Consider the following 56,448-nt stretch of genomic DNA (forward strand, 5'->3'; position numbering starts at 1 on the left):
GTCTTCTACGCCACCTACGGCAGCCCCGAGAAGTCCAAGGAGGCCCAGATCACCACCGGCCCCCTGTGGAAGAACCTCCGGGCCGTCAAGAACGGCAAGTCCCTCCGCGTCGACGACCAACTGTGGATCCAGGGCATCGGCTACACCGCGGCCGACAAGATCCTCGACGAGATCCAGCAGCGGCTCGCCAAGAAGTAACGGCCCGCGAAGGAGCGCGGCGGCGCGGGCGACGCTCCGCCGCCCGCCCCTCTGCCGCGCCCGCGCCTCACGGCGCCGCCCGGCGCATCCGCCAGAGCAGGAACAGCGCCGAGACGACCGCGGCCACCCGCACCACGCCGGGCAGCCCCGCGAGGAGCTCCTGGCCCAGCTGCCCGGGGGCGATCGGCGCGCCCCAACGGCCTTGGCTGCGGCCCCAGATCCACACCAGCAGACCGCCGACGACGATCCCGGGCACGCCCAGCGCCGCGAACTTCGTCTCCGTACGGCTCAGCCGGCGCGACACGTACGCCAGCCCCCAACCACCGGCCAGCGCCAACCAGGAGCCGACCACCGCACCGGCCACCAGCAGCAGCACGGCCAGCGTCAACACCGGGCTGAGCCAGGCCCGCAGCGGCAACCGCGCCGGCTCCTCGGCACCCTCCGCGGCGTCCGCCGGGCCCGCGGGCTCCGCCCCGGCCACCGGCTCCTGGGCGGGCGGCCGCCCCAACGTCTTCCGCAGCAGGGCCGGCAGGGCCCGCCCGCGCCGCCCGCCGTCGCCCTGCCCCGCCCCCTTACCGCCCTTACCGCCCTTACCGCCCTTACCGTCAGCGTCCTCGTCCTCCTCGGGCCGCTCCCAGACCTCCGAGAGTTCGATGCCGCCGACGAAACCGGGCACGAAGTCCGCCGCGGCCTCCGCGTCGGCGGGCGCGCCGTCCACCCGCCACCAGTCGGGCGGGTCCTCCGCGTCGCCCAGTTCGTCGGCGCCGGCCAGGTGGGGCGGCGCGGCGGCCGGCGGGGCCTGGGGGCCGGACGGCGCGGGGCGCTTCTTGAGGAAGTTCGGCCGCCGGCCGCCGTCGTCCGCCCCGTCCCCGTCGCGCGGCGCGGGCACCTTGCCGATCAACCCGCCGAGCTTCTCCCGCGCACCGGCCCACTGGGTGGGCCGGACCGGCTCCGCGGGCCCGGCCACCGGGGGCGGCGCCGCCCTCGTCCCGGCCCCGCCGGCGCCCTGCGCACCGGGCCCGCCGGCCCCGTCGGCCGCGGCCTTCACCACGGCCTCCGGCGTGCCCAGCCGGGCCAGCAGCCGCTTCACCCCGGGCACCGAATCGGCCTTCTGGTCGGCCTTCTGCGCGTCGATCTCGGCCCGCAGCGAGGCCACCAGCCGCATCCGGGTGCCGGACGGCAGCCCGTGCTGCTGGGCCAGGTCGCCCACCCGGCTCAGATAGTCAAAGACGAGCTGCTCGCTCTCGATCCCCACGAAAACCCCTGCGGCGTGCGCTGGTTGCTGCCCCGACGGTACCCCGTGGCCCCGGCCCGGCACCGCCGGCCGCCCGCCGCACGGCACCGACGACGGCGCGCGGCACCACGGCCGGGCGCGCGGCACCCGCGCACCACGCCGCCCCGCAGTACGGCGCGCGGCCCCGTGCACCGCGCACCGGCCCCCGGCCCCGCCCCCGCCGATCCGCGCCCGCCGCCTGCTCCCGTCGTCTCCCCCGCCCGGCTAACGTAGGACGAATGACCACCGCTACCCCCCGCACCCTCGCCGAGGAGCTCAGGACCCGCTCGGACCGCGGGCTCGCCGGCCTGCTGCGGGCCCGGCCCGACCTGCTCAACCCGGTGCCGGGCGATCTGACCCAGCTCGCCACCCGGGCCGGGACCCGGGCGTCGGTGGTCCGCGCGGTGGAGCGACTGGACACCTTCGCCCTCCAGACCGCCGAGGCGCTGGCGGTCGCCCCGGACCCCTGCCCGTACGGGACGCTGGCGGCGCTGATGGCCGGGGACGCCGGGGACGAGGCGGTCACCGCCGCCCTGCCGGGGGCCCTGGCGGCCCTGCGCGCCCAGGCCCTGGTGTGGGGCCCGGACGACCGGCTGCGCCTGGTGCGCACCGCCCGGGAACTCCTCGCCCCGAGCCCCACCCGCCCCTCGCCGACCGGTCTGGGCCCCACCGTCGCCGAGGCCACCGCCGGCATGTCACCGGGCCGGCTCCAGGAGGTCCTCGCCGCGGTCGACCTGCCCACCACCCACGACCCGGTGTCCGCGGTCGCCGCCCTCACCGCCCTCTTCAGCGACCGGGCCAGGATGGCCGCCCTCCTGGACACCGCGCCCGCCGAGGCCGTCGCCGTCCTGGACAAGCTGCTGTGGGGCCCGCCCTACGGCGCGGTCACCGACCGGCCGGCCGCCCACCTGCAATGGCTGCTGGACCGCGGGCTGCTGCTGCCGGCCGGCGCCCGCAACGTCGCCCTGCCCCGGGAGGCCGCGCTGCACCTGCGCGCCGGGCGGGCGCACCGCCTCCCCGAGCCGGCCCCGCCCGCCCTCGCCCCGACCACCGCACGCGATCCACAGCTTGTGGACAACGCCGCCGCGGGCCAGGCGTTCACCGCACTGGCCACCGTCGAGGAACTCCTCAAGGAGTGGGACCTCGGCGGCCCGCCCGTGCTGCGCGCCGGCGGCCTGAGCGTCCGCGACCTCAAACGGACCGCGACCGCCCTGGACACCACCGAACAGCTCGCCGCGTTCTGGCTCGAACTCGCCTACGCGGCCGGGTTGATCGCCTCCGACGGCGAGGCCGACGAACGCTACGCCGCCACCCCGGCCGCCGAAGAGTGGCTCCAGCTGCCCGACCACGAGCGCTGGGCGGTCCTGGTCGCCGCCTGGCTGCCCGCCACCCGCACCCCGGGCGTGGTCGGCACCGCCGACGCCAAGGGCCGCGCCCTGGCCGCCCTCGGCCCGCACCTCGACCGCTCCCCGGCGCCCGAGGTCCGCCACCGCGTGCTGACCCTGCTGGCCACCTTGGCGCCCGGCACGTCCGTCCCGGGGCCGACGCTGCTGTCCCGCCTGCGCTGGGAACGTCCGCTGCGCGCCGCCGCACCGGCCGCCCAGCCCCCGGCGTCCCCCACGCCCGCCGCACCGGACGGCCCGGCCGGCCCCGCCCCCGCCGAGGACCTGCGCTCCCGGCTCGCCCAAGGGGCGCTCGCCGAGGCCGAGTTGCTGGGCGTGACGGGGCGCGGCGCCCTCGCCACCCACGGCCGCACCCTGCTCGGCACCGCCCCGGCCGCCGCCGAAGCGGCACCGGCCCCGGAGGCGGGCGCCGCCGCGACGCCCCTCACCCCCGCCGAGGCGACCACCACCGCGGCCCGCGCCGCCGTCCTGCTCGCCCCGCTGCTGCCCGAACCGCTCGACCACGTCCTGCTCCAGGCCGACCTGACCGCGGTCGCCCCCGGCCCGCTGCACCGCCCGCTCGCCGAGGCGCTCGGCATACTGGCCGACGTCGAGTCCAAGGGCGGCGCCACCGTCTACCGCTTCACCCCGGCGTCGGTGCGCCGGGCCCTGGACAGCGGCCGGTCCGCCGCCGAGCTCCAGGAGTTCCTGACCACCCACTCCCGCACCCCGGTCCCGCAGCCGCTCGCCTACCTCGTCGACGACGTGGCCCGCAAACACGGCCAGTTGCGGGTCGGCGCGGCCACCGCCTACGTCCGCTGCGACGACGACGCGCTGCTCGCCGAGATCCTCGCCGACCGCCGCGCCGCCGCACTGCGGCTGCGTCGGCTCGCCCCGACCGTGCTCGCCGCCCAGTGCGCCCCCGAACACCTCCTCGACGGCCTGCGGGCGATGGGCTACGCCCCGGCCGCCGAATCCGCCGCCGGCGACGTCCTGGTGGCCCGCGCCGACTCCTACCGCACCCCGCCCCGGACGGCCCCGGCCCCGGTCCCGGACGGCCCGCCGCCGCCCGACCGCACCCTGCTGGAGGCGGCCGTCCGCGCCATCCGCGCCGGCGACCTGGCCGCCACCGCCGAACGCAAGCCCGCCGCCGCCCCCACCGGCACCCCGGCACCGGGCGCGCTGCCCCGCACCACCTCCGCCGAGACCCTGGCCACCATGCAGGCCGCGGTCCTCACCAGCTCGCCCGTCTGGATCGGCTACGTCAACGCGGACGGCGCCGCCAGCCAACGCGTGATCGCCCCCGTCCGCGTCGAGGGCGGCTACGTCACGGCCTACGACCACACCTCCGACGAGGTCCGCACCTACCCCCTGCACCGCATCACCGGCGTCTCGGAACTGGCCGACGACGCGGTCTGACCCACCCGGGAACCACCCGCCGAACGGACCGGGCGGCCTCGTCGGTGCGATGCGGCACACTGGACGTTTGGCACGTCGGGCCGCCGACGGCCCCGGCCGGCGGTTCAGCCCCGGAATGCGAAAGGCGAGGCGCGTGAACGGACCTCTCATCGTCCAGAGCGACAAGACGCTGCTGCTGGAGGTGGACCACGAGCTGGCGGACGCCTGTCGGCGGGCCATCGCGCCGTTCGCCGAGCTGGAGCGGGCGCCGGAGCACATCCACACCTACCGGGTGACCCCGCTGGGGCTGTGGAACGCGCGGGCCGCCGGCCACGACGCCGAGCAGGTCGTGGACGCGCTGGTGCAGTACTCGCGGTACCCGGTGCCGCACGCGCTGCTCGTCGACGTCGCCGAGACCATGTCGCGCTACGGCCGGCTGACGCTCACCAAGCACCCCGCGCACGGCCTGGTGCTGTCCACCACCGACCGTCCCGTGCTGGAGGAGATCCTCCGCTCGAAGAAGGTGCAGCCGCTGGTCGGCGCGCGGATCGACCCGGACAGCGTCGTGGTGCACCCCTCCGAGCGCGGGCAGATCAAGCAGACCCTGCTCAAGCTGGGCTGGCCGGCCGAGGACCTGGCCGGCTACGTGGACGGCGAGGCGCATCCGATCGAGCTGGCCGAGGACGGCTGGTCGCTGCGCCCGTACCAGGCGCAGGCCGTGGAGGGCTTCTGGCACGGCGGTTCCGGCGTCGTGGTGCTGCCCTGCGGCGCGGGCAAGACGCTGGTGGGCGCGGGGGCGATGGCGCAGGCCAAGGCGACCACGCTGATCCTCGTCACCAACACCGTCTCGGCCCGGCAGTGGAAGCACGAGCTGGTCAAGCGCACCTCGCTGACCGAGGACGAGATCGGCGAGTACAGCGGGACGAAGAAGGAGATCCGCCCGGTCACCATCGCCACGTACCAGGTGCTGACGACGAAGCGGAAGGGCGTCTACCCGCACCTGGAGCTGTTCGACTCGCGGGACTGGGGCCTGATCGTCTACGACGAGGTGCACCTGCTGCCGGCGCCGGTCTTCAAGTTCACCGCCGACCTCCAGGCGCGCCGCCGGCTGGGGCTCACCGCGACCCTGGTGCGCGAGGACGGGCGGGAATCGGACGTCTTCTCGCTGATCGGCCCCAAGCGGTTCGACGCGCCGTGGAAGGAGATCGAGGCGCAGGGGTACATCGCGCCGGCCGACTGCGTCGAGGTGCGGGTGGACCTGACCGAGTCGGAGCGGTTGGCGTACGCCACCGCCGAGACGGAGGAGAAGTACCGCTTCTGCGCGACCACCGGCAGCAAGCAGCGGGTGACCGAGGCGCTGGTGCGGCGGCACGCCGGCGAGCAGACGCTGGTCATCGGGCAGTACATCGACCAGCTGGACGAGTTGGGCGAGCACCTCGACGCCCCGGTGATCAAGGGCGAGACGTCCAACGCACAGCGCGAGAGGCTCTTCGACGCGTTCCGGCAGGGCGAGATCTCGGTGCTGGTGGTGTCGAAGGTTGCGAACTTCTCCATCGACCTGCCGGAGGCCACGGTCGCCATCCAGGTGTCCGGCACCTTCGGCTCCCGCCAGGAGGAGGCCCAGCGGCTGGGCCGGGTGCTGCGCCCGAAGGCGGACGGTCACGAGGCCCGGTTCTACTCGGTGGTCGCCCGGGACACCGTCGACCAGGACTTCGCCGCGCACCGTCAGCGCTTCCTGGCCGAACAGGGCTACGCGTACCGGATCGTGGACGCGCACGAGCTGCTGGCGGCGGGCGACGACGTCGCGGCCGGCGAGGACGATCCCACCCCGGCGTGAGCGCGGGCGGTGGCGGCGGGGCCGTCGCCACCGCCGGGCTCCGGTGGCGGCGGTCAGCCCGTCGGGGCCTCGGTGGGCCGGCGGACGTCGGTGCGCGGTGCGGGGACCCGGCGGGCGGCCAGCAGGCCGCCGGGGGCGCCGGGGCGGCCCGCGGGCCGCAGCGTCCACCAGGCCAGTGCGGCCAGCAGCGCCAGGCCCAGCATCGGGTAGGGGGAGGCCAGCGGCTGCTGCCACCAGGGGAAGTGCAGGGCCAGGGTGCCCCGGTGGTTGAGCGCCCACATCGAGCGGGCGGCGAAGACGAGGGTGATCGCGGCCACCAGCGCCCAGCGCCAGCGGTCCCGCCGGGCGTGCGCGATCAGCGCGACGAGCAGGGGCACGCACCAGACCCAGTGGTGCGACCAGCTGATCGGCGACACCAGCAGCGCGGTGACGGCCGTGGCCAGGACGCCCCAGAGGTCGAGGCCGCGGTTGCGGTGGCAGCGGCGGGCGATCCAGAGCCCGGCCGCGGCGGTGACCACGGCCGCCGCCAGCCACCACAGGCCCGGTTCGGTGGTGCGCAGCAGGCGCGCGACGAGCCCTTGGAGTGACTGGTTGTCGACGATCCACACCTTGCCGACCCGCTGGGTCTCGAACATCCGCCGGGTCCAGAAGTCCACGCTCGCGCCCGGCAGCACCAGCGCGCCGAGCAGCACCGACACCACGAATCCGGCGAGGGCGGTGAAGGCGGCCTTCACCCGCCCGGTGATCAGCAGGTAGACCGCGAAGATCGCCGGGGTCAGCTTGATGCCCGCGGCGAGGCCGGTGGCGAAGCCCTTGAAGCGGGCGCCGTCCGGACGCGAGAGGTCCCACAGGACCAGGCAGGTCAGGGCGAGGTTGACCTGTCCGAAGACCAGGGTCTGGAAGACCGGTTCGAGCCAGAGGCCGAGGGCGGTGGTGCCGAGGAGCAGCGGCGCGGAGTAGGCGTACCGGCGCAGGCCGGCGGCCTTGCAGGAGAGGTGGATCAACAACGCCAGGAGGGCGGCGTTGGCCATGACGCAGGTGATCTTGAGGGTGGTCAGCGAGATCCAGGTGGTGGGGATGAACAGCAGGGCGGCGAACGGCGGGTACGTCGCCGGCAGCGCCCACTTGGTGACCGTGAAGCCGTAGAGGTCACCGCCGGTCGCGGCGGCCTGGCCCTCGGCGCGGTAGACCTCTATGTCGGACATCGGCAGCTGCACGGCCAGGGAGAGCGCGTACAGCCCGGCGCAGGACAGGACGAGCAGCGCCGCGCCTATCGCCAGTCGGCCCGGGCTGGCGATGCTCTGCGCCCAAGTGCGTCTCCACGTCCACGTCCCCGTCCCGTCGGCGGCAGACACCCGTTGACCCCTCCTCGTCGCCCTGAGCGCGCTCCTTGCGGCGACGCTAGTGGATCGAGACCGACCGTCCGTAACGCTTTCCGGTCAACCGGATGTCCATGCGGAAACGACTCTCACACGCACGAAAGGTGCGCGATCCGGCCGAACCACGCACCAGCGCCGACGAGCGCCGCGCCTGCGGTGCTGCGGAATGACGCTGCGCGGACCTGCTCGGACCCACTCAGAGTTGGTTGTACTTGTGCAAAGTTGCTGGAACCGGGGACCGTGCTCGGGCGCGGTCCGGCAGTGCCCGGTGCGCGCTCGCCGCGCGCCCGGCCTCAGCCCTCGGCGTACTCGCCCATCACGACCACGCTGAACGCGGCCGCGGCGAAGACCTTCACCGCGCGGACGGCGTTGCCCAGCAGGTGGCGGTGGTCGTCGGTGGGCGGTGAGCCGGTGGTCGGGTCGGTGCCGAGGGCCGTGGCGCCGTTGGCCGAGCGACGGGGAAGGGCGTGGACGGAGGTGGTGTGGATCGATGCGCTGCTCATGCCTCCATCATCGTTTTCACGCGAATGGCGCACATCGCCCCACAGTTCCATCTCTGCGCGTCGCGGCATCGGCCTGTGGGCCCATGCCGACCCCTACGAGAGACCTACGGTTCTCGGGGGCGTCCCTCCAAAGGACGGCGTCGCCGCCGGCCCGGACGCGGTACCGGGCGACGCCGCGCCGGCCCCGCGCGGCGCCGGCACCGGAAATTCCGTTGGCGCCCCTGATACGTGCTGACTACAATCGCGCGGTTGCCTGCCTCCCGTCAGGGGAGCGCCGCCGACCGGTCGGAAACCGGCCGGCCCTTCGCATCATGCCGTCGCACGCCGTCGCGCCGCAGACCGAGGATTGACCGTCACCGGAGGCAAGCCGTGCCCTCGCACGCCCACCCGACACCCGACCAGCACACCGCACCGCCGGCGTCGCACGCCGACCCGCTCCAACGGGAGCGCGCGCACCTCGCCGCGTCCCGTTCCGCCCTCCGCGCCATGCGCGAGGACGCCGAGAACCTCAACATCGCGAACGTCACCGCGAACTGGGTCAACGCCGAGGTCCTCCAGGGCGAGATCGACGCCCGCATCAAGGCCCTCGCCGACCTCGCCCACACCCCGCTCTTCTTCGGCCGCCTCGACTACCTCCACGCCCCCGGCATGGACCTCGCCGAGGGCGCCACCGGCGAGAACTTCTACGTCGGCCGCCGGCACGTCCACGACGCCGACGGCGATCCCATGGTCATCGACTGGCGCGCGCCGGTCTCCCAGCCGTTCTACCGGGCCTCCAAGAAGGACCCGATGGACCTGAAGCTGCGCCGCCGCTTCGGCTACACCGGCGGCGAGCTGACCGCCTACGAGGACGAGCACCTCACCGACCCGGCCGAGGCCGAGACCACCAGCGCCCTGCTCCAGGCGGAGATCGAGCGCCCGCGCGTCGGCCCGATGCGGGACATCGTCGCCACCATCCAGCCCGAACAGGACGAGATCGTCCGGGCCGGCATCGGCGGGACGGTCTGCGTCCAGGGGGCGCCCGGTACGGGCAAGACGGCGGTGGGCCTGCACCGGGTCGCGTACCTGCTGTACGCCCACCGGGAGCGGCTGGCCCGTTCCGGCACCCTGGTCATCGGTCCGAACCGCTCCTTCCTCCAGTACATCGAGCAGGTGCTGCCCGCCCTGGGGGAGTTGGAGGTCAAGCAGGCGACGATCGACGACCTGGTCGGCCACGTGGAGGTGCGCGGCGCGGACGAGGCGGCCGCGGCCATGGTCAAGGGCGATGCGCGGATGGCGGAGGTGCTGCGCAGGGCGGTGCGCTCGCACGTGACGATGCCGCAGGAGCCCTGCGTGGTGGTCCGCGGCTCCCGGCGCTGGCGCATCCCGGCGTACGAGCTCGAAGAGATCGTGCAGGAGCTGCAGGACCGCGACATCCGCTACGGCGCGGCCCGGGAGGCGCTGCCGCAGCGGATCGCGCACGCGGTGCTGGTGCGGATGGAGCAGGCGGGCGAGGCGCCCGACGACCGGGTGCAGGACGCGGTGGCCCGCAACGCGGCGGTGAAGGCCGCGGTCAAGGCGATCTGGCCGCCGGTCGACCCGGCGAAGCTGGTGCTGCGGCTGCTGGGCGACGCCGAGTTCCTCGCGGCGCACGCGGACGGGCTGCTCAGCGAGGAGGAGCAGAAGACGATCCTGTGGGCGAAGCCGCCGCGCGGCGCGAAGAGCGCCGCGTGGTCGTCGGCGGACGCGGTGCTGATCGACGAGGCGATGGACCTGGTGGCCCGGACGCACTCGCTCGGCCACGTGGTGCTGGACGAGGCGCAGGACCTCTCGCCCATGCAGTACCGGGCGGTGGGCCGGCGCTGCACCACCGGGTCGGCGACGGTGCTGGGCGACATCGCCCAGGGCACCACCCCGTGGGCGACCGACACCTGGCAGCAGGCGCTGGCCCACCTGGGCAAGCCCGGTTCCATCGTCGAGGAGCTGACGCAGGGCTTCCGCGTGCCGCGCGAGGTCATCGCCTACGCGTCCCGTCTGCTGCCGTCGATCGCGCCCGACCTGAAGGAGGCCACCTCCATCCGCGAGTCGGCGGGCGACTTCGAGGTCCGTGCGGTGGAGCCCGCGGATCTGGACGCGACCGTGCTGGCGGCCTGCCACGACGCGCTCGCCAAGGAGGGGTCGATCGGCCTGATCGCCGCGGACGCCCGTATTCCGGTGCTGCGCGCGGCCCTTGAGGAGGCCGGCATCAGCTGTCTGTCCCCGGGTGCGGAGACCTCGGCCGACGCCCGCCTGACACTGGTGCCGGCGACCCTGGCCAAGGGTCTGGAGTACGACTACGTGGTGCTGGACGAGCCGGCGGCGGTGGTGGACGGCGAACCGGACGAGCGGACCGGCCTGCGCCGCCTGTACGTGTGCCTGACCCGGCCGGTCTCCGGCCTGACGATCGTCCACGCGGCGGGGCTGCCGGAGCAGCTCGGGGCCGCCTGACGGTGCGCGGGCGGGGAGCGCCCGCGCCGGCCGGCGCCCCGGTCGGCCGGCGCCCCGGTCGCCCGCCCCCAACTCCCTTGCTCAGGACAGCGTCTGGCCCGAGTAGACCGAGAACTCCGTCTTCTCGCGCGGGGCGAACGGCGCCTTCCAGCTGCCGGTGCCGTGGTAGACGTACGAGGCGCCGTCCGGCGACGTGACCAGGAGGTCGGCCTTGCCGTCGGTGTTCGCGTCACCGATGCCGATCATCTGGGAGTACGCACCCCAGCCGGCGCCGATCTTCACCGGGCGGTCGAAGGTGCCGTCCCCCTTGCCCAGGTACGACCAGAGCACCCCGTCCTTGTCCCGCGCGACCACGTCGCCCGCGGGCCCTCCGGCCACGTCGCCGACCGAGGTGATCCGGTCGTAGGCGTTCCAGCCTGCGCCGATCCGCACCCGGGGGGCGAACGGCGCCTTCCAACTGCCCGTACCCTTGTAGAGCCAGAGCACCCCGGCGGAATCACGGGCCAGCAGGTCGCCACGGCCGTCGCCGGTGACGTCGCCGCCGCCGGTGAGCTGGGTGTAGTCGCCCCAGCCGGCGCCGATCCGCACCCGGCGGTCGAAGGTGCCGTCCCCCTTGCCCAGGTACAGCCACAGCACCCCGTCCTTGTCCCGCGCGACCACGTCGCCCGCGGGCCCTCCGGCCACGTCGCCGACGGCCGTGACCTGGTTGTAGATGCCCCAGCCCCAGCCGATCTTCTCCGCGTCGCGGGTCTTCAGCCGCCCGTTCCCCGGGTCGCGGTAGGTGTCGGTGCGCGTCAGGTCGCCGCCGTCCTTGATGAGCAGGTCCGGCGAGCCGTTGTCGGTGTAGTCGTGCGGCGCGGGCTTGCGCGCGACCTGGAAGGTGCCGCTCTCGGCCAGGTCCGGGCCGATGCCGTTGGTGGGCTTGGCGGTGAGCCTCCAGGTGTAGTCGCCGTTGGGGGCGGCGCGGTCGGGGCCGTAGGAGGGGCCGAGCAGGCCGTCCCAGTCCAGCTCGATCCAGGTGGGCTTTCCGGACGTCGACACCTCGGAGTCGATCGGGATCTCGATCTCGCGCTCGGCGCCGGAGGCGGTGTGGCGCAGGGTGACGGCCACCTCCTGGACGTTGGGGCGGGAGAGCCGCCAACGCGACTTCCAGCGGCCCTTGTCCAACTCGGCGACGGCCGGGACCTCGGAGTCGAGCACGGTGACCTTGGTGGGTTCGCCGGTACTGGCGATCAGCTTGGCGACCGGCTCGGCGAAAGCCCCGATGGAGACCCGGTAGAGACCTTCGCCGTGCTCGGTCGTGCCGCCCATCACCAGCAGGTCGCCGTCGGGGGTGGGGGTGACGGAGGTGGCGTGGTCCATGACCTGGTGGGCGACGTACCCGTCGGCCGGCATCGCGTAGAGCCCCTGGGGAAAGCCGGCCCAGCCCTCGTGGACCGTGCGCTTGGTGCCGTACAGCACCCAGTTGCCGACCAGACCCACCATCGGGTCGTACATGCGGCCGGGCGAGTGGGTCGTCCGCTGCTGGTTGTCGCCGCGCTTCTCCACTTCCAGCTTCATGTCGTCGCGGTTGTTGTTCTCGTGTCCCATGACGGCCACGTGGGTGCCGGACAGTGCGACGCGCGAGAAGTCGGCACCCAGGGTGTGGTGCGTGACCTTGGCCGAGGCCAGGTCGACCACGACGTACTCGCTGAACAGTGAGCCGATGACGTCGTCGGGCTCGTACCGCAGCACGACCGCGCCTGGTTCGCCCGCCACCGCCTTCATGTCCCGGGCCGCGAAGCGCAGGCCGGTGACGGTCCGGTCGGTCACCTTTCCGCCCACGTTCTCCAGGATGTGGGCTTCCCGGGACTTTCCGGTGTCCTTCAGCGCGATCACCGACGTGCCGACGGCGCCCGCGTACGCGTAGCCGTACGGCGTGAGGTCGACGACCGTGGACGACCCCGTGGCCATGTCGCGCAGCGTGATCTTCTTGGAGCTGGCCATGTACGGCGCGTCGCCGAGCGCCACGACGTCGGACGCGGTGCCGTGCACCGTGGAGTCCGCGGACGTGCCGTCGTCCTGGGCGATGCGGGTCGTCGCGCCGTCCGCGTAACGCGTCCACGACACGGTCTTGTCCGCGGTGACGGAGAGGAAGCCGGTGCGTCCCGCGCTCACGATCTCGGAGCCGGGAGCGATCTTCAGCTTCTGCGCGGGGGCGGCGGTGGCCCCGGCGGCGAACGGGGTGGCGGCGACGGCGGGCGCGACGAGCGGGCCGGCGGTGACCGCGAGGGTCAGTGCGACGGCTCCGGTCAGCAGTCGTCGCGAACGGGCGGAGCGGCCCGGCGTCCGCGGCGGCCGGGATATGACGGAGCGGGTCATCTGCCCTCCAGGCAATGGGTCGTGTGGGCCGGAGGGTGCCGAGAGGAAGCGAATCCCCCCAAGCCGATGGAATTCACTCCCTCTTGCCCATTCACGCAAATCCTAACAAGGGCAGGTCTGACCGGTTTCGACCGGTTGGGCGAGGGCGCCGGCCACCGGGCGTCGCCAGGCCGGCCGACCTGGCGACGCCCGGTAACAGCCCTGCACCGCCTATCGCTTGATGCCCCTTCAGACCCGCGACACCACCGGCGCGTCCAGGGCGGCCCGCCATTCCCGCACGGCCGTCGCGTCGACCGGTGCGGCCCACCCTCCGGGCCGGGCGGCGCCGCCGATGTGGAACGCGTCGAGCCCGGCCGCCCGCAGCTCCGCCAGGTGGTCCAGGCGGAGTCCGCCGCCCACCAGGATCCGCGGCGCGTAGCCGGGCTCGTACGCCGCCCTGTGCGCCTGTTCGGCGACGAGCGTCGCCAGCCCCGCGTCCACGCCCTCCGCGGCGCCGGCGGTCAGGTACGTGTCGAGGCCGTCCGCGCCGGCGAGGTCCGCCAGTTCCCTGCGGAGCGCGGCCCGGTCGGCGGCCCGGTCGAGGGCCCGGTGGAACGTCCACCGACAGCCGCCGATCACCTCGACCAGCGCCTGCACGGCCGCCAGGTCCGGCCGGCCCGCCGGCGTCAGGAACCCCAGGACGAACTCGTCGGCGCCCTCCGCCCGCAGTGCCGCGGCCGTGGCGCACAGCGCGTCCACGTCGCCCGCCGCGAAGCCGTCGGCGGCGCGCAGCATCACCCGTAGCGGGATGTCGACGGCCGCCCGGATCGCGGCGAAGGTGGCGCGCGGCGGCGTCAGCCCGTCCGCGGCCATGTCCGCGACGAGTTCCAGGCGGTCGGCACCGCCGGCCTGCGCGGCCACCGCGTCCTCGGGACCGAGCGCGATCACCTCCAGGAGCGCGCGCTGATTCATACGACCCAACCTTCCGATGGCGAACGACGTGGCCAGAGCGTGCGGGGCGGGCGGCCGGGGCGACGCCGCACGCGCTTGCCGCGGCCCGTCGCCCCGCCCCCGCCTCCCTACAGGTCTAGTCCAATACCCAGCCTAAGCGCTCGTCGACCGCGGCGCCGTCATCCGTTCCGCGACGCGGCCGAAATCCACCCGTGGCCCCTGCCGTACCGCCACCCCGAAACCACCCAATGACGCGAGTGTGGATCAGCCCTCACATGGGTAACACGCCTTTCTCATAAGGGCGTTGCGCCAGCACCTTGCTCGCCCCGGCCACGAGCACGGAGAACCGAATGTCCGACCTTGCCACCGTATCCGCAGAAATAGCCCCCTATCTCGCCTTAGCAGCCAACAGTCTGGGCACCTCCGTCCTCACCGCCGCCCAGGACCGACTCGCCGACCGCACCGTGACCGCCGGCGAGGGCTTCTTCCGCCGCCTGCTGCACCGCCGCGACGACTCCCTGGGCGACGGGGCCGCCGACCGCCCGCACCTCGACACCGACCGCGCCGACGCCCTCGACCAACTGCTGGCCACCCTCGACGACCACGACCGCCAACTGCTCGCCGACGCCCTCACCGCCTGGCTCCGCTCCCCCGCCGGCGACCGCGACGCCGCCGGCTTCCGGCACCACGTCGACCGGCTCACCGCGCCCACCGGCCCGCGGATCGTCCACAACAACCCCACCGCGACCGGTCAGGGCTCCATCGCCGCCGGCGAGATCCACGGCAACATCACCATGGGAGGCAGCCCCCAGTCCCGGGACGACGCATGACGCCCCCAAGACCCTCCCCTCCGGACCCGGGGCACCTCCACAACGAGGCCACCGCACACGGCAACCACGCCATCGCCGCCGGCAACATCCGCAACGTCTTCATCCGCTGGGCCCTCCAACACCCCAGCGCCCGCTGGCTGCCCCTGCTCCTGGCCTGCGCCGCCCTGATCATCGCCGGCACGACCTGGCCCGACGGCCCGGCCTCCCAGTACGCCCTGTGGGGCGCCCTGATCACCGTCTCCCTCGCCACCGCGGCCGGCCGCGTCCTCGTCCAGCGCCCCGCCGACGCCCGCATCGTCGCCGCGCTGTCCCTGGTCTCCGTCCTGACCACCGTCGGCGGCTACCTGGCCTTCCGCAACGTCGTCACCCACGGCGAGGTCGACGTGACGGGGAAGGTCACCACCCGCGGCGGGCAGCCACTCGACGCCACCACCCACCGCAGCATCACCCTCAGCCTGGACGCCCCGGCCCTCCGGGAGAGCCGCAACGCCCTCCGCCTCACCCTGGCCGTCGACGACCACGACCCGGCCGGCCCGACATGCGTCCCGGACTCCTACGTCACCGCCTCACTGCTCACCTCCGGCGTTCCCACCCAGGCACAGCGCGTCAACCCGGGCGGCACCGCCGACTTCTCCCTGGGCGCGCAGGCCAGCACCGTGCGGATCGACGTCACGCTGACCACGGGCCGCGGCTGCCGGATGGCCGTCCGACCCACGCGGGCCACGCTGTACGACCAGTGAGCCACCGCACACGAAACGGGGACCCATGACCGCTCGCGCCACCTCACTCGCGGCCCTGCTCGCGCTCGCCGGGCTCACCGCCACCGCCTGCGGCACCGCCGAACCACCGTCCCTGCTCGCCTCCGGGAAGGTCCTGGTGGGCGTGAAGAGCGACCAGCCCGGCACCGGCTACACCCTCGACGGCTACAACCCCTCCGGCTTCGACATCACCCTCGCCCGCCACGTGCTCGCCTCCCTCCACGTGGAACCGGACTTCGGAGCCGTCCCCTCCGAGGACCGGATGACCGTGCTCACCGAGAAGAAGAAAGACCTCATCGTCGCGACCTTCTCCATCACCCCGGACCGCATGGCGAAACTCGACTTCGCGGGCCCCTACGCCAACACCTTCCAAGGCGTCCTGGTCCGCAAGGCCGACCACCGCATCGCCAAGCCCTCCGACGTCATCGGCAAGCGCGTCTGCACCTGGCCCGGCACCACCTCGTACAACTCCTTCAACGGCCCGGAGGGCCAAGGCATCCGCGTCTACCAGTCACAGACCGCCCAGGGCTGCATCGCGGACCTGCGGCGCGGCGACGCCGACGCCGTCTCCACCGACCAGATGATCCTCTACGGCTTCGCCAAGAAGTACCCCGACCTGAAGGTCGTCCCCAACATCACCTACGGCCCCGTCAACCAGTACGGCATCGCCATGGCCAAGGGCCACCGCGCCGACTGCCTGAAGATCCGCGACGCGCTGAAGGAGTACGTCACCAGCAGCGACTGGAGCCAGGACTTCGCCAATTCCCTCCCGGCCATCCCCGCCGCGGACCCCGACTGGGAGGGGAACTACAAGCCCCGCCCCACGAACATCGACGCCCTCTCCTGCCGCGACAAGCCCAGCTTCTGAAGCGGGCACAATGACCGCCATGACCGACCCCCGCCCCGACCTGGCCGCCCGCTGGGCCGCCACCGTGGCCCAGGCCCGCGGCCCCCACACACCCCACCCCGCACCCGCGAAAGCCCCCGACCCCGCCCCGTACGCAGCCAACCTGCTGCGCCGCTGGGCCGAACCGCAGCGCCGCTACCACACCACCGACCACCTCACCGCGGTCCTCGACCGGATCGACGAACTCGCCCCGCACGCCGACGACGTGCCCGCCGTCCAGTTGGCGGCCTGGTTCCACGACGCCGTGTACCGACCGGACCGCTCCGAGAACGAGGAACGCAGCGCCGCCCTCGCCGAGCGCGCCCTGCCCGAACTCGGCATCGCCCCGGCCCGCACCTCCGAGGTCGCCCGGCTCGTCCGCCTGACCGTCACCCACGACCCGGCCCCCGACGACCGCAACGGCGCCGTCCTGTGCGACGCCGACCTGGCCGTCCTGGCCGGCTCCCCCGACGCCTACGCCGCCTACGCCGCCGCGGTCCGCGCCGAGTACGCCTTCGTCCCCGACCCGGACTTCCGAACCGGCCGCGCCGCGGTCCTGCGCCAACTCCTCGCCCTCCCCCACCTGTTCAGGACCCCCCACGGCCACGACCACTGGGAGCGCCCGGCCCGCCACAACCTGTCGACCGAACTGGCCCTCCTGGAGAGCGGCGCCGGCAACGCCGACGGCGCGCACGACGACGACACCACCGACTGACCCCGACCGGGCACCGGCGGCCGCACCACCGACCCACCCGCCGCGCCCGGCCCGAGCCCGCGACGACCGGGCGCCCCGCCCCGGACGGCACCGCCGACGCCGCTCCCGCGTGGCGAACACCACCCTCCGCACGGGAATGCCGCCCCCCGCTCCCCCGTTGTCATCTGTCATGCCAGCACCAGCCGCCTCCCCTGCCCGTGCCCGTCTCCCCCTCGCCGTCTACGTCCTCGGCCTGTCCGTATTCGCCCTGGGCACCAGCGAGTTCATGCTGTCCGGCATCCTCCAGCCGCTCGCCCGCGACCTCGGGGTGTCCATCCCGCAGGCCGGACTGCTGATCTCCGCGTTCGCCATCGGCATGGTGGTCGGCGCTCCCGTACTGGCCGCCGCAACGCTCCGCCTCCCCCGCCGCACCACCCTCATCGCGCTGCTCGCGATCTTCGGCCTCGGCCAGGTCGCGGGCGCCCTGGCCCCCTCCTACGCCGTCCTCTTCGCCTCCCGCGTCATCAGCGCACTGGCCTGCGCCGGCTTCTGGGCGGTGGGCGCGGCCGTGGCCATCTCCCTCGTCCCGGTCAACGCCCGGGCCCGCGCCATGGCCGTCATGGTCGGCGGGCTGAGCATCGCCAACATCGCCGGCGTGCCGGCCGGTGCGCTGCTCGGCCAGCACGCCGGCTGGCGCTCCGCCTTCTGGGCCGTGGCGGGGCTCTCCGTGGTCGGCCTCGTCGGCGTCGTCGCCCTCGTACCGCGCACGAAGGTGCCGACCGGCGACGACCGCCCCCAGCTCCGCCGCGAGCTGACCATCTACAAGGACAAGCAGGTCTGGCTGGCACTGATCGCCACCGCCATGAACGGCGCCGCGGTCTTCGCCCTCTTCTCGTACCTCTCGCCGCTGCTGACCGACACCGCCGGACTCGCCGAGAGCTGGGTCCCGACGGTGCTGGCGCTGTTCGGCGTCGGCGCGCTGATCGGTACGTTCATCGGCGGCCGGATCGCCGACGCCCACCTCTTCGGCACCCTCTTCGGCGGCATCGCCGCCTCCACCGCCGTCCTCACCCTCCTGGCGCTGACCGCACACAGCCCGGTCGCCGCCGTGGCCCTCTCCCTCATGCTCGGCGTCACGGCCTTCACCACCGCCCCGGCCCTCAACGCCCGGATGTTCAACGTGGCGAACGCGGCACCGACCCTCGCCGGCGCCACCACCACCGCCGCCTTCAACATCGGCAACACCCTCGGCCCCTGGCTGGGCGGCCTGGCCATCAGCGCCGGCTGGGGCTACCCGTCCGTCGCCTGGACCGGCGCGGCCCTCGCCGCCGTCGCCGTCCTCACCACCGCCCTCGCCTTCCGCCTCCACCGCGCCTCGGCCCATTCCCGCGTGGTCGCCTCCTCGGCCCCCGCAGCCGACTCCCCGGCCGACACGGCATCCGCCCTCCACACCCCGGAATCCGCGGACCGCCACTGACCGCCACGCCCCGCCCCTACCGGCGCACCCGAACCCGTTCCGGCCCTGCGCCCGGTCCATTCCGCCCCGCCCCGCCTTGGGGGGCGGGGTCGGCTCGCGCCGGCCTCGGCCTCCCCCGGGGCCGCACCCCGTAGCCGGACGCCACGTCAACGGACTCCGGCACCGGCACCGGCACCCACGCCGACACCGGCACTGACACCCACACCGACCACAGGGTCCGCCCTCAAGGCATGGGCCGCTCGCCCCTACGGTGCTTCGGCCGCCGCAGCCCCGCCTCCGTGAGCCGACGCACCAGTTCCTTGGAGCCGATCTCCACCGCCCCGGCCCGCACGGCATCGTCATACCGCTCGGCCGGCCAGTCGTAGTGATCGCGCTCGAAGGCGCGGCTGGGCGCGCCCAACGCGGCCGCGAAGCGGTGCAGTTCCTCGAACGACCGGTCGCTGACCACGTGCGACCACATCCGACCATGCCCGGGCCAATTGGGCGGGTCTATGTAGATCGCCACCTCAGCCCTCCGCCGGCCCGCGCAACCGCCCGACCGGGGCGACGGCGACCGCCGTCTTCGGGCACACCCAGTGCGGATCCGGCCCCAACTCCGGCTCCACGTCGAGCGCGTGCGGATCTCCGGTCTCCGTGCACACCGGGCACAACGGCCAGCGGCCGTACCGCTCCAGCAACGCGTCCTGCACGTCCTGCGCTATCAGCCCCGCGACGAACGCGGCTCCATCAGGCCACTGCTCCACCCACCATCGACGGTGCGTGACCGCGTCCTCGACCAGCGAGACGATTTCGGCGTCCGCTACGTCGTCCGCCATCAGGTCGGCGAGCACCAGTGCCCGCGCGGCGTGCAATGCCTGTTCCAGCTCCATGACCTCATTCTCGCGCGAAGCCGCCGACCGGCCGAAGTTATCCACAGGTAGCCGCGACGCCGTCCACGGCCCGTCCACAGGCTTCACGGAGGGTATTGACGCACCACCGCGCTGAAAATACCTTTCAGACATGAGTAGCGGAGTGAAGGAAACTTTCAGCCGGCCGGCCCCGGCGCCACCGGCGCCCGCGGCCCTGGCCGCCAAGGTCCGCACGCTCGCGCCGACGATGACCCGCTCCATGCAGCGGGTCGCGGAGACCGTGGCGAGCGACCCGGCGGGCTGCGCCGCCCTCACCGTCACCGGCCTGGCCGAACGCACCGGCACCAGCGAAGCCACCGTCGTCCGCACCTCCCGCCTGCTCGGCTATCCGGGCTACCGCGACCTGCGCCTCGCCCTCGCCGCCCTCGCCGCCCAGCAGGCCACCGGCAGCGCCCCGGCCGTCACCGCCGACATAGCGGTCGACGACTCCCTGGTCGACGTCGTCACCAAGCTCGCCCAGGAAGAGCAGCAGTGCCTCGCCGACACCGCCGCCGCACTGGACGTCACCCAGTTGGAAGCAGCCGTCGCCGCCCTCGCCGCCGCCCGCCGCATCGACGTCTACGGCATCGGCGCCTCCAACCTCGTCGCCCAGGACCTGGTGCAGAAACTGCTGCGCATCGGCCTGATCGCCCACGCCCACTCCGACCCGCACCTCGCCGTGACCAACGCCGTACAGATGCGCGGCCGGGACGTCGCCATCGCGATCACCCATTCGGGTCGCACGACGGACGTCATAGAGCCACTGCGGGTCGCCTTCGACCACGGCGCGACGACGATCGCGATCACCGGCCGCCCGGACGGCGAGATCGGCGCCTACGCCGACCACATCCTGACGACCTCCACGGCCCGCGAGAGCGAGCTGCGCCCCGCGGCGATGTCCTCCCGCACCAGTCAACTCCTCGTCGTCGACTGCCTCTTCATAGGCGTCGCCCAGCGCACCTACGAAACCGCCGCCCCCGCCCTGTCCGCCTCCTACGAAGCCCTCGCCCACCGCCACAACCCCCGGCACTGACGGGGCACGGGCCGCGCCCCTAGGCACACCGCACCCCACCCGGGTCCACCGCGCCAGGCCCGAACACCGACGGACACCGCACCCCTGCGTCCACCGCCAAGGGCAGCCACCACCGCACCACGAAGCGGCACAGACGACCTCCACGGCACCCGCACAACCACCCCACCCCACGGCGACGTAACCGCACCCAGCACGACACCACCACCAGCACCTCGCCACCCCTCCACTCACCGAGACACCGGCCCACCGCCCCATCGGCCGACCGACGCGCAGCCGGAACCGGGCACCATGCGCCCCGACCGGCAGCGGCAACCACACGCCCCCCCCCGCACCTCAAGGAGCCCCGCCCCATGCCGCCCACCGACCCCAACTACACGGCACTCCGGAGCCAGTTGGCCTCCCTGACCACCGAGGAACACCGCCCCGACCTCGCCGACATCGACCGCCGCCCCACCCTCGACGTCGCCCGCCTGATGAACGACGAGGACGCCACCGTCCCCACCGCCGTCGCCGAACGCCTCCCCGAGATCGCCGCGGCCATCGACGCCACCGCCGCCCGCATGACCCGAGGCGGCCGCCTGATCTACGCCGGCGCCGGCACGGCCGGCCGACTCGGCGTCCTGGACGCCAGCGAGTGCCCACCGACCTTCAACACCGACCCCTCCGAAGTGCTCGGCCTGATCGCGGGCGGCCCGTCCGCGATGGTCACCGCCGTCGAGGGCGCCGAGGACAGCAAGGAGTTGGCCGCGGCCGACCTGACCGCGCTCGCCGTCGCCGACCGGGACGTCGTCGTCGGCATCTCCGCCTCCGGCCGCACGCCGTACGCCGTCGGCGCGGTCGAGCACGCCCGCGCCATCGGCGCCCTGACCATCGGCCTGTCCTGCAACGCCGATTCCGCCCTCGCCGCGGCCGCCGAGCACGGCATCGAGATCATCGTCGGCCCCGAGCTGATCACCGGCTCCACCCGCCTCAAAGCAGGCACCGCCCAGAAGCTCGTCCTCAACATGATCTCGACGCTCACCATGATCCGCCTGGGCAAGACCTACGGGAACCTGATGGTCGACGTCCGGGCCTCCAACGACAAGCTGCGGGCCCGCTCGCGCCGCATCGTCGCGCTCGCCACCGGCGCCTCCGACCTGGAGATCGAGGCCGCCCTGACCGAGACCGGCGGCGAGGTGAAGCACGCCATCCTCGTCCTGCTCGGCAGCGTGGACGGGCGCGAGGCCGCCCGCCTCCTCGCCGCCTCCAAAGGCCACCTCCGCGCCGCCCTCCAGTCCGCCACCGCCCACGCCAGCACGACCTGACTCGCCGTCAGTCACTCGACAGCAAGGCGCCCCACATGACCGAAGACAAGAACCGCGCCACCGCCGCCGCGCTGCTCCCCCTCGTCGGCGGCGCCGACAACGTCACCTCCGTCGCCCACTGCATGACCCGGCTCCGCCTGGGCGTCCGCGACCGCACCCTCGTCCAGGACGACGCCCTCAAGGCACTCCCCGCCGTCCTGGGCGTGGTGGAGGACGACACATACCAAATCGTCCTGGGCCCGGGCGTCGTCGCCCGGGTCACCCCGGAGTTCGAACGCCTACTGTCCGAGGCCGACGACGCCCCCGAAACCACCCCCCGAAGTGACACTCCGCAGGAACAAATCACTCTCCGTAACCGTTGCCGTAAAAAGGAGGAAAGCGGCCCCCCAGCGGCGGCCCCCGCACCGCCCACCCCCACCCCAACAGCCGCCCACACCCCACCCCACAGCACCACCAGCGCCACCAACTCCACTAGCGCCACCGACCTAGCCGCCCAAGGCTCCGCCCTCAAGGCCCGCCAAAAGGCCCGCAACGCCACCCCGGTGAAACTCTTCCTCCGCCGGATCGCCAACATCTTCGTGCCGCTCATCCCCGCCCTGATCGGCTGCGGCATCATCGCCGGCCTGAACGGCCTGCTCACCAACGCAGGTTGGCTGCCCGCCCTCGTCCCGGCCCTGACCGCCATCGCCTCCGGCTTCATGTCGCTGATCGCGGTCTTCGTCGGCTACAACACCGCGAAGGAGTTCGGCGGCACCCCGGTCCTGGGCGGCGCGGTAGCCGCGGTGATCGTCTTTCCGGGCATCGCCAACGTCACCGCCTTCGGCCAGAAGCTCGCCCCCGGCCAAGGCGGCGTCCTGGGCGCCCTCGGCGCCGCCCTCCTCGCCGCCCAACTGGAGAAGCAACTCCGCAGGCGCGTCCCCGAGTCCCTGGACGTGCTTCTCACCCCCACCCTCACCGTCCTCCTGACCGGCCTGGTCACCGTCTTCGGCCTGATGTACGTCGCAGGTGAGGTCTCCACCGCCATCGGCACGGCCGCCGACTGGCTGCTCGCCCACGGCGGCGCCGTCGCCGGGTTCCTCCTCGGCGCTCTGTTCCTCCCCCTCGTCATGCTGGGCCTGCACCAGGCCCTCATCCCCATCCACACCACCCTGATCGAACAGCAGGGCTACACGACCCTCCTCCCGATCCTCGCCATGGCCGGCGCGGGCCAGGTAGGCGCTGCCATGGCCGTCTACGTCCGTCTCCGCCGCAACCACTCGATCCGCGCGACGATCCGTTCCGCCCTCCCCGCCGGCTTCCTCGGCGTCGGCGAGCCCCTGATCTACGGCGTCTCGCTCCCCCTCGGCCGACCGTTCGTCACCGCCTGCCTCGGGGGCGCGTTCGGCGGTGGCTTCGTCGGCCTCTTCAACCAACTCGGCGACGCCGTCGGCTCCACCGCCATCGGCCCCTCCGGTTGGGCCCTCTTCCCCCTGGTCAAGGGCAACCAGTCGTTCGGCACGACGCTCGCCGTCTACGCCCTCGGCCTACTCATCGGCTACGCGGTCGGCTTCGCCGCCACCTACTTCTTCGGCCTCAGCCGTCAGCAACGAACGGACCTCAACCGACAACACCCCGACCTCGCCGCACCCGACACCGCGGCCACCTCACCCGGAGCCGACGCCAACGCACCCAAGACCGGAACCAACGCGGCCCACCCCCGGGCCCAAACGGACACCGCCGCGGCCCGAGCACACACACCCCCGACGGACACCACACCGGCCGACGCCACACCGGCCTGACGTTGCCTGTCGTCGGCCGACGACAGGCAACGACGACGCGCGCGCCAAGGGACAACTACCAACGAAGCCCAACCCTGCGACCTCCGCAGCCCCATCCCCCATCGGGGACGTCTCCTTCACACCCGAAGGCTGCCCCCCCCGGCACCCCGGCCCCCGGCACCCACACACCGAAGCAGCTCACCCACGCCAAACCCACCCCACCAGGACCACCCCCACCACCCCGCCCCTCCGCACCACTCCCCTCAGACGCAAGCCCCAAAAAACCCCGGCCCCCGCCCACTCCCGCTCCCCCGAATCAGCCGCTCCCCCCAGAACCAGCCGCTCCCCCAGCATCAGCCACGCCCCCGGAGCCAGCCCCGCCCCCGGAACCGCCCGCTCCCCCGGATTCAGCCGCCCCGCCGGAGTCAGCCCCGCGCCCAGCACCCCCAGCGCCACCAGCCCCAGCCCCAGCCCCGTCGCCGGAGTCAACCGCCTGCGCCCGTCCCGCGGGTTCGGTGCGCCAGACGCGGCGGAGGCCCTCCACGTAGCGCTCCCAGGGGCCGTCCCAGTGGCCGGCCCAGCGTCGGCGGCGGCGGGCCGAGCGACCCAATTCCCAGGCCAGGAGGGCGAACCAGACGCCCACCAGCACCAGGTGGACGCGTTGCGGGATGCCGTGCCAGCCGGGGTGGCCGATGAGCGGGCCGACGGTCAGGATCGCGGCGGGCATGGCCACGGCCAGGACGCGCGGGCCCCAGCGGCGGACGAGCGGCATCGGGGGACGTTGCACGGCGGCGGCGCGGCTGAGGGTCGCCATCGAGGCGAAGAGGAAGAAGTGGGCGAAGGCGCTGGTGGCGGTGTGCCAGGGGTGGACCGGCACGCAGCCGCGTTCCACCGAGGGGGCGCAGGCCATGGGCAGGACCACGTCGGCCAGTGAGGAGAGGCCGAGGCCGACCAGGGCGAGCCAGCCGGTGCGGGCCCAGCGGCCGTGGCCGGCGGGCGTGCTGCGGGCCAGGAGGGCGCCGGTGATGACCACGAGTGCGCAGCCGCTCTCCAGTCCGCCGAAGAGGCGGCGCAGCGGCTGGTCGGCGGCGTAGAGCTCGCTGACGTAGGAGTGGCGTGGGTCGAGGCCGGTGCGGAGGCGGAATTCGAGTAGCCACCAGTTGTAGAGCAGGGCGGCGACGGCGAAGAGGAAGGCCGCCGTCGCCTCGCGGCCGGCGTAGCGGGTGGTGGGGGCGACCACGGGCTCGTAGACGGTGCGGGCACCGGTCCGCGTGGGGTTCGGGACGTTCGGCACGGGCGGGTCCTGTTCCGGTGGGGGGCGGGGGCCTGGGGCGTGTCCGATGGGTCGGGGCCGGGGCCGCGGCGCCTGGCGCGGCACCTCGCAGCGTTGCCGAAACGTCCCAATAGCTCCGCTCTCGCGCTATCAGGCCGCTCCGGCGCCTTGCGATGCACCGCACGAGACGCCGCGGCCCATCCGGCCCTGACCCAACGGACGCGCCCTAGTGCGAAGGGTCTCCCCGGCGAGGCCCGCTCCGTTGGCGCGCCGGGTGCAGGCGCGCCGAGTTGTCACCCGACAGGCGGAGCCAATCCCCTGAACGCGTGATCCGGCCAATTGCGGCATCGGGTTTGAAGGGTCGTGCGGTGGCCGGACGGTCGCGGTTCGGCTGGTTGCCGCCGGTTCTTGGCCATCGGGTCGTGCGTTCGCGTGAGCAATGCGTCATTGCCGGTCGGCCGGCGATCATGCTTCCGCATAGCGGTGATCGTGTCTGTCCACATGCGGCCTGGTGCGGAGGGTGACGGACCGGCTGTCATTGCCTCGCCGGGATCACCGACGCTCCGCAACGGGGCGCCCCGGCAGGTGACCCAGGGGGAACGGCAGCGATGGCCGAGTCGTGCAGCACCGTCCGTGAGCGCGCGGGGAGCGGCTCGGCCGTCCCCCGCGAGGACGGCGACGGCCCGCCCGCCGCAGGGCCTGCGGCGGGCGGGCCGGGGTGACGACGGCCACGCGGTCCGCACGCCGCACCACGGCAGCAGCACCGGCGTCGCGCGGGGTCCGGTCGTCCGGGCCGGCGCGGCACGGGCCCGTCCGGGCTTCCCGGGGACGGCCGGCGGCCGCAAGCCACGGCGCCGGCAACGGGGTCGCGTCCTCCGGCGGCCCGACCGTCAGTGGGGTGGACGCCCTCGCCCGCGTCCCCGCCCGTGCCGCCGCCGCGGTCCGGGACGGCAGGCCCGTCGCCACCCCGAACTCCGGTTCCTCCGGCTGAGCTTCCTCTCCTCGCCCTCTCTCCCTCCCGCGATCACCGGCGGGCACGGCCAGCGCACGGCCGTCACGGTCCGCGTCGTCGCACCCGCGAAGTGCCCCGTCCGCACCGGCCGGCTCTCCCCTGTTGGACGAGCTCCGCCGTCGGCGCCGGGACGTCGTCCTCATCGGCTACGACGAGCGCAGCGCCTCCGTCCTGGACAACGCCCGGGTCGCGACGGCCGCCCCATCCACCGGGCGCTCGCCGAGCGTCTGGGCGGTGAGCGGCTCGTCGGCGGCGGCTTCAGCATGGGCGGTCTGGTCACGCGTTATGCCCTGGCCCGGTTGGAGACCGAGCGCATCGGCCATCAGACGGGGGTGTGCTTCTCCTGGGACGGTCCGCGCACCGGCGCCTGGATCCCGCTCTCGCTCCAGGCGTTCGCGCACTACGTCAGGAAGTTGGACGACCGGTTCTCCTGCCAGATCAACAGTCCGGCCGTCTCGGGGACGGAGCTGCGCACCCAGTCCGAGGGCGACGACCGGCTGGTGGCGAAGCTCCGGGTGGTGACCGTGCCGACCCGGGAGGTCCGCACGAGCGGGCTGCCGGACATCGACGGTGCGCCCGGCGGCGCCCTGGAGGGCTTCGGCATCCTCGCCGACGCGCTCAACAAGCTGGCGCCCGTCCTGGGCTTCGCGGTGGAGAACCCGATCCGTGAGCACTGCTTCGTCCCGGTGGTGAGTGCGGTGGCCGTCCGGGAGCCGAGCCGCCACGCCGACCGCTATCTGCCGATCGACGAACTGGCGCCGGAGGAGAGCGCGTTGGACGACTTCGTGCTCGCCTCGCGCGATGAGGAGCACACCCTGATCGCGGAAGAGCTCTCCGGCTGGCTGCTGGACCGCCTGCCGTAGTGGCGGGCGCCGCGGGGCGCCGGTTCGTGGACGAAACGCCGCCGGGGCGGCACCCCCTGGGAGAGGGGGTGCCGCCCCGGCGCACGAAGCGGGACGTCGATCAACCAGAGGTCGATCAGAAGTCCATGTCACCGCCCGGCATGCCGCCCGGAGCGCCCGCGGCAGCGGCCTTCTCCGGCTTGTCGGCGATGACGGCCTCGGTGGTGAGGAACAGCGCGGCGATCGACGCGGCGTTCTGGAGCGCGGAGCGCGTCACCTTGGCCGGGTCGAGGATGCCCTCGGCGATCATGTCGACGTACTCGCCGGTGGCGGCGTTCAGACCGTGGCCGACGGCCAGGTTGCGCACCTTCTCCACGACGACGCCGCCCTCGAGACCACCGTTGACGGCGATCTGCTTGAGCGGGGCCTCCAGGGCGAGCTTCACGGCGTTGGCGCCGGTCGCCTCGTCACCCTCGAGCTCCAGCTTCTCGAAGACCGAGGAGGCCTGCAGCAGGGCCACGCCACCGCCGGCGACGATGCCCTCCTCGACGGCCGCCTTCGCGTTGCGAACGGCGTCCTCGATGCGGTGCTTGCGCTCCTTGAGCTCGACCTCGGTCGCGGCACCGGCCTTGATGACGGCCACGCCGCCGGCCAGCTTCGCGAGGCGCTCCTGGAGCTTCTCGCGGTCGTAGTCCGAGTCGCTGTTCTCGATCTCGGCGCGGATCTGGTTGACCCGGCCCTGGACCTGCTCGCTGTCGCCGGCACCGTCGACGATGGTGGTCTCGTCCTTGGTGATGACGACCTTGCGGGCGCGGCCGAGCAGGTCGAGACCGGCGTTCTCAAGCTTGAGGCCGACCTCCTCGGAGATGACGGTGCCACCGGTGAGGATGGCGATGTCGCCGAGCATGGCCTTGCGGCGGTCACCGAAGCCGGGCGCCTTGACCGCGACGGACTTGAAGGTGCCGCGGATCTTGTTGACGACCAGGGTCGACAGGGCCTCGCCCTCGACGTCCTCGGCGATGATCAGCAGCGGCTTGCCGGACTGCATGACCTTCTCCAGGAGAGGCAGCAGGTCCTTCACGTTGCCGATCTTGGAGTTGACGATGAGGATGTAGGGGTCCTCAAGCGCCGCCTCCATGCGCTCCATGTCGGTCGCGAAGTACGCCGAGATGTAGCCCTTGTCGAAGCGCATGCCCTCGGTGAGTTCCAGCTCCAGACCGAAGGTCTGGGACTCCTCGACGGTGATGACGCCTTCCTTGCCGACCTTGTCCATGGCCTCGGCGATGAGCTCGCCGATCTGCGGGTCGGCGGCGGAGATGGAGGCGGTGGAGGCGATCTGCTCCTTGGTCTCGATCTCCTTGGCCTGGTCGAGCAGCGCACCGGAGACGGCCTCGACGGCCTTCTCGATGCCGCGCTTCAGGGCCATCGGGTTGGCACCGGCGGCGACGTTGCGCAGGCCCTCGCGGACCAGCGCCTGGGCCAGGACGGTCGCGGTCGTCGTGCCGTCACCGGCGACGTCGTCCGTCTTCTTCGCGACCTCCTTGACCAGCTCGGCGCCGATCTTCTCGTACGGGTCCTCCAGCTCGATCTCCTTGGCGATGGACACACCATCGTTGGTGATCGTGGGGGCGCCCCACTTCTTTTCAAGGACGACGTTGCGGCCCTTGGGGCCGAGGGTGACCTTGACGGCGTCGGCGAGCTGGTTCATACCGCGCTCAAGGCCGCGCCGCGCCTCCTCGTCGAACGCGATGATCTTGGCCATGTGAAGTGGTCCCTCCGGACTGATGGGGTACCCCCCGCTTCCAACCGAGTTGAGAGCTGGGGGAGGAAACCTCGGACCGTGCTGGCGCCCGCGACGGACGGCCTGCATGCCGTGTGGTTCCTTGCCCCACCTGGCGTGCCGACCTCACCGACCCGATCCATTTTCAGCACTCTCACGGGGAGAGTGCTAACGCAATGATTAGCACTCGCACCAGTCGAGTGCAAGCGCTTGACGGGGGGACCCCCCGTCCGTGAGACGATCGGCGGCCCGTCGGGACCGCTTCCTACCCGCCCGCGCGCGCCCGCGTACCACTCCCGCGGGACGCCGGTGACCTCCGGGAACAGCAGAAGGCTCGCAACCCCGTGCTGGGGGCTGCGAGCCTTCTTCCAACGATGCAGTCGGCCGCCGCCTCAGGCGGCGACCCGGACCATATCCGCCTGTGGCCCCTTCTGGCCCTGCGAGATCTCGAACTCGACTCGCTGACCCTCCTCAAGGGTGCGGTACCCGTCCATCTGGATCGCGCTGTAGTGGACGAAAACATCCGCACCACCGTCGACCGCGATGAAGCCGTACCCCTTCTCCGCGTTGAACCACTTGACGGTGCCCTGAGCCATGCCTAACTCCCCTATTACTGGCCCTTGCGCAGGACCGCACTCCGCGGACCCGGGTCAGACCTCACCCCCCGAAATGGTCCGCGGGGTGTGCGCCGGAACGCGTCGACCGCCGCTGAATGTATCTGGACCAATGCCCAGCGCAACAGGTCAATCGGACGAGAATTCTGGCGTCGGGGAAACGGCCGTATGCGCTCAAATCCCGTTATCTCAGGCGAAGTCGGGCCGGGAATATGCCACACGGGCGACAAATCGCGCACACAACTTGCGCACAAGTCACTGCGATCTCATATGCGTTCGGCATGCGCTTCGGCATGCACGCGGAGATAACCGGAGGGGGATCACCCCAATGGTATCCCCTTTCACAACACGGAATTGCCCCGTCCGTTTCGTACGGACGGGGCAATTTCCGGTCACTACCGGCAAGGAGTTGGCGCGATTTCGCTCGGCGCTTGTGCGGCGACGGCGGCGGGCGCCGCGGCGTCAGCAGCCGCCGGCGACCGCCGGGATGATCGAGACGCCGGCGCCGTCCGGCGTCTGGGTCTCCAGGCCCTGCTCGAAGCGGACGTCGTCGTCGTTGACGTAGACGTTCACGAAGCGGCGCAGCTTGCCCGCGTCGTCGAGCACCCGGGCCGCGATGCCCTGGTGGTTCTTCTCCAGGTCGGCGATCACCTCGGAGAGGGTCGCGCCCTCGGCGGTCACCTCGGCCTCGCCTCCGGTGTACGTGCGCAGGATGGTGGGGATGCGGACCTTGACGCTCATGGTTCTGCCTTCCAGGGAAGTACGGGGGGTGCGGGAGGGGCGGGCGGAGGGCCGGCTCAGCCGGCCAGGCCGGCCTCGCGGAACGCGTCCAGGTCCGGCCGGATGGTGGCGGTGGGCCCGGCGGCGACGGCGTCGAGGGTCTTCAGGCCGTCACCGGTGTTCAGCACGACGGTGGTCAGCGACGGGTCCAGGAGGCCGTTCTCGATCAGCTTCCTGGTCACGCCGACGGTCACGCCGCCCGCGGTCTCCGCGAAGATCCCTTCGGTCCGGGCCAGCAGCTTGATCGCGTCCACGATCTGCGGGTCGGTGACGTCCTCGACGGCCCCGCCGGTGCGGCGCGCGATGTCGAGCACGTACGGGCCGTCGGCGGGGTTGCCGATCGCCAGCGACTTGGCGATGGTGTTCGGCTTCTGCGGCTTGACGACCTCGTGGCCGGCCTTGAAGGCCGCGGAGACCGGCGAGCAGCCCTCGGCCTGGGCGCCGAAGATCTTGTACGGCTTGTCCTCGACCAGACCGAGGGCGATCAGCTCCTTCAGCCCCTTGTCGATCTTGGTGAGCTGGGAGCCGGACGCGATCGGGATGACCAGCTGGTCCGGGAGCTGCCAGCCGAGCTGCTCGCAGATCTCGTAGGCCAGCGTCTTGGAGCCCTCGCCGTAGTAGGGGCGCAGGTTGACGTTGACGAAGCCCCAGCCCTCGCCCAGCGGGTCGCCGATGAGCTCGGAGCAGAAGCGGTTCACGTCGTCGTAGTTGCCCTCGATGGCCACCAGGTCGCCGCCGTAGACCGCGGCCATCACGACCTTGCCGGGCTCCAGGTCGTGCGGGATGAAGACGCAGGACTTGAAGCCGGCGCGGCGCGCCGCGGCGCCGACCGCACCGGCCAGGTTGCCGGTGGACGAGCAGGACAGGGTGGTGAAGCCGAAGGCGCGGGCGGCCTCGACGGCGATCGCGACGACCCGGTCCTTGAAGGAGTGGGTGGGGTTGCCGGAGTCGTCCTTGACGTACAGGGCGCCGGTGACGCCGAGCTCGGCGGCGAGTCGGTCGGCCTTGACGAGCTTGGTGAAGCCGGGGTTGAGGTTGGGCTTGTCGGCCACGTCGGCGGGGACGGGCAGCAGCGGGGCGTAGCGCCAGATGTTGGCGGGGCCGGCCTCGATCCGCTTCTTCAGCTCTTCGGGGTCGCTGGCGGGCAGCTCGTAGGCGACTTCCAGCGGGCCGAAACACTCCTGGCACGCGAAGATCGGGCCGAGCGGGAAGCGCTGTCCGCACTCGCGACAGGAGAGCGCGACGGCGGGACCGAGGGCGACGGAGGGAGCGGATTCGGTGACTTGCACAGCCATGGAGGCGAGGCCCTTTCTCCTCATCTTCCTCACGACGCATCTCGCCGTGAGACGGATTTGGCACCTTCCCTAGCCGGGAGCCTCGCGCGCGCACCGTGTGGTCGTGCGGCGGAGACCGGCTGGAGGGTTGCCGGGGCTTCAACGGGCCGTATCCCTCTGCCCCTCTGGATGAGCGGTATGGCGCTGGGATGGAACCCAGGCGTTTGTGGCGCGGCGACCCCGACATGCGACGGTCATCCGCGTTGTTCAAGACTGTAACCGAAGGCACTGACCGTTGAGATAGTCGTCCGGTCCGCGAGATGGATCACATAACGGGTTCCCGTTCGGGGCCACCGAGGAGAGTCGTAGACGTGCTGGAAGAAGTGGAGCGCTGGCTGGCGGCTCGCTCCTGGTCCGCCGCGGACCGCCCGCTGGAGCGTTTGGTGGAGGCCAAGCGGCAGACGGGTCGGACGGTCAGCGTGGTGCTGCCCGCGCTCGACGAGGAGGCGACGGTCGGCGCGATCGTGGCGGCGATCCGTGCCGACCTGATGACCGGGGAGGTGCCGCTGGTCGACGAGCTGGTGGTGCTGGACTCGGGCTCCACCGACCGCACCGCCGAGGTTGCCGCGGCGGCCGGTGCGCGGGTCGTGCACCGTGATGCCGTGCTGCCGCGGATCCCGGCGCTGCCCGGCAAGGGCGAGGTGCTGTGGCGTTCGCTGTTGGTGACCGGTGGCGACATCGTCTGTTTCGTCGACGCCGACCTGCGGGAGTTCTCGTCCACCTTCGTCTCGGGGATCGTCGGGCCGCTGCTGACCGATCCGGAGGTCGAATTCGTCAAGGCGATGTACGACCGGCCGCTGGAGACCGGTGCGGGCCGCGCCGCGGCGGGGGCCGGCGGCGAGCAGGGCGGTCGGGTCACCGAGCTGGTCGCCCGGCCGCTGCTGAACCTCCACTGGCCGCAGCTGGCCGGGTTCGTGCAGCCGCTGGGCGGGGAGTACGCGGCCCGTCGCTCGCTGCTGGAGCGGCTGCCGTTCCCGGTCGGTTACGGGGTGGAGCTGGGGCTGCTGGTGGACGCGCTGCACACGGTGGGGCTGGATGCGCTGGCCCAGGTGGACGTGGGGGTGCGCAAGCACCGGCATCAGGACGGTCAGGCGCTCGGCCGGATGGCCGCCGCCATCTACCGCACCGCCCAACTCCGTTTGGCGCGGGGGCATTTGGTGCGGCCCCGGCTGACCCAGTTCGAGCGCGGGGAGGACGGCTTCGTGCCGCGGACGACGGCGGTGGACACCGAGGAGCGGCCGCCGATGGCCGGAATACCGGAGTACGCGGAACGGCGGGCGGCCTGAGGGGCGATCGCACGTTTGCGCGGATCGGTGACGGGTTAATGTCGCGACATGGTCTCCGAGACGGTCACCGAGCGCAGTGCGGTCCAGTCAGGTGCCGAGGTCCTCGTCGCGTCGAACCGCGGGCCCGTGTCGTACGCCCTGCAAGAGGGCGGTGAGCTGAGCGCCAAGCGGGGCGGCGGGGGGCTGGTGTCGGGGCTCTCGGCCATCGGGCCCGAGGCGGGTGCGGTGTGGGTGTGCGCGGCGCTCGGGGACGGCGACCGGGAGGCGGTGCGGCGGTCCGGGGGGCTGCTGGACACCGCGGACACCGGCGGGCAGCGCGTGCGGATGTTGGACATCCCGGCGGAGGTGCACGCCGCGGCCTACAACGGCGTCGCCAACTCCGTGCTGTGGTTCGTCCACCACATGCTCTACCAGACGCCGGTGGAGCCGGTCTTCGACGCGGGCTTCCGGGAGCAGTGGGCGGCGTACGAGGCGTACAACGCGGCGTTCGCCGGGGCGCTGGCGGAGGCGGCGGGCCCGGGTGCGGCGGTGCTGGTGCAGGACTACCACCTGGCGCTGGTGCCGGGGATGCTGCGCGAGGTGCGGCCGGACGTGCGGATCGCGCACTTCTCGCACACGCCGTGGGCGCCGCCGGAGTACTTCGCGCTGCTGCCCGACGACGTGCAGCGGCAGCTGCTGCTGGGCATCCTCGGCGCCGATCGGGCGAACTTCCTGACCGAGCGGTGGGCGCGGGCGTTCGCGGCGTGCTGCGAGCGGGCGCTGGGGCCGGACTGCACGGCGCACTGGCCGCGGCACGAGCCGCCGAGCGTCGTCGCGGGCCCGACGGCGCACCGGACCCGGATCGGGGTGCACGGGCTGGGGGCGGACGCGGAGTTCCTGCGGGAGCGGTCGCGGCGGCCCGACGTCGAGGAGCGGATGGCGGGGCTGCGCGAGCAGATCGGCGGCGCCGGGCGGAAGACCGTCGTGCGGGTGGACCGCACGGAGCTGTCCAAGAACATCGTGCGCGGGCTGTTGGCCTTCCGGCGGCTGCTGGCCGACCGGCCCCAGTGGCGCGAGCGGGTGGTGCACCTGGCGTTCGCCTATCCGTCGCGGCAGGACCTGGCCGTGTACCGCGACTACACCGCGCGGGTCGGTGCGCTCGCCGAGGAGATCAACGCGGAGTACGGCACGGCCACCTGGCAGCCGGTGGTGCTGCACGTCAAGGACGATTTCGCGCGGTCGTTGGCGGCGTACCGACTGGCCGACGTGGCGCTGGTCAATCCGATCCGGGACGGGATGAACCTGGTCGCCAAGGAGGTGCCGGTGGTCTCCGACGCCGGGTGCGCGCTGGTGCTGTCCCGGGAGGCCGGGGCGTGGGTGGAGCTGGGGGCGGACGCGCTGACGGTCAACCCCTACGACGTGGGGCAGACCGCCGAGGCGCTGCACGCCGCGCTGACCATGCCGGCCGAGGAGCGGGCCGCGCGCACCGCCCGGCTGGCGGCGGCGGCGACGGCGCTGCCGCCCGCGCGGTGGTTCCTGGAGCAGTTGCGGGCCCTGGAGGAGTGACCGGCCCGGTGCGGGTGCCCCGCCGGTAGATCGTTAGCGGGCGGGGCTAGCGTGGTGGGCCGTGACAGTGACTACGCATGCGCCGACGGCGGTGGCGTCCGGTCTGCCGGAGCTGACCGCCGGGCGGCTGCTCGACAGCTGGCGGCTCGACCCGTTCGCGCTGGTGCTGATTCTGGTCCTGGGCGGGCTGTACGCCTGGGGCGTGGTGCGGTTGGCGCGGCGCGGGCAGCGGTGGCCGGTGGCCCGGTCGGTGGCGTTCGTGGGCCTGGGGCTGGGCGCGGTCGCGGTGGCGACCATGTCGGGGCTGGCGGTCTACGACCACGAGCTGTTCTGGCCGGCCGCGGTGCAGAACATCGTGTTGGACCTGATCGCGCCGCTGGGGCTGGCGCTGGGCGACCCGTTGTCGTTGGTGCTGAAGGTGCTGCCGCCCGAGCGGCGGACGGCTCGCTGGTTGCGGGCGCGGCTTTCCGGCCGGCTCCTGCGGTTCCTGACGTTCCCGCTGGTCAGCACGGTGCTGGTGCTCTCCTCCGAGTTGGCGATCTACTTCACGCCGTACTTTCCGACGGCGCTGCGGCACGGTCCGCTGCACGAGCTGATGTACCTGCAACTGCTGGTCGTGGGAAGCCTCTTCGTGTTGCCGATGCTCACCCGCGAGGAGTTGCTGCCGTCCTGGTGCAGCCATCCGGTGCGGGCCCTGCTGGTCCTGCTGGACGGGTTGGTGGACGCGGTGCCCGGCATCGTGGTGATGACCAGCGGGACGCTGATCGCGGGGGGTTGGTACGCGTCCCAGCACCGGCCGTGGGACCCGAGCCTGCAGCAGGACCAGATGATCGGCGGTGGGTTGATGCTGACGATCGCCGAGCTGGTCGGGCTGCCCTTCATGATCGCGGTGTTCGCGGAGTGGGTGCGCGACGAGCGGCGCAGGACGCGGGCCCTGGACGCCCGGCTGGACCGGGAGTTGGCGGTCGCCGCAGCGGCACCGGCAGCCACCGCAGCCACCGCGGTCCCCGCAGCGTCGGCAGCACCGGCGGCCGAGGCGGCACCGGCCGTCGCGCAGCCGGAGGTGACCCGGCCCTGGTGGGAGACCGATCAGGGGGAGGTCGGCGAGCGGTTCAGGCGGGGACGCTAGGGCGTGCCGCGCGGTGGTGCGGCCGCGCCTCGCGTGCTCCCGGTGCGCCCCCGCGCTCCGGTGCGGGGGCTGCGGCGGTCCCGGGCGGGGTAGTCCTCTGCCATGCCCCTCAACGCTCGGTCACGTTCCGCACGGTGGGCCGCGGTCGCGGCCGCCACCGTCCTGGCGACCACGGTCGCCGGCTGCTCCTCGGGGAAGGGCGGTGCCGACCCGAAGGGCGGTGCGTCGCGCTCCGGGACGGCGTCCCCTTCCGCGTCCGCCCCGTCCGGGGCGATACCCGTCGGGCCCGGGCCCCAGTCGGCGTACACGGTGCAGCGCCAGCCCTCCCCCGGTTCCTGCCACTTCCGCTACACCGCGGACAAACAGCCGCTGCCCGACCCGAAGTGCACCCCGGGCGCGACCAACCCCAAGGTCACCCCGCAGACGCTGGGGACCACGATCTGCCGGAGCGGCTACACCAAGGGCATCCGGCCGCCGGTGAGCATCACCGGCCGCGAGAAGACCGCCAACGCCGCGTCGTACGGCTACACCGGCCCGCTGCACGACGCCGAGTACGACCACCTCATCAGCCTCCAGTTGGGCGGCGACCCCAACGACCCGCGCAACATCTGGGTCGAGCCGCCGTCCCCGGGGCACCGGCCGGGTGCCGGTCCCAACAACCCCAAGGACGGCGTGGAGAACAAGCTCAAGGCCGCCATCTGCGCCGGCAAGACGGATCTGGCGAAGGCGCAGCAGGCCATCGCGCACGACTGGACGACGGCGCTGTCCACGTTGGGCCTCAAGGAGTAGCCCGGCCGTCACCGGCCGGGCCCGGCTATCCCTCCTGCGGCTCCTGCGTCCCGTCCGTCGCCTCCGGCTCGGCTGTGCCGGGCGGGGGCGGCGGGTGTTCGATCCGGTCGGCGAGGGCGTTGAGCAGGGCGACCATGCCCTGCGGCCCGTCGACGACCAGGTCGGCGCGGTCGGCGAGTTCGGTGACCTCGCTGCTGCCGCTGCACACCAGGACGCCGCCGGTGCCCTCGGAGCGCAGTTTCTCGACGGCGGCGAAGGCGGCCAGGTCGCCGAGGTCGTCGCCGGCGTAGAGGACGGCGGCGGCCCCGGTCTCCTCGACCCACTCGGCGAGCGCGACGCCCTTGTCCATGCCGGGCGGGCGCAGTTCCAGCACCAGTCGGCCCGGTTCGACGATCAGGCCGTGGCGCTCGGCGAGCGCGGTGAGCGGTTCCCGCAGCTGCTCGAAGGCGCCCTGCGGGTCGGCGGCGCGGCGGGTGTGCACGGCGATGGCGCGGCCGCCCTTGCGCTCGATGGCGGTCTCCACCCAGGTGCCGTGCCAGACCCCGGAGCGGTCCAGTACGCCGGGGAGTTCGGCCTGTATGGCGGCGATGCCCGGGTGCGGGGCGGGGGCGTGCAGGGCGCCGGTGGCGGCGTCCCAGCGTTCGGCGCCGTAGTGGCCGAGGACGACGAGGTGGGGCAGGCCCGGGGCCGCGTCGAGGCCGCCGAGGCGGACCGCGACGCCGGCCGGGCGACCGGTGATCACCGCGAGCGCGCGCAGGTGCGGGGCGAGTCGGGCCAGGGCCGCGCGGGCGCCCGGGTGGGCCCGGGCCTTGGTGGGGTCGGGGACGATGTCGGCGAGCGTGCCGTCGAAGTCGAGGGCGACGACGGCGCGTTCGGGGTGGGCCAGCAGGGCGGCGAGGCCCTCCTGGCCGGCAGCGGTGTCCGGATGCGGGACGGCGGGCGAGGCCGGCACGGGGTCCGGCGCCGGTTCGGGAGGTGGTGCGGCGTTCGGGGTGCCCATGTCGCCGACCCTACCGGCGGGACACGGGCGCACGCCGGGTGTACGGGCGCATCCGACAGGGGCGGCGGTGCGCAGCGCCGTCATCTGGGGCGGTGGTCGGGTGACGGGCGGGCGGCCGGCGCGCAGCGCCGTCATCGGGGGGCGGAGGTCGGGTGACGGGCGGGCGGTCAGCGCCGTGCGCGGCGCGCGTCCCGCACTCGGCGCAGCCGGTTGACGGTCACCGGGTCGTGCGCGAGGGCGCGGGGGTCGTCGAGGAGTGCGTTGAGGAGTTGGTAGTAGCGGGTCGGGGAGATGCCGAGCCGTTCGCGGATGGCGCGTTCCTTGGCGCCGGGGCCGGGCCAGGGGCGGCGTTCGACGGCGAGCACCGCCTCGTCGCGGGCGGAGAGCCCGTGCGCGGTGTCGTCGGTGTCGTCCGTCATGCCGCTCCGCCGTCCGTCGTCTCGTTCCCACGATAAGCCCACCGTCGGGGGCGTTGCCGGGGCGGGCCCGGGGTGGGCCCGGGCCCGCTGGCGGCGCTATTCGGCGGTGTTGTCGGCGGTGTCCGCGATGTTCTGGATGTCGGTGAGGGTGGCGGAGGGGTTGCCGTGCGGGCCGACGGTGGCGCCCATCCGGGACTTGATGGTCTTGGAGACCAGCGGCCAGGACGTCTTGTCGGACGGGTAGAAGTGGGCGTTGGGCAGCTGGGTGAGGAAGCCGTGCAGCTTGCTGAACTTGTCGTCGGCGAGCATCGCCTGGGAGGCGGAGCTGGTGACCGGCAGCAGGTTGTATTCGGCGGAGAACTTCAGGACGTTCTTCTGGCTGTAGACGAAGTTCAGGAACGTGCCGACCTCGGTGCGGTGGCCGTTCTGCTTGAACGCCATCATCCAGTCGGCGACGCCCATGGTGGCCTTGGCCTTGCCGGTGGCGCCGGGGAGTTCGACGGTGCCGTAGTCGACGCCCTTGGCCTCGGCCTGCTTCATCAGGGTGGGGTGGCCGTTGAGCATGCCGACGTCGCCGTCGGCGAAGGCGGCGAAGGCGTCCTCGCGGTTGAGTTTCGCGGGGTCGACGCCGGTCAGGTCCTTGCCGACGAGGTTCTTCTGGAGCCACTCGAAGGTCTTGACGTTCTCGGGCGCGTTGAGGGTGTACTTGCCGATGTTGTCGGTGTAGTCGCCGCCGCCGGCGAGCAGCCACTCCAGCGTCTCGGCCTGGGTCTCCTCCGGGCCGAGCGGCAGCGCGAAGGGGATCTTCACGCCGTGCGCCTTGAGCGCCTGGGCGTCGCTGACGATGTCGGCCCAGTTCTGCGGCGGGGAGGTGATGCCGGCCGCGGCGAACAGCTTCTTGTTGTAGAAGAGGCGGCGGGTGCTGGCCCCGAAGGGCATGCCGTACTGCTTGCGCTGGTATTCGCCGGCCTCCGCGAGGGAGGGGGTGAAGTCGGCCTGGACGGGGATGGAGAGCAGGTCGTCGGCGCCGTAGAGCTTGCCGCGGGCGGCGTAGTCGGCGTAGGCGCCGACCTGGGCCATGTCGGGGGCCTTGCCGGCGTTGACCAGGTCCTCGACCTTCTTGTCGACGACGGTCCAGTTGTAGACCTTGACGTCGACCTTGATGCCCGGGTTCTGCTCCTGGAAGTCACGGACCAGGTCGTCCCAGTAGTGCTGGGAGCTGTTGGCCTTGCTGTCGCCGTAGTCGGCGGCGATCAGCGTGAGGGCGACGTCGTTGCCCCCGGAGCCGCTGCCGCAGCCGGTGAGAGTCACTGTCATGGTGGCGGCCAGTCCCGCCGCTGCCAGGCTCACGTACCGCCGTCGCACCGCTGTTACCGCCCCTTTTTCCCGAAAATTCTGTGCTTGCGGGTGTTCCCTCCGTCGTCGTGGGGATCGCCCGCGATCGACGCAGAAACAGTGAGTCTCACCCACTGTCCCCCACAAGGTCTACACCACCTTCCCCGCGGTTCCCCTATCGGCCTGCCTCTCGTGCAGGTCAGGGGCGTTGCGAGGGGGTCGGCCGGGCCGGCTACCGGCGCGTACGCGCGGCCCCGGAGCGCGGGCGGCGGCGCCGGCACGCGGCCGGCGCGTGGCGATCAGCACGGTGAGTGGACTAGACCTTTATTGGCCGGTCGCGCGACACTGTCCCCCGTGAAACACGTCATCGCCCTTGATGTGGGCGGCACCGGAATGAAGGCCGCCCTCGCCGGGGCGGACGGCACCCTCCTGTACGAGGCGCGGCGCCCCACCGGGCGCGACCGCGGACCCGAGGCGGTCGTCGAGACGATCCTCGACTTCGCCGCCGACCTGCGCGACATCGGTCGCGAGCGGCTCGGCAGCACCGCACTGGCCGCCGGCGTCGCCGTCCCCGGCATCGTCGACGAGGCCACCGGCACCGCCGTCTACGCCGCCAACCTCGGCTGGCGCGACGTCCCGCTGCGGACCCTGCTCTCGGCACGGCTCGACGGGGTCCCGGTCGCGCTCGGCCACGACGTCCGCACCGGCGGGCTGGCCGAGGGGCGGATCGGCGCCGGCCGGGACGCCGACCGGTTCCTGTTCGTGCCGCTGGGCACCGGCATCGCCGGCGCCATCGGCATCGCCGGCCGCATCGAGGCCGGCGCCCACGGCAGCGCCGGCGAAATCGGCCACATCGTCGTGCGGCCGGACGGTCCGGAGTGCGGCTGCGGACAGCGCGGTTGCCTGGAGGCGCTGGCCTCGGCCGCCGCGGTGGGCCGCGACTGGGCGGCGGTCTGCGGCGATCCGCGGGCCGGCGCCGCCGACTGCGCCAAGGCCGTGGAGTCCGGCGATCCGCGCGCCCGGGAGGTCTGGCAGGGCGCCGTGGACGCGCTCGCCGACGGCCTGGTCACCGGGCTGACCCTGCTCGACCCGCGGATGCTGATCATCGGCGGCGGGCTGGCGGAGGCCGGCGACACGCTGTTCGCACCGCTGCGGGAGGCGGTCCGCCGGCGCGTTACCTTCCAGCAGCTCCCCTCGATCGTCCCGGCGGCCCTCGGGGACGCCGCGGGCTGCCTGGGCGCAGGACTGCTCGCCTGGGATCTTCTCTCCACGGAGGTAACCGCCTGATGGCACAGCAACAGTCCGCGGGACGCCCCTCGGACACCGGGCGCACCGTCCTGGCCGGCGCCCGGATCGCCCGGCCCTCCGGCGTCACCGACAACGGCCGGCTCACGATCGAGGGCGCCCGGATCGCCGCGGTCCGCAGCCGGGACCGGGACCGCGGCCGGGCGCCGGACACCGCGGACGCCCAGGACCGCGTCGAAGACCCGGCGAGCGTCGTCGACCTGACCGGGCATCTGATCGTCCCCGGTTTCGTCGACATGCACGTGCACGGCGGGGGCGGTGGCTCCTTCTCCTCCGCCGACCCCGAGGAGTGCCTGACGGTCATCGACACCCACCGCCGGCGCGGCACCACCTCGATGGTGGCCTCCACCGTCACCGGCGACCTGGCCGACCTGGCCCGGCAGGCCGGCGTGCTGGCCGAGTTGGTGCAGCAGGGCGACCTGGCCGGCATCCACTTCGAGGGCCCGTTCATCTCCCCGCACCGCTGCGGCGCCCACCAGCCCGAGCTGCTGCGCGACCCCGACCCCGCCGAGGTCCGCCGGCTCGTCGACGCCGCCCGCGGCACCGCCGCGATGATGACCGTCGCGCCCGAACTGCCCGGCGGCCTGGACTCCGTGCGGCTGCTCGCCGACGCCGGGGTGATCGCCGCGATCGGTCACACCGACTCCACCTACGACGCCACCCGGCAGGCGATCGACGCCGGCGCCACCGTCGCCACCCACCTCTTCAACGCGATGCCGGCGCTCGGCCACCGCGCCCCCGGCCCGGTCGCCGCGCTCCTGGAGGACGAGCGGATCACCGTCGAGCTGATCAACGACGGCACCCACCTGCACCCGGCGGTCCTCCAGATGGCGTTCCGCGAGGCCGGCGCCGAACGGGTCGCGTTCATCACCGACGCGATGGGCGCGGCCGGGATGAACGACGGGATGTACCCGCTCGGGCCCATGCGGGTCGAGGTCAAGGACGGCGTCGCCCGGATCAGCGACGGCCCCACCGCCGGCTCCATCGCCGGCTCCACCCTCACCCTGGACCGGGCCTTCAGGCGGGCCGTCACCCTCGACGGCCTCACCGTCGAACAGGCCGTGCAGGCCCTCTCCGCGAACCCCGCCCGACTGCTGGGCATCGCCGACCGCACCGGCTCGCTGGAGCCCGGCAAGGACGCCGACCTGGTCGTCCTGGACGCCGGGTACGACGTCGTGGGCGTCCTGCGGCGGGGTGCCTGGCTGCTGCGCCCGCCGGGCGTCTGACCACCCGGCGGGGATCGCCGGCCGCCACCGGTCGGCACCCCGGTCCGGCCGCCCACCGGCGGCCGGGCCCCGCAGGGTGGCCGACCCGGGTCTGGGCCTACGGGCGTCCGCGATGGCATGATCGCTCGCGCACTTGTCCGTATGCCACCGCGGAACGCGGTGCCTTCACCCACGGCCGTCCGGCCGGCCTCCTCCTGGAGGGGAGACCATGATCCTCACGGTCACGCTGAACGCCGCCCTGGACATCACCTACCGCGTCCCCCGGCTCCGCCCGCACAGCACCCACCGCGTCACCGAGGTCACCGAACGCCCCGGCGGCAAGGGCCTGAACGTCGCCCGGGTACTGGCCGCGCTCGGCCACCGCACGGTCGCCACCGGCTTCGCGGGCGGCGGCACCGGCGAGGCGCTGCGCGCGCTGCTCGCCCAGGAGACGCTCGTCACCGACGCCCTGGTCCCGGTCGGCGGCGTCACCCGCCGCACCGTCGCCGTCGTGGACACCGGCACCGGCGACACCACCCAACTCAACGAGCCCGGCCCGACCGTCTCCCCCGCCGAATGGGCCGCCTTCCTCGGCACATACCGCGAACTGCTGGGCGAGGCACGGGCGGTGGCGCTCTGCGGCAGCCTGCCGCCCGGCGTCCCGGTGGACGTCTACGCCCGGCTCACCCGCGCCGCCCGCACGGCCGGCGTCCCGGTCCTGCTGGACACCAGCGGCGAACCGCTGCGCCGCGGCCTGGCCGCCCGCCCCGACCTCGCCAAGCCCAACGCCGACGAACTGGCCGCCCTCACCGGCAGCACCGAGCCGCTGCGCGCCGCCCGAGACGCCCGGCGCCGCGGCGCCCACGCGGTGGCCGCCTCGCTCGGCGCGGACGGGATGCTCGCGGTGACCGCCGACGGTGCCTGGCAGGCCGCCCCGCCCCGCCGGTACGCCGGCAACCCCACCGGGGCCGGTGACTCGGCGGTGGCCGGCCTGCTGTCCGGACTGGTCGAGGAGTTGCCCTGGCCGGACCGGCTGAGCCGGGCGGTGGCGCTCTCCGCGGCGACCGTACGGGCCACCGCCGCCGGCGAGTTCGACGCCGCGACCTACGAAGAGCTACTGCCCCGCGTGGTGGTGACGGACCGTCCCACGGCGGCCTGATCGCCCCTCGGGGCGCGGCCGGCGCGGCCCCGCCGTCAGGGCTGGGCGAGCCAGACCTGGTCGAGGTTGACCTCGCACTGGTTGCCGTTCTCGCACGACAACTTGATGGTGTTGGTGCCCTTGTTGAGCTGGATGTACGACCAGGACTTGGTCCAGCCCTTGTCCCAGGCGCCTTCGGGGGCGCCGGCGAAGTTCTTGAGGTTTATCGGCCGGCTCAGTGCCTGGCCGTTGATGTTGAGCGTGAGGTTGGCGTCCTTGCCGGGAACGCCGTAACCGACCCAGAGCTTGTACTTGCCGGCCGCGCCGACGTCGAGCGTCCAGGTGGCGGAAGCGCCCTGGTTGTTCAGGTTGGTGACGTACGAGCCGCTGGCGGTGCGGGCGCCGGGGATGTCCTTGGCGGTGGTGGCGCCGCCGTCGAGGCGCAGCGTGCCCGCGTCGTCCTTGGGGAGCTTGGCCGCGGGGGGCTTGCTGGAGGGCTGGTCACTGGGCTGGACCGAGTCCGCGGCCGTGGGGCCGGGGTCGGCGCCGGCGTCGTTCTTGCTGCTGTCGGAGTTGGTCAGCATGGCCGCGCCGATGCCTATGCAGACCACCGCCACCACGGCGACCGCGCCGATCAGCAGGCCGTTGCGGCCCTTACGGGGCTCCGGGGCCTGCGGGACCGGGCGGGTCCCGCCGGCGCTGCCGCCCGGCAGCGTCTCGGGCGCCGCGTAGTGCGCGTTCTGCCGACCGTACGGCGGCTGGGCCGGCTGGTTGCCGTACTGCCGCTGGCCGACCGTGCGCACCTGGTTGTACGAGGTCCGCGGGACGCCCGGCTGCCGTGCGGCGCCGACGCTCGACGTGCCCGAGCCGCCCTCGCCGCCCTCCGAGCGGTACAGGTGGGCGAAGGGGTCGTCGTTCTCCGGCGTGTCCGCGCCGTTGTTGCCGGCCGTCATTCCGTGTCACTCCCAAGCGGTCTCTACGCGCCAGTGCGCGTCCGTACGCGTTCGCGGGGCTGCGTGCGAACTGCCTCTTCCGGGCCACTCGACGCCGCCGCGCCGCATCGGCGCAGCCTACCCCGAAGGGACCCGGCCACGCCGGTCCCCGAGGTTCACAAGATCACTACGGATCGGTGAACGGGCGGTGCCCAGGCAGGACACCGCCGATGTGAGATGCGCGGCACCGGACCGGGGCCCGGCGCCGCCGTCGCCGCGGGCGGCTCAGCCGGCCGCGCGCCGGTTGCCCTTCGAGCGCCGCTTCTCGATGTACATCCGCTGGTCGGCCGACTCCAGCACCTCTTCGGCGGTCATTCCGCAGCTCGCCCAGCCGATGCCGAAACTGGCGCCGACCCGGACGGCCCGGCCCTCGACCCGGATGGGCGGGATGATCGCGTTCCGCAGCCGGACCGCGAGGTCCTGGGCGTCGGCGGTGCCCAGTCCGTCGGCGAGCACCACGAACTCGTCGCCGCCGAGCCGGGCGACGGTGTCGCCGTCCCGCACGCCGCTGGTCAGCCGGCGGGCGACCTCGATCAGCACCGCGTCGCCGGTGTTGTGCCCGAAGCGGTCGTTGATCGACTTGAAGCCGTCCAGGTCGCAGAAGAGCACCGCGAGCCCCTTGGCGCCGTCGTCCTCGGCCCCGTCGGCGGGCGCCGAGAGGTGGACGTGGTGGTCGAAGGGCAGGCCGCCGACGGGCGCCGGCCGGGGCTTCTCGCCCTCGAAGCCGGCGAGTCCGTCGAACGGCTCCGCGCCGTCCGCCCCGAAGCCGTGCGGGGCGCGCGGATCGGCGCCGGCGCCCGAGGAGGCGTAGGCGTCGGCGAGCGCGCTCGGCGGGCGGGAGCAGAGCCGGGCGGAGAGCCGGGCCCGCAGCTCGGCGCTGTTGGGCAGGCCGGTCAGCGAGTCGTGGCTGGCCCGGTGGGCGAGCTGGAGCTCGTGCCGCTTGCGCTCCTCGATGTCCTCGACGTGGGTGAGCAGGAAGCGGGGGCCGTCGGCGGTGTCGGCCACCACCGAGTTGCGCAGCGAGACCCACACGTAGGTGCCGTCCCGGCGCAGCAGCCGCAGTTCGGCCCGGCCGCCCTCCGCGGAGGTCCGCAGCAGCGTGCCGATGTCCTCGGGGTGGCAGATGTCGGAGAACGACATCCGGCGCATCCCGGAGGCCGGGCGGCCCAGCAGCCGGCACAGCGCGTCGTTGGTGCGCAGCAGCCGGCCGTGCTGGTCACCGCCCATCTCGGCGACGGCCATCCCGCTCGGCGCGTACTCGAACGCCTGCCGGAAGCTCTCCTCGCTCGCCCGCAGCGCCTGCTGCTCGCGCTCCAGGCGGACCAGCGCCCGCTGCATGTTGGCCCGCAGCCGGGCGTTGCTGATGGCGATGGCGGACTGGAACGCGTACATCTGGAGCGCCTCCTGGCCCCAGGGGCCGGGGCGCCGGCCGTTGCGCGGTCGGTCCACGGAGAGCACGCCGAGGAGTTCGCCCTTGCCGCCGGCCGCGGTGTACATGGGCGCGAAGAGGCGGTCCATCGGGTGCCACTCGTCGGGGAAGCGCGGTGCGGGCCCGGCGGTGTGCCACTGCGGCACGTCGTCGTCGTCCAGCACCCAGCCCTCGGTGTACGGGATGAAGCACAGCTCGCCCCAGCGCTCGCCCATGGCCAGCCGGCGCTCCCACGAGGCGCGCGAGCCCACCCGTCCGGCCATCAGCGCCTCCGCGCCCGCACTGCCGGCCACCGCGGCGACCACGAGGTCGCCGTCCTGCCGCACGAGGTTGACCGCGGCGAGCTCGTAGCCGAGCCCGACGATCGCGCCGTCGGCGACGGACTGCAAGGTGTCCGCGAGGCTGCGCGCGGTGTTCAGTTCGGCGACCACTTGGTGCAGCTGCCGCAGGGTCGCAAGACGGACATAGGGCTCCGACTCGGTCTCCATCGCTCGCTCTCCCTGAGACCTCGACAGCAACTCCACCGATTTCTTTGTCGTCCGATTCCACGCTCACTGAATCACAGTGAGCTGTTCACTCGGTACACAGGGTCAACAATTAGCGGCCCATGTGACTCAAGTCACAATCAGTAACGGGCGGTTACGAGCCGCCGACCAGGCACTCGTCCGCGCAGCCGAACACCGGCAGGACGGTCCCTGAAAACTTCCTGAACGCAAATTCCAGCCATTTACGGCGACAGGTACGGACCATTGCCGCACCGTGTACCGGGCACGACCTCCGCCGCGGGACCTAGGACGCGGGTGGTCCCGGGGCCCGATGCGGGCCAGGACCGGACGACGTTAGCGTTCGTGGCGTGTTCACGAAGACTCCTGCCACCGCCCCGGCCGCCGGCCCCACCACCTCCGCCGCGCCCACCGTCACCCTCGCCTCCGTGCCGGGTGACGGGCCGATCGCGCATGCTGTTGGGGTGAGTGACGACGAGTTCCGTGCCGCGCTGTCCCGTCTCGCCGCCGGGGTGGTGCTGGTCACCGCCCGCGACGAGGACGCCGGACCGCGCGGCGAGGACGTCGGCATGACCGCCACGGCGTTCCTCTCCGTGTCCCTCGACCCACCCTTGGTGATGGTGAGCGTTCGCAACGACTCCCGGATGGACGACCTGCTCGCGCAACAGCCGCTGTGGGCGGTTTCGGTACTGTCGGGCGACCAACGGCACGTAGCGGCACGATTCGCGATGAAGGGCCGGATCAGCGACCGACTGCTCTTCCAGGACATCCCCTCCGTACGGGGCGAAGCATCCGGTGCGCCGCTCGTCGGGGGCGCGCTGGCGGCGCTGGAGTGCCGGACCGAGCAGCGGGTGGTGGCCGGCGACCACACCCTCGTGATCGGCCGCGTGCTGGCCTCGACCACGTCGGACGAGCAGGACGGGCCGCTGATGTATTTCCGGGGGAAGTACCGGCACCTGGGCTGAGCCGGGGCCGGGCGTGCGGCCGGGCCGGGGCTGGGATCAGCCCCAATCGCGCCCGGTGCGGCCCCGCTTGGTCTCGCCGCGCTGCTTCTTCTCGCGCAGCCGCCGCTCGTTGATGCCGCGCGGGATGCGCGACTTCTTGCGCGGCTTGGGCGGCGGTGCGGTGGCCTCGGCGAGCAGCGCCGCGAGCCGGACGGTCGCGGCCTCGCGGTTGCGCCACTGGGAACGGTGCTCGGAGGCTCGGACGGTGACGACGCCGTCGACCAGCCGGCCGGCCAGCCGCTCCAGGGCGCGCTCCTGCCACACCGGGGGCAGCGCCTTCGTCCGCGCCAGGTCGAAGCGCAACTCGACCTGGCTGTCGCTGGTGTTGACGTGCTGGCCGCCCGGGCCGGAGGAGCGCGAGAACCGCCAGACCAGCTCGGCCTCCGGGAGGACGACCGAACCGCGGATGACGTGGGGTCCGGACATGCCCCCCATGATCCCGCGCCCACGGCCGCCCGTCACCTCCGTTTCCCCGCCCGGAACGGTGCGTCGCCTTCGCGACCGCGCCCGGACCGGCATCAGGATTCGGCAAAGAAAGTAAAGCGGGTTGGAACCACCCGGCCGCCCGGCCACGTTGAGGTGGATGACGGCGGCTCCGCTCCCGGGCGGGACCGCCGTGGTATCACCGACCCACACCGCGGCCACACCAGCGGCACCACCGACCTCAGGTCGGCGCGACTCGACGAGGAAAGGGACTTCCCATGGCTGTAAGCCTGTCCAAGGGCGGCAACGTCTCGCTCACCAAGGAGGCCCCGGGCCTGACCGCCGTCACGGTCGGCCTCGGCTGGGACGTCCGCACCACCACCGGCACCGACTTCGACCTCGACGCGAGCGCCATCGCGGTCAACACGACCGGCAAGGTCCACTCCGACCAGCACTTCATCTTCTTCAACAACAAGTCGACGCCGGATCAGACCATCGTCCACACCGGCGACAACACCACCGGTCAGGGCGAGGGCGACGACGAGTCGATCAACGTCAACCTCAGCGGGCTGCCGGCCGAGATCGACAAGATCGTCTTCCCGGTCTCGATCTACGACGCCGAGAACCGCAGCCAGAACTTCGGCCAGGTGCGGAACGCCTTCATCCGCATCATCAACCAGGCCGGCGGCGCCGAGATCGCGCGCTACGACCTGAGCGAGGACGCCGCCACCGAGACCGCCATGGTCTTCGGCGAGCTCTACCGCAACGGCGCGGAGTGGAAGTTCCGCGCGGTGGGCCAGGGTTACGCCTCCGGCCTGCGCGGCATCGCCCAGGACTTCGGCGTCAACGTCTGAGCCACGGCACCACCCGCGGCGCGACACCGCCGGACGCACACCGGCAGCGAGGGCCGGCTCCCGAAGAGGGGGCCGGCCCTCGGCGCGTCCGCGCTACGCCGCCGCGCCGCCGGACGCGCGGGCGGCGGGCTGTGCCGCGGGCGGCGCGGCCAGCGCGGCCACCTCGTCCAGCGACAGCCCGAGCGTCCCGACCAGCGCGGCGACCGTGAAGAACGCCGGGGTGGGCGCCCGACCGGTCTCGATCTTCCGCAGCGTCTCCGCGGACAGTCCGGCCGCCGCGGCGACCTCGACCATGCTCCGCTCGCCGCGCGCCGCGCGCAGCAGCGCGCCCAGCCGCTCACCGCGCTCGCGTTCCCAAGGGGTCAGTGGAGTTCGCACCATGCCCGTGATACTAATACCGGTAAATAAATACCGGTAAACAAATACCGGCCAGGCCGGCGGAGCGCCGGCCGCGCGCCGGTGACGACGTGCCGCCCGCCCCCGCGCACCGCGCCGGGCCGGCGGCGGATCGGAGGGACCTCAATGGTGGAGCTCAAGACGGACACGGGCCTGGACGGGATGCGGGTCGCCGGCCGGGTGGTCGCGGACGCACTGGCCGCGGCCCGGAACGCGGCCGCCCCCGGCGTGCGCCTGACCGACCTGGACGAGGCGGCCCACGCCGTGCTGCGCGAGGCCGGCGCCACCTCCCCCTTCCTCGGCTACCGCCCCTCCTTCGCCCCCACCCCCTTCCCCGCGGTGCTCTGCACGTCCGTCAACGACGCGATCGTGCACGGCATCCCGAACGGCTACCGGCTGCGCGACGGCGACCTGGTGAGCATCGACTGCGGCGCGGTCGTCGACGGCTGGGCCGGCGACGCGGCCACCAGCTTCACCGTCGGCACCGCACGCCCCGCGGACCGCGACCTGATGGACACCACCCGGCGGGCCCTGGAAGCGGGCATCGCGGCCGCCGTGGTCGGCGCCCGCATCGGCGACGTCGCGCACGCCATCGGCAGCATCGGCCGCGCGGCCGGCTACGGCATCCCCGAGGACTTCGGCGGCCACGGCATCGGCCGGGCGATGCACGAGGACCCGCCGGTGCCCAACGACGGGCGGCCGGGCCGCGGCCTCGTGCTCCGCCCCGGCCTGGTCATCGCCATCGAGCCGATGTTCCTGGCCGGCGGCAGCAACCACTACGCCACCGACCCCGACGGCTGGACCCTGCGCACCAGCGACGGCAGCCGCGCGGCCCACTTCGAACACACCGTCGCGGTGACGGACGAGGGGCCGCGCATCCTCACCCTGCCGTAGCCGGCGCGGGACGGACGGGGCGGGCCCGCGGGCGCGCCACCCGTCCGCCGCGGCTCAGAGCGCGTCGAGGTCGAGGGCCCCGGCCATCGCGCGGTAACCGGCGTCGCTCGGGTGCAGATGGTCCCCGCTGTCGTACGCCGGGGCCAACCGCGACCGGTCCGCGGGGTCGGCCACCACCCGGTCCAGGTCGACCAGCCCGTCGAACGCGCCGGAGGTGCGCAGCCAGCGGTTGAGCGCCACCCGTGTGGCCTCGCCGCGTTCGGTGTAGTAGGCCGCCCCCTTGAACGGCGTCAGCGTCGCCCCGATCACCTTGACGCCCCTGCGGTGCGCCTGCCGGATCAACTCCCGCTGGGCGGCGATGAGTTGCTGCACCGACACCTCGGGGGTCGGTGCGCCGGCACGGGCCGTCGGCCCGTTCATCCCGATGTCGTTGATGCCCTCCAGCAGGATCACGGTGCCCACGTGCGGTGCGTTCAACGCGTCCTTCGGGAAGCGGGCCACCGCCTTCTCGCCGAAGTCGGCCGTGGTCCGGGTCAGTTGGTTGCCGCTGATGCCCGCGTTGAGGACGCTGCGGGGCCGCCCCGCGGCGACGCAGCGCTCGGCCAGGACGTCCGGATAGCGGTGGTCGGCGTCGACCGTGGAGCCGTAGCCGTCGGTTATGGAGTCCCCGAAGGTGACGACGGCGTCCCGCCGGGCACCCGCACCGCCGGCCACCTCGACGCCCGAGAGGTAGTACCAGGACGTCGTGGTCTCGGTGAACGCCGTCGCGGCGACGTCGGCCCGGTGGTCACCGGTCGCGCGGTAGCTGGTGGCGGTCGCCTTCGCGTGGAAGGTGGTGGGGCCGGTCGGAGCGGCGAAGTACAGCGTCACGGTGACCGACTCCAGGGGACGCACCGGGAGCCCCGCCGCGTCGCTGAACAGCTCACCGCCGGCCCCGATGGTCGCCGACGCCCGGCGTCCGAAGGTGAGTTGGCGCACCGAGCCGGACCGCACCGCGGCGCCCCGGTCGGTCCGTGCGACGGTCGCCCCGGCGACCTTCAGCGGCGCCGTGCCGTAGCGGTTCGACAGCGTGATCCGGAGCTGCTTGCCGCCCGTGCTGAGCCGGACGACCTGCCGGACGGTCTGCCGCGCGAACCCGCCGCCGGACCAGTTCTTCCCGAACACCTCGGTCGGCCGCTGCGGCGCGGCGGCCCACCCGCCGCGCCACGACCCGCCATCCGGTGCGGCGGCCGCGCGCGGCGCGCCGTCCGCCCGATCCGCCGCGTGGGCCGTGCCGACCACGCCCACCGGGCCCGTCGCCGCCGGCCCTGCCGGCAGCACCGACAACGCTCCCAGCAGGGCCGCCGTCACCAGCGCGACCTTCGAACGTCTCACCAAGGAACCAGACACGATCACTACCCACCCTCTGGCTGTCCGCCGTTGCGTATGACCGCTGTGCCGTCGTGCGTGAGCGCCGTGCGTGAGCGCCGTGCCGTTGCGCGTGACCGCGCCCTGACCGCCCGCCGCGTACGGCCGGCCGTCGGGACCCTCCGCCGCGCCGGCGGGTCGGGGCGCGTGACACCATCAAGAGGTGATCGACCTCGGCTACTCCCTCTCCCGTCGCTTCCCGGATCCTCCGCAGACCGACTACCGGACCGCGGACGTGCACGCGCTGCGCCACGACCTCTTCTGCGGCGACGTCTACCTCGCGGACACCGACTCCGACCGCGAGCTGTCCACCGCCTGGGGCTGGGTGCCGGTGCTCGACTTCGCCTGGGCACTGTGCGACATCATCGAGCAGCTCGACACCGACCCCCGCGGGAGCCGCTCGGCCCGCCCCGTCCACGCCGCGCTGGACTTCACCGAATCCACCGACCGGATGCTCTTCGAGCGGCGCTTCGGCTGGGTCGACATCGTCGCCGACTGGATGCCCGTTGAGGAAGCCCCCCTCACCTTCAACCACGCCGCGCTGCGCCGCGAGGCCCGCGACTTCCTGCACGACCTGATCGCCGACCTCGCCGACATGCACGAGGGCCTCGCCGACAACCCGGCCGTCTGGGCGCTCCAGGCCCGCTTCCCCCGCGCCTGAGCCCCGCCCGGCTCACTCCACCCGCACGCCCAACTGGGCCGCGAACGCCGGTGCCAGATCCATCAGTTGGGCCGTGCTGATCACCGCGCCGCCGAGGCAGTCGATCCCCCGCGCGATGTCCAGCCGGGCCACCCCGCGCAGGTCGACGTCGGTCATCCGCGCCGCGGAGAAGTCCACCCGCGTCAGGGTGCAGTCGTCGAACGAAACCCGCTCCAGCACCGCACCCCCGAAGTCCGCCTCCACCAGCACGCACCCCTCGAAGGCGACGTCCCGCAGCTTGGCCCGGCGCAGATTGGCGAAGTCGATCTTCCCGCCGCGCACCACCACCCGCTCCAGCGCCGCCCCGTGGAGCTGGAGCCCGCCGAGCCGGCCGTCCACCACCTCCACGTCGCGCAACGACGCCTGGGACAGGTCGGTGCCCACCCCGCGCACGCCGCTCCACACGCTGTCGATGATCCGCGCCCGGCTCAGCACCGTCTCGTCCAGCGCGCACCGGCGCACCGCGCAGTCCATGAACCGGGCGCCCCGCGCCGACTGCCCCGCGCAGTCCACGTCGGTGAACTCCAGCCCGTCGTAGTCCCCTTCGGGCTCCCACGCGCCGCCGTCATACGCCCGCAGCTCCGGCAACCGGACCTCCGGCCGCCGTACCGCCCGCACCCTCTCCTCGCCGCGCCCTGCCACGCGCCCACCGCCTCCGTCCGTCCGGCCCCAGGACCGGTGCCTCGCTCTGCCGCGGGCCGACGCGGCCCGCATCCGGCAGACCGCTCCACACCCACCTCCCATGCTGGACCACACCACTGACAATCCGCGCCGACCTGCACGAACCCTCGGCCCGCGGCCGCATGCCACATCCCGGACGCCCTCGTCCGTCCCGTAGACGAGCACCCGCCGCCCTGCGGACGCCACCGCCACCGCGCCCCGGCCACCCCACCCTTGACCTCAACCCAGCTTGAGGTACGAGAGTGACGGCAGTTGACCACTCGCTCGACGGCAGCGCTCGCCCTCACTCGCGACCACTGCCGTCCGCCCGCCCGTCCACTCGCCACCCACCGCCCACCGCCCACCGCCCACCACAAGGAGACGACTCCGCCATGCGCGCAATACGGCTGCACACCTTCGGCCCCGCGGAAAACCTCGTCCACGAGACCGTCGACGACCCCGCGCCGGGCCCCGGCGAGGTCCGCATCGCCGTGGCCGCCGCCGGCGTCCACCTCTTGGACACCGCCCTGCGCGCGGGCCAGGAGGGCGGTCCCGCCCCGCTTCCCGCGCTCCCCACTGTGCCGGGGCGGGAGGTGGCCGGCACCGTGGACGCCGTCGGCGCGGGCACCGACCCCAACTGGCTCGGCCGGCCGGTCGTCGCCCACCTCGGCATGGTCCCGGGCGGCTACGCCGAACGGGCCGTCACCGCCGCCGACCGACTGCACGCCATCCCGGACGGCCTGGACCCGGCCCAGGCCGTCGCCATGATCGGCACCGGCCGCACCACCATGGGCATCCTGCTCTGCGCCGGCCTCACCGCCGACGACCTCGCGATCGTCCCGGCGGCGGCCGGCGGCATCGGCTCGCTGCTCGTCCAGTACGCCCGCAACGTCGGCGCCACGGTCGTCGGCCTGGCCGGCGGCCCGACCAAGGTGGCCCACGTCCGCGCACTGGGCGCCGACCTGGCCGTCGACTACACCGTCGCCGAATGGCCGCACCACGTCCGGGAGTTCCTCGCCGAACGTGGCGCGGCCGGGGCCACCGTCGTCTTCGACTCGGTCGGCGGCGCCCCGGGCCGCGCGGCGGTGGACCTCCTCGCCCGCGGCGGCCGCCACCTGGTCTTCGGCTGGTCCTCCGGCGGCCCCCTCACCGGCGGTCCGCTGGAGTTCACGGACGCCGAACGCGCGGCGCGCGGCATCACCTCGGAATCCGTCCTCGGCCCGACGATGCTGGCCCGGGTCGGCGGCATCGATCCGCTCCGCACCCTGGAGACCGCCGCCCTGGCCGAGGCCGCCGCCGGCCGCCTCGTCCCCACCGTGCAGCGCTTCCCCCTCGCCGAGGCGGCGGCCGCCCACCGCGCCCTGGAAACCCGCGGCACGATGGGCAAGGTCGTCCTGGTGCCGTAGCCCGGCCGCGCCGACCGGCCGCCCGTCCGTCAGGCGCCCCGCCCGCGGCGGCCGCGGCGCGCCGGCGTCACCCCCGGTCCGGCCGCCGCCGCCCGGACACCAACGCCCCGCCCACCAGCGCGAGGGCAGCGCCCGCCCCGCCGGCGACGACCACCGGGTCACCGTCCTTCGCCCGCTCCGCGGCCACGCCGCCGCCGGCACCCGCCACCACCGTCACCCGCCCCTCCGCGTGGGCGGGCACCCCGCCCACCACCGCGACGGTCACCGCGGCCAGCACGGCGGCGGCACTCACGGCCAGCGAACTCACCACCCCGCACCGCGCGGCGGCCCCCGCCGCACCCCGGAGCCGGACGACGACCGGACCACGGCCCCCCGACTCCCCGACGCTCGGCAAGGACATCCACGACCACAGCATCCGACTCACTCCCTCCCTCACTCCCGCACTCCCGTTCCGGTCCGTCGCGGCCGGCGGCACCGCCTCACCACGACCGGTGGCGCCGGGCCACGCCGGTCCGCGCCACCGAGCCGGACCCGCGACACCCCGCGCCGTCCACGGCGGCCGTCCGGCCCGACACCCTCACGCTACGCACCGGACCACCCGCCCGCGTCGGCCCAACGGCCACCCTCACCCCGGCAAAAAGGAGGAGCCCCGCACCACCCCGCACCGGACCGACGGCCCCCCGCCCCGGGACCAAAGTCACTCCCCCGCCCCGGCCCTCCGCCCCCGCCCGCTCCGCTACGCCACCACCGCCAGCTCCCGCCCGGTCACGTTCAACCGCCGCCCGCCGCTGTCCGTGCAGACCACGATGTCCTCGATCCGCACTCCGAACCGCTCCGGCAGGTAGATCCCCGGCTCGATCGAGAAGCACATCCCCGGCACCAGCGGCAGGTGCTCGCCCTCCACCAGGTAGGGCGGCTCGTGCGTGGTGACCCCGATGCCGTGCCCGGTCCGGTGGATGAAGTACTCGCCGTACCCCGCCGACTTGATCACCCGTCGGGCCACCCGGTCCACGTCCTGGCACGCGATCCCGGGCCGCACCGCCTCGAACGCCGCCTGCTGGGCCTCGCGCACGACCTCGTGCACCGTCCGCTCCTCCGCGCCCGGCTCCCCCACGTGCACGGTCCGCGAGATGTCCGAGCCGTACCCGTCCTTCAACCCGCCGAAGTCCAGCACCACCCTGTCGCCGTCCTGGATGACCCGCTCCCCCGCCTCGTGGTGCGGGTTGGCCCCGTTGGGCCCGGAGCCGACGACCGTGAAGTCCACCTGACTGTGCCCGTGTTCGGTCAGCAACCGCGCCAGGTCCCCGGCCACGTCGCGCTCCCGCCGCCCCGCGAACCGCACCCCCAGCACGTCCTGGTACGCGGCGTCCGCGGCCGCCCCCGCCGCCGCCAGCCGCTCCACCTCGTACGCGCCCTTGACCGCCCGCAGCATCGGCAGCACCTCGGTCAACGCCGCGTACCCGCCCCCCGGCACCGACCGCTGCAAGCCGAGCAGGTGCAGCGCCCACATCCCGTCCGACACCCCGTAACGCCCCTGCGGCGCAAGCCACTTGCCCAGCTCGACGTACGGGTCCGCCCCATCGGTCCACCCCGCGACCGTCAACGCCCCGGCCCCCGCCGCCCGCTCCGCGTCCGGCCGCTCCAGTACGGGCACCAGCAGCCGCGGCGCCCGCCCCGGCTCGATCACCAGGGCCGTCAGCCGCTCGGTGACGGCCGTCGGCCGGTACCCGCACAGCCACACCAGATCCGGCCCCGGCGTGACGATCAACCCGGCCAGCCCGGCCTCCGCGGCGGCCCGCCCCGCCCGCATCATCCGCCGCTCGTACTCATCCCGCCCCATCGAAGTCACCATGCCGCGAATCTACGCCGCACCCTTCCCCGAACCCCCCGAAAACCCCCTCTCCCAGCCGCCAGATCCACCCACACAACGCCGGCACACCTGCGCCCCTCCCGGCCGCCCTCCCCCACAAACACCAGAAGCCCCAGGTCACAACCGACCCGGGGCTTCTCCCCTGCTCAACCACAGAGCCCCCTGTCGGATTCGAACCGACGACCTTCGCTTTACAAGAGCGGTGCTCTGGCCAGCTGAGCTAAGGAGGCGTACCGGATGAAGTGTACCTAGGCGTGCCCGGTGCCGGTTGCCTTATGCGGTCAGCGCTGCGCCGCCCCGCCTCGGCCCCGCCGTCCGAGGGCATTTCGTGACCGCGGAGCTACTGACACCCGGCTTCCGCGCCGGTAGCGTCACCAGCGGTTTGCCGCTGTGGACTACACCACTTCGCGTGGCGCACGTCCCCGGTGGCGGGCCGCCCACTCCTTTACTCGGATCGTCCGGCACGTTCCTGCCGGTGAAGGGACACACCATGGCAACGGTCACGTACGACCAGGCGACCCGGATCTACCCGGGTTCCGACAAGCCCGCCGTCGACAAGCTCGACATCACCATCGAGGACGGCGAGTTCCTCGTACTCGTCGGGCCCTCCGGCTGCGGCAAATCCACCTCGCTGCGGATGCTGGCGGGGCTGGAGGACGTCAACGAGGGGGTCATCCGCATCGGCGACCGGGACGTCACGCACCTGCCGCCCAAGGACCGGGACATCGCCATGGTGTTCCAGAACTACGCGCTCTACCCGCACATGACGGTCGCCGACAACATGGGCTTCGCCCTCAAGATCGCCGGTGTGCCGAAGGCCGAGATCCGGCAGAAGGTCGAGGACGCGGCGAAGATCCTCGACCTCACGGAGTACCTGGGGCGCAAGCCGAAGGCGCTCTCCGGCGGCCAGCGGCAGCGGGTCGCGATGGGACGCGCCATCGTCCGCGAGCCCCAGGTGTTCCTCATGGACGAGCCGCTGTCCAACCTGGACGCCAAGCTGCGCGTGCAGACCCGCACCCAGATCGCCGGGCTCCAGCGGCGCCTCGGCATCACCACCGTCTACGTCACCCACGACCAGGTCGAGGCCATGACGATGGGCGACCGGGTCGCGGTGCTCAAGGACGGCCTGCTCCAGCAGGTGGACTCGCCGCGCAACATGTACGACCGGCCCGCCAACCTCTTCGTGGCCGGCTTCATCGGCTCGCCCGCCATGAACCTCGTCGAGGTGCCGGTCACCGACGGCGGCGTGAAGTTCGGCAACAGCGTGGTGCCGGTCAGTCGAGAGGCGCTCGCCGGCGCCGAGGGCGACAAGACGGTGACGGTCGGCATCCGGCCCGAGCACTTCGACATCGTCGAGCAGAACGGCGCGGCCACCCAGTCGCTGTCCAAGGAGTCCTCGAACGCCCCGGCCGGCCTGGCGGTGACCGTCAACGTCGTCGAGGAACTGGGCGCCGACGGCTACGTCTACGGCACGGCCGAGGTCGGCGGGACCGTCAAGGACCTGGTCGTGCGGGTCAACGGCCGCCAGGTCCCGGCCAAGGGGACCCAGTTGCACGTGGTCCCGCAGCCCGGCGAGACGCATGTCTTCTCCACCTCGACCGGCAAGCGCCTGACCGACTGACCGACCCGACGGGCACGTTGCCCGGGCGACGGGCACACCGCCGGCCCGACGGGCACACCGCCGACGCGGCGGCAGCGGCCCGCTCGCCCGTCGACCGGCGGGCCAACAGGCCAACAGGCCAACAGGCCAACGAACGAGCCGATCAGGACC

Annotated in this window: 49 protein-coding genes, 1 tRNA gene and 1 riboswitch (1 of these 51 cut by a window edge); of the genes, 26 read left to right on the top strand and 24 right to left on the bottom strand. The window is 73.4% G+C overall.

From position 1 onward, the window contains the following. Positions 1 to 198 carry the final stretch of an ABC transporter substrate-binding protein gene (locus ACLJT4_RS20120; RefSeq protein WP_411123672.1) on the top strand. 891 nt of this gene lie to the left of the window's left edge, so only the last 198 of its 1,089 coding nucleotides appear in the window; the start codon falls outside the window, past its left edge; the stop codon is at positions 196 to 198. 67 nt (positions 199 to 265) lie between these two features. Here ACLJT4_RS20120 and ACLJT4_RS20125 read toward each other — a convergent pair whose 3' ends face one another. Next, complete coding sequence (locus ACLJT4_RS20125; protein WP_411123674.1) at positions 266 to 1,453, bottom strand: hypothetical protein; 1,188 nt, start codon at positions 1,451 to 1,453, stop codon at positions 266 to 268. A gap of 257 nt (positions 1,454 to 1,710) precedes the next feature. On the opposite strand from ACLJT4_RS20125, the gene ACLJT4_RS20130 reads away from it, so the two are divergent. Continuing rightward, on the top strand, positions 1,711 to 4,272 hold the full coding sequence (locus ACLJT4_RS20130; RefSeq protein ID WP_411123676.1) for a helicase C-terminal domain-containing protein: 2,562 nt from the start codon (positions 1,711 to 1,713) through the stop codon (positions 4,270 to 4,272). A gap of 133 nt (positions 4,273 to 4,405) precedes the next feature. Continuing rightward, positions 4,406 to 6,088 carry a DNA repair helicase XPB gene (locus ACLJT4_RS20135; RefSeq protein WP_411123678.1) on the top strand — a complete coding sequence of 561 codons (1,683 nt, stop codon included), beginning with the start codon at positions 4,406 to 4,408 and terminating at the stop codon, positions 6,086 to 6,088. A 53-nt stretch (positions 6,089 to 6,141) separates the two neighbouring features. Here ACLJT4_RS20135 and ACLJT4_RS20140 read toward each other — a convergent pair whose 3' ends face one another. After that, the gene (locus ACLJT4_RS20140; protein ID WP_411123680.1) at positions 6,142 to 7,443 is read right to left on the bottom strand and encodes a glycosyltransferase 87 family protein; all 1,302 of its coding nucleotides are present in this window, start codon (positions 7,441 to 7,443) and stop codon (positions 6,142 to 6,144) included. A 317-nt stretch (positions 7,444 to 7,760) separates the two neighbouring features. After that, the gene (locus ACLJT4_RS20145) at positions 7,761 to 7,970 is read right to left on the bottom strand and encodes a hypothetical protein (protein ID WP_411123682.1); all 210 of its coding nucleotides are present in this window, start codon (positions 7,968 to 7,970) and stop codon (positions 7,761 to 7,763) included. A 369-nt stretch (positions 7,971 to 8,339) separates the two neighbouring features. Between ACLJT4_RS20145 and ACLJT4_RS20150 the strand changes: the two genes are divergently transcribed. Further along, entirely contained in the window at positions 8,340 to 10,436 is a 2,097-nt protein-coding gene (locus ACLJT4_RS20150; RefSeq protein ID WP_411123684.1) for a HelD family protein, read from the top strand. Between the two features lie 81 nt (positions 10,437 to 10,517). Here ACLJT4_RS20150 and ACLJT4_RS20155 read toward each other — a convergent pair whose 3' ends face one another. Both ACLJT4_RS20155 and ACLJT4_RS20160 read right to left on the bottom strand, forming a co-directional pair. After that, on the bottom strand, positions 10,518 to 12,797 hold the full coding sequence (locus ACLJT4_RS20155) for an FG-GAP repeat domain-containing protein (protein WP_411123686.1): 2,280 nt from the start codon (positions 12,795 to 12,797) through the stop codon (positions 10,518 to 10,520). A gap of 228 nt (positions 12,798 to 13,025) precedes the next feature. Continuing rightward, positions 13,026 to 13,748, bottom strand: coding sequence for a copper homeostasis protein CutC (locus ACLJT4_RS20160; protein WP_411123688.1), 723 nt, complete (start codon positions 13,746 to 13,748; stop codon positions 13,026 to 13,028). 329 nt (positions 13,749 to 14,077) lie between these two features. On the opposite strand from ACLJT4_RS20160, the gene ACLJT4_RS20165 reads away from it, so the two are divergent. From ACLJT4_RS20165 to ACLJT4_RS20185, 5 genes are all read left to right on the top strand, one after another. Further along, on the top strand, positions 14,078 to 14,557 hold the full coding sequence (locus ACLJT4_RS20165) for a hypothetical protein (RefSeq protein ID WP_411123690.1): 480 nt from the start codon (positions 14,078 to 14,080) through the stop codon (positions 14,555 to 14,557). Further along, on the top strand, positions 14,554 to 15,297 hold the full coding sequence (locus ACLJT4_RS20170; protein ID WP_044377646.1) for a hypothetical protein: 744 nt from the start codon (positions 14,554 to 14,556) through the stop codon (positions 15,295 to 15,297). Before ACLJT4_RS20165 ends, ACLJT4_RS20170 begins: the two co-directional genes overlap by 4 nt. A gap of 25 nt (positions 15,298 to 15,322) precedes the next feature. Beyond that, positions 15,323 to 16,183 carry a transporter substrate-binding domain-containing protein gene (locus tag ACLJT4_RS20175; protein WP_411123692.1) on the top strand — a complete coding sequence of 287 codons (861 nt, stop codon included), beginning with the start codon at positions 15,323 to 15,325 and terminating at the stop codon, positions 16,181 to 16,183. A gap of 19 nt (positions 16,184 to 16,202) precedes the next feature. After that, positions 16,203 to 16,916: a hypothetical protein gene (locus ACLJT4_RS20180; RefSeq protein WP_411123694.1), complete on the top strand. Its 714-nt coding sequence runs from the start codon at positions 16,203 to 16,205 to the stop codon at positions 16,914 to 16,916. Positions 16,917 to 17,085: 169 nt separating this feature from the next. Continuing rightward, the gene (locus ACLJT4_RS20185) at positions 17,086 to 18,372 is read left to right on the top strand and encodes a Cmx/CmrA family chloramphenicol efflux MFS transporter (protein WP_411123696.1); all 1,287 of its coding nucleotides are present in this window, start codon (positions 17,086 to 17,088) and stop codon (positions 18,370 to 18,372) included. A 223-nt stretch (positions 18,373 to 18,595) separates the two neighbouring features. Here ACLJT4_RS20185 and ACLJT4_RS20190 read toward each other — a convergent pair whose 3' ends face one another. Together ACLJT4_RS20190 and ACLJT4_RS20195 are read right to left on the bottom strand one after the other, a co-directional pair. Beyond that, the gene (locus tag ACLJT4_RS20190; protein WP_411123698.1) at positions 18,596 to 18,877 is read right to left on the bottom strand and encodes a DUF4031 domain-containing protein; all 282 of its coding nucleotides are present in this window, start codon (positions 18,875 to 18,877) and stop codon (positions 18,596 to 18,598) included. 1 nt (position 18,878) lies between these two features. After that, positions 18,879 to 19,241, bottom strand: coding sequence for a hypothetical protein (locus ACLJT4_RS20195; protein ID WP_037637098.1), 363 nt, complete (start codon positions 19,239 to 19,241; stop codon positions 18,879 to 18,881). A gap of 130 nt (positions 19,242 to 19,371) precedes the next feature. Here ACLJT4_RS20195 and ACLJT4_RS20200 point away from each other — a divergent pair, with 130 nt between their 5' ends. The 3 genes from ACLJT4_RS20200 to ACLJT4_RS20210 all read left to right on the top strand — a co-directional run bounded on the left by ACLJT4_RS20200 (position 19,372) and on the right by ACLJT4_RS20210 (position 23,374). Then, on the top strand, positions 19,372 to 20,292 hold the full coding sequence (locus ACLJT4_RS20200) for a MurR/RpiR family transcriptional regulator (RefSeq protein WP_411123701.1): 921 nt from the start codon (positions 19,372 to 19,374) through the stop codon (positions 20,290 to 20,292). Between the two features lie 350 nt (positions 20,293 to 20,642). Further along, positions 20,643 to 21,596, top strand: coding sequence for an N-acetylmuramic acid 6-phosphate etherase (gene murQ / locus ACLJT4_RS20205; protein ID WP_411123703.1), 954 nt, complete (start codon positions 20,643 to 20,645; stop codon positions 21,594 to 21,596). Between the two features lie 35 nt (positions 21,597 to 21,631). Next, positions 21,632 to 23,374, top strand: coding sequence for a PTS transporter subunit EIIC (locus ACLJT4_RS20210; protein ID WP_411123705.1), 1,743 nt, complete (start codon positions 21,632 to 21,634; stop codon positions 23,372 to 23,374). 295 nt (positions 23,375 to 23,669) lie between these two features. On the opposite strand, the gene ACLJT4_RS20215 is transcribed toward ACLJT4_RS20210, so the two are convergent. Further along, positions 23,670 to 24,647, bottom strand: coding sequence for a DUF998 domain-containing protein (locus tag ACLJT4_RS20215; protein ID WP_411123707.1), 978 nt, complete (start codon positions 24,645 to 24,647; stop codon positions 23,670 to 23,672). Between the two features lie 1,254 nt (positions 24,648 to 25,901). Between ACLJT4_RS20215 and ACLJT4_RS20220 the strand changes: the two genes are divergently transcribed. Beyond that, positions 25,902 to 26,501 carry a hypothetical protein gene (locus tag ACLJT4_RS20220; protein WP_411123709.1) on the top strand — a complete coding sequence of 200 codons (600 nt, stop codon included), beginning with the start codon at positions 25,902 to 25,904 and terminating at the stop codon, positions 26,499 to 26,501. 115 nt (positions 26,502 to 26,616) lie between these two features. Here ACLJT4_RS20220 and groL read toward each other — a convergent pair whose 3' ends face one another. The 4 genes from groL to thrC form a co-directional block, all read right to left on the bottom strand. After that, positions 26,617 to 28,242: a chaperonin GroEL gene (groL, locus tag ACLJT4_RS20225; RefSeq protein ID WP_020929769.1), complete on the bottom strand. Its 1,626-nt coding sequence runs from the start codon at positions 28,240 to 28,242 to the stop codon at positions 26,617 to 26,619. A gap of 410 nt (positions 28,243 to 28,652) precedes the next feature. Next, a complete protein-coding gene (locus ACLJT4_RS20230) occupies positions 28,653 to 28,856 on the bottom strand; it encodes a cold-shock protein (RefSeq protein WP_003949956.1) in 204 nt (67 codons plus the stop codon). A gap of 480 nt (positions 28,857 to 29,336) precedes the next feature. Then, positions 29,337 to 29,615, bottom strand: a complete 279-nt coding sequence (locus ACLJT4_RS20235; protein ID WP_411123711.1) for a MoaD/ThiS family protein — start codon at positions 29,613 to 29,615, stop codon at positions 29,337 to 29,339. A gap of 56 nt (positions 29,616 to 29,671) precedes the next feature. Beyond that, a complete protein-coding gene (gene thrC / locus ACLJT4_RS20240; RefSeq protein WP_016572185.1) occupies positions 29,672 to 30,949 on the bottom strand; it encodes a threonine synthase in 1,278 nt (425 codons plus the stop codon). Positions 30,950 to 30,966: 17 nt separating this feature from the next. Next, positions 30,967 to 31,124, bottom strand: a riboswitch (SAM riboswitch). Between the two features lie 175 nt (positions 31,125 to 31,299). Between thrC and ACLJT4_RS20245 the strand changes: the two genes are divergently transcribed. The 4 genes from ACLJT4_RS20245 to ACLJT4_RS20260 all read left to right on the top strand — a co-directional run bounded on the left by ACLJT4_RS20245 (position 31,300) and on the right by ACLJT4_RS20260 (position 35,737). Further along, a complete protein-coding gene (locus ACLJT4_RS20245) occupies positions 31,300 to 32,274 on the top strand; it encodes a glucosyl-3-phosphoglycerate synthase (protein WP_411123713.1) in 975 nt (324 codons plus the stop codon). A 48-nt stretch (positions 32,275 to 32,322) separates the two neighbouring features. Beyond that, positions 32,323 to 33,819: a trehalose-6-phosphate synthase gene (locus ACLJT4_RS20250; protein ID WP_411123715.1), complete on the top strand. Its 1,497-nt coding sequence runs from the start codon at positions 32,323 to 32,325 to the stop codon at positions 33,817 to 33,819. Between the two features lie 61 nt (positions 33,820 to 33,880). After that, entirely contained in the window at positions 33,881 to 34,948 is a 1,068-nt protein-coding gene (locus tag ACLJT4_RS20255; RefSeq protein WP_411123717.1) for a cytochrome c oxidase assembly protein, read from the top strand. 102 nt (positions 34,949 to 35,050) lie between these two features. Continuing rightward, positions 35,051 to 35,737, top strand: a complete 687-nt coding sequence (locus ACLJT4_RS20260) for a hypothetical protein (RefSeq protein WP_411123719.1) — start codon at positions 35,051 to 35,053, stop codon at positions 35,735 to 35,737. A 25-nt stretch (positions 35,738 to 35,762) separates the two neighbouring features. On the opposite strand, the gene otsB is transcribed toward ACLJT4_RS20260, so the two are convergent. From otsB to ACLJT4_RS20275, 3 genes are all read right to left on the bottom strand, one after another. After that, positions 35,763 to 36,737: a trehalose-phosphatase gene (gene otsB, locus ACLJT4_RS20265; protein WP_411123721.1), complete on the bottom strand. Its 975-nt coding sequence runs from the start codon at positions 36,735 to 36,737 to the stop codon at positions 35,763 to 35,765. Positions 36,738 to 36,904: 167 nt separating this feature from the next. Further along, complete coding sequence (locus ACLJT4_RS20270; RefSeq protein WP_016572191.1) at positions 36,905 to 37,156, bottom strand: DUF3263 domain-containing protein; 252 nt, start codon at positions 37,154 to 37,156, stop codon at positions 36,905 to 36,907. A gap of 96 nt (positions 37,157 to 37,252) precedes the next feature. Next, positions 37,253 to 38,473 (bottom strand): extracellular solute-binding protein, encoded by a 1,221-nt coding sequence (locus ACLJT4_RS20275; RefSeq protein ID WP_411123724.1) that lies wholly within the window; start codon positions 38,471 to 38,473, stop codon positions 37,253 to 37,255. A 372-nt stretch (positions 38,474 to 38,845) separates the two neighbouring features. On the opposite strand from ACLJT4_RS20275, the gene ACLJT4_RS20280 reads away from it, so the two are divergent. The 3 genes from ACLJT4_RS20280 to ACLJT4_RS20290 all read left to right on the top strand — a co-directional run bounded on the left by ACLJT4_RS20280 (position 38,846) and on the right by ACLJT4_RS20290 (position 42,160). Next, the gene (locus ACLJT4_RS20280; protein ID WP_411123726.1) at positions 38,846 to 39,778 is read left to right on the top strand and encodes an ROK family protein; all 933 of its coding nucleotides are present in this window, start codon (positions 38,846 to 38,848) and stop codon (positions 39,776 to 39,778) included. Further along, positions 39,778 to 41,022 carry an N-acetylglucosamine-6-phosphate deacetylase gene (gene nagA, locus ACLJT4_RS20285; protein ID WP_411123728.1) on the top strand — a complete coding sequence of 415 codons (1,245 nt, stop codon included), beginning with the start codon at positions 39,778 to 39,780 and terminating at the stop codon, positions 41,020 to 41,022. The genes ACLJT4_RS20280 and nagA overlap by 1 nt, the downstream gene beginning before the upstream one ends. Positions 41,023 to 41,230: 208 nt before the next feature. Next, positions 41,231 to 42,160 (top strand): 1-phosphofructokinase family hexose kinase, encoded by a 930-nt coding sequence (locus ACLJT4_RS20290; protein WP_411123730.1) that lies wholly within the window; start codon positions 41,231 to 41,233, stop codon positions 42,158 to 42,160. 35 nt (positions 42,161 to 42,195) lie between these two features. Here ACLJT4_RS20290 and ACLJT4_RS20295 read toward each other — a convergent pair whose 3' ends face one another. Beyond that, positions 42,196 to 43,092, bottom strand: coding sequence for a carbohydrate-binding protein (locus ACLJT4_RS20295; RefSeq protein WP_411123732.1), 897 nt, complete (start codon positions 43,090 to 43,092; stop codon positions 42,196 to 42,198). Positions 43,093 to 43,356: 264 nt separating this feature from the next. Next, positions 43,357 to 45,048, bottom strand: a complete 1,692-nt coding sequence (gene cdgB / locus ACLJT4_RS20300; RefSeq protein WP_411123734.1) for a diguanylate cyclase CdgB — start codon at positions 45,046 to 45,048, stop codon at positions 43,357 to 43,359. Between the two features lie 365 nt (positions 45,049 to 45,413). On the opposite strand from cdgB, the gene ACLJT4_RS20305 reads away from it, so the two are divergent. Then, positions 45,414 to 46,028 carry a flavin reductase family protein gene (locus ACLJT4_RS20305; RefSeq protein ID WP_411123736.1) on the top strand — a complete coding sequence of 205 codons (615 nt, stop codon included), beginning with the start codon at positions 45,414 to 45,416 and terminating at the stop codon, positions 46,026 to 46,028. A 36-nt stretch (positions 46,029 to 46,064) separates the two neighbouring features. Here the strand turns inward: ACLJT4_RS20305 and arfB are convergent, their stop codons facing one another. Beyond that, positions 46,065 to 46,493: an alternative ribosome rescue aminoacyl-tRNA hydrolase ArfB gene (arfB, locus tag ACLJT4_RS20310; RefSeq protein WP_016572199.1), complete on the bottom strand. Its 429-nt coding sequence runs from the start codon at positions 46,491 to 46,493 to the stop codon at positions 46,065 to 46,067. Positions 46,494 to 46,768: 275 nt separating this feature from the next. On the opposite strand from arfB, the gene ACLJT4_RS20315 reads away from it, so the two are divergent. Continuing rightward, positions 46,769 to 47,344: a TerD family protein gene (locus tag ACLJT4_RS20315; protein ID WP_411123738.1), complete on the top strand. Its 576-nt coding sequence runs from the start codon at positions 46,769 to 46,771 to the stop codon at positions 47,342 to 47,344. Positions 47,345 to 47,437: 93 nt separating this feature from the next. Here the strand turns inward: ACLJT4_RS20315 and ACLJT4_RS20320 are convergent, their stop codons facing one another. Further along, positions 47,438 to 47,725, bottom strand: a complete 288-nt coding sequence (locus ACLJT4_RS20320; protein WP_411123740.1) for a helix-turn-helix domain-containing protein — start codon at positions 47,723 to 47,725, stop codon at positions 47,438 to 47,440. Between the two features lie 141 nt (positions 47,726 to 47,866). Here ACLJT4_RS20320 and map point away from each other — a divergent pair, with 141 nt between their 5' ends. Further along, a complete protein-coding gene (map, locus tag ACLJT4_RS20325; protein WP_411123742.1) occupies positions 47,867 to 48,634 on the top strand; it encodes a type I methionyl aminopeptidase in 768 nt (255 codons plus the stop codon). A 54-nt stretch (positions 48,635 to 48,688) separates the two neighbouring features. Here the strand turns inward: map and ACLJT4_RS20330 are convergent, their stop codons facing one another. Continuing rightward, a complete protein-coding gene (locus tag ACLJT4_RS20330; RefSeq protein ID WP_411123744.1) occupies positions 48,689 to 50,011 on the bottom strand; it encodes an SGNH/GDSL hydrolase family protein in 1,323 nt (440 codons plus the stop codon). A 193-nt stretch (positions 50,012 to 50,204) separates the two neighbouring features. On the opposite strand from ACLJT4_RS20330, the gene ACLJT4_RS20335 reads away from it, so the two are divergent. Beyond that, positions 50,205 to 50,702, top strand: a complete 498-nt coding sequence (locus ACLJT4_RS20335) for a hypothetical protein (RefSeq protein ID WP_411123746.1) — start codon at positions 50,205 to 50,207, stop codon at positions 50,700 to 50,702. Between the two features lie 12 nt (positions 50,703 to 50,714). Here ACLJT4_RS20335 and ACLJT4_RS20340 read toward each other — a convergent pair whose 3' ends face one another. Beyond that, a complete protein-coding gene (locus ACLJT4_RS20340; RefSeq protein ID WP_411123797.1) occupies positions 50,715 to 51,359 on the bottom strand; it encodes a pentapeptide repeat-containing protein in 645 nt (214 codons plus the stop codon). A 434-nt stretch (positions 51,360 to 51,793) separates the two neighbouring features. On the opposite strand from ACLJT4_RS20340, the gene ACLJT4_RS20345 reads away from it, so the two are divergent. Next, entirely contained in the window at positions 51,794 to 52,807 is a 1,014-nt protein-coding gene (locus ACLJT4_RS20345; protein ID WP_411123748.1) for a zinc-binding dehydrogenase, read from the top strand. Positions 52,808 to 52,874: 67 nt separating this feature from the next. Here the strand turns inward: ACLJT4_RS20345 and ACLJT4_RS20350 are convergent, their stop codons facing one another. The 3 genes from ACLJT4_RS20350 to ACLJT4_RS20360 all read right to left on the bottom strand — a co-directional run bounded on the left by ACLJT4_RS20350 (position 52,875) and on the right by ACLJT4_RS20360 (position 54,907). Next, positions 52,875 to 53,114: a hypothetical protein gene (locus ACLJT4_RS20350; protein WP_411123750.1), complete on the bottom strand. Its 240-nt coding sequence runs from the start codon at positions 53,112 to 53,114 to the stop codon at positions 52,875 to 52,877. Positions 53,115 to 53,543: 429 nt separating this feature from the next. Beyond that, positions 53,544 to 54,647 carry a M24 family metallopeptidase gene (locus ACLJT4_RS20355; RefSeq protein ID WP_411123799.1) on the bottom strand — a complete coding sequence of 368 codons (1,104 nt, stop codon included), beginning with the start codon at positions 54,645 to 54,647 and terminating at the stop codon, positions 53,544 to 53,546. 186 nt (positions 54,648 to 54,833) lie between these two features. Beyond that, a tRNA-Thr gene (locus ACLJT4_RS20360) sits at positions 54,834 to 54,907 on the bottom strand. Positions 54,908 to 55,167: 260 nt separating this feature from the next. On the opposite strand from ACLJT4_RS20360, the gene ACLJT4_RS20365 reads away from it, so the two are divergent. After that, entirely contained in the window at positions 55,168 to 56,298 is a 1,131-nt protein-coding gene (locus ACLJT4_RS20365; protein WP_411123752.1) for an ABC transporter ATP-binding protein, read from the top strand. Positions 56,299 to 56,448: the final 150 nt, after the last annotated feature.

Source organism: Streptomyces sp. x-19, assembly GCF_046549115.1.
Taxonomy (GTDB): Bacteria; Actinomycetota; Actinomycetes; order Streptomycetales; family Streptomycetaceae; genus Streptomyces; species Streptomyces albulus_C.

Excerpts from the sequence above, each read along its gene's own strand:
- ACLJT4_RS20220 (WP_411123709.1), top strand. The coding sequence starts at position 25,902 with ATGGGCGGTCTGGTCACGCGTTATGCCCTGGCCCGGTTGGAGACCGAG.
- ACLJT4_RS20345 (WP_411123748.1), top strand. The coding sequence starts at position 51,794 with ATGCGCGCAATACGGCTGCACACCTTCGGCCCCGCGGAAAACCTCGTC.
- ACLJT4_RS20200 (WP_411123701.1), top strand. The coding sequence starts at position 19,372 with ATGAGTAGCGGAGTGAAGGAAACTTTCAGCCGGCCGGCCCCGGCGCCA.
- ACLJT4_RS20130 (WP_411123676.1), top strand. The coding sequence starts at position 1,711 with ATGACCACCGCTACCCCCCGCACCCTCGCCGAGGAGCTCAGGACCCGC.
- cdgB (WP_411123734.1), bottom strand. The coding sequence starts at position 45,048 with ATGGAGACCGAGTCGGAGCCCTATGTCCGTCTTGCGACCCTGCGGCAG.
- ACLJT4_RS20195 (WP_037637098.1), bottom strand. The coding sequence starts at position 19,241 with ATGGAGCTGGAACAGGCATTGCACGCCGCGCGGGCACTGGTGCTCGCC.
- ACLJT4_RS20230 (WP_003949956.1), bottom strand. The coding sequence starts at position 28,856 with ATGGCTCAGGGCACCGTCAAGTGGTTCAACGCGGAGAAGGGGTACGGC.
- ACLJT4_RS20155 (WP_411123686.1), bottom strand. The coding sequence starts at position 12,797 with ATGACCCGCTCCGTCATATCCCGGCCGCCGCGGACGCCGGGCCGCTCC.
- ACLJT4_RS20260 (WP_411123719.1), top strand. The coding sequence starts at position 35,051 with ATGCCCCTCAACGCTCGGTCACGTTCCGCACGGTGGGCCGCGGTCGCG.
- ACLJT4_RS20275 (WP_411123724.1), bottom strand. The coding sequence starts at position 38,473 with ATGACAGTGACTCTCACCGGCTGCGGCAGCGGCTCCGGGGGCAACGAC.
- ACLJT4_RS20320 (WP_411123740.1), bottom strand. The coding sequence starts at position 47,725 with ATGGTGCGAACTCCACTGACCCCTTGGGAACGCGAGCGCGGTGAGCGG.
- ACLJT4_RS20175 (WP_411123692.1), top strand. The coding sequence starts at position 15,323 with ATGACCGCTCGCGCCACCTCACTCGCGGCCCTGCTCGCGCTCGCCGGG.
- otsB (WP_411123721.1), bottom strand. The coding sequence starts at position 36,737 with ATGGGCACCCCGAACGCCGCACCACCTCCCGAACCGGCGCCGGACCCC.
- arfB (WP_016572199.1), bottom strand. The coding sequence starts at position 46,493 with ATGTCCGGACCCCACGTCATCCGCGGTTCGGTCGTCCTCCCGGAGGCC.
- ACLJT4_RS20295 (WP_411123732.1), bottom strand. The coding sequence starts at position 43,092 with ATGACGGCCGGCAACAACGGCGCGGACACGCCGGAGAACGACGACCCC.
- ACLJT4_RS20160 (WP_411123688.1), bottom strand. The coding sequence starts at position 13,748 with ATGAATCAGCGCGCGCTCCTGGAGGTGATCGCGCTCGGTCCCGAGGAC.
- ACLJT4_RS20210 (WP_411123705.1), top strand. The coding sequence starts at position 21,632 with ATGACCGAAGACAAGAACCGCGCCACCGCCGCCGCGCTGCTCCCCCTC.
- map (WP_411123742.1), top strand. The coding sequence starts at position 47,867 with ATGGTGGAGCTCAAGACGGACACGGGCCTGGACGGGATGCGGGTCGCC.
- ACLJT4_RS20165 (WP_411123690.1), top strand. The coding sequence starts at position 14,078 with ATGTCCGACCTTGCCACCGTATCCGCAGAAATAGCCCCCTATCTCGCC.
- ACLJT4_RS20365 (WP_411123752.1), top strand. The coding sequence starts at position 55,168 with ATGGCAACGGTCACGTACGACCAGGCGACCCGGATCTACCCGGGTTCC.
- ACLJT4_RS20185 (WP_411123696.1), top strand. The coding sequence starts at position 17,086 with ATGCCAGCACCAGCCGCCTCCCCTGCCCGTGCCCGTCTCCCCCTCGCC.
- murQ (WP_411123703.1), top strand. The coding sequence starts at position 20,643 with ATGCCGCCCACCGACCCCAACTACACGGCACTCCGGAGCCAGTTGGCC.
- groL (WP_020929769.1), bottom strand. The coding sequence starts at position 28,242 with ATGGCCAAGATCATCGCGTTCGACGAGGAGGCGCGGCGCGGCCTTGAG.
- ACLJT4_RS20180 (WP_411123694.1), top strand. The coding sequence starts at position 16,203 with ATGACCGACCCCCGCCCCGACCTGGCCGCCCGCTGGGCCGCCACCGTG.
- ACLJT4_RS20145 (WP_411123682.1), bottom strand. The coding sequence starts at position 7,970 with ATGAGCAGCGCATCGATCCACACCACCTCCGTCCACGCCCTTCCCCGT.
- ACLJT4_RS20270 (WP_016572191.1), bottom strand. The coding sequence starts at position 37,156 with ATGACGGACGACACCGACGACACCGCGCACGGGCTCTCCGCCCGCGAC.
- ACLJT4_RS20170 (WP_044377646.1), top strand. The coding sequence starts at position 14,554 with ATGACGCCCCCAAGACCCTCCCCTCCGGACCCGGGGCACCTCCACAAC.
- thrC (WP_016572185.1), bottom strand. The coding sequence starts at position 30,949 with ATGGCTGTGCAAGTCACCGAATCCGCTCCCTCCGTCGCCCTCGGTCCC.
- ACLJT4_RS20355 (WP_411123799.1), bottom strand. The coding sequence starts at position 54,647 with ATGGGGCGGGATGAGTACGAGCGGCGGATGATGCGGGCGGGGCGGGCC.
- ACLJT4_RS20290 (WP_411123730.1), top strand. The coding sequence starts at position 41,231 with ATGATCCTCACGGTCACGCTGAACGCCGCCCTGGACATCACCTACCGC.
- ACLJT4_RS20250 (WP_411123715.1), top strand. The coding sequence starts at position 32,323 with ATGGTCTCCGAGACGGTCACCGAGCGCAGTGCGGTCCAGTCAGGTGCC.
- ACLJT4_RS20315 (WP_411123738.1), top strand. The coding sequence starts at position 46,769 with ATGGCTGTAAGCCTGTCCAAGGGCGGCAACGTCTCGCTCACCAAGGAG.
- ACLJT4_RS20235 (WP_411123711.1), bottom strand. The coding sequence starts at position 29,615 with ATGAGCGTCAAGGTCCGCATCCCCACCATCCTGCGCACGTACACCGGA.
- nagA (WP_411123728.1), top strand. The coding sequence starts at position 39,778 with ATGGCACAGCAACAGTCCGCGGGACGCCCCTCGGACACCGGGCGCACC.